The organism is Rhodococcus sp. 06-156-4 (genome assembly GCF_002259345.1).
Taxonomy (GTDB): Bacteria; Actinomycetota; Actinomycetes; order Mycobacteriales; family Mycobacteriaceae; genus Rhodococcoides; species Rhodococcoides fascians_E.
On record NZ_NPGB01000026.1, the window covers coordinates 1 to 57,288 of the forward strand.

Here is a 57,288-nt window from a genome sequence, read left to right on the forward strand (position 1 = left end):
AATCGCCTTGTGAACGAACGAACCCTTAGGTCCCATCCGCGGCGGAAAAGGCCGAGCCGCCGTCACAGCGGGAGTAGGCCTAGGCGCTAGGGCAGTCACTGATCCTCCTGAAGATGCGTCCCATCCCGATCGACAAGCGGGACGTCCTGGTGTCTTGCGCTATTCGAATCCTAGACCGTGCACTCCGAGCCTGACCAACCCGGTCCTACCGTGTGTCGTATTCGGCTCCCGCACCAGCTGGGCGGCGTCGAACGACCAGCGAGACCGGCGATTCGAGGAGCGGTCGATCTTCTTCGATAGGGTATGACGGCATCCCGACTCCCGTAAGGAACATCCGAGTTGACCAAGACGTCTCAGGCGCGCACCGCTGCCCTTGCGATCGTGGTGACAGCACTGACGCTCGCATCCGGATGTTCGGACACCGCGTCCTCCGAGGACAACGCGTCGACCATCGTTCGGAGCACCACCAACATCGCCGGAGCCGGCGTCGTCGGCAACGACCGCGACACCGTCGGGCTGTGCCCGGCTCCTGCACCCCTGGATCCGACGGGCATCGACGGTGACACCCGCCCGGTCGGTCACAGCGAGGGCATCACGGACGTGCCGGCGGACCCGATGCGCGTCGTCGTACTGGACGCGGCATCACTGGACGCCACCTGCGCGCTCGGTGTCTGGGAACGCGTCGTCGGCGCAGCTCCGCTCGATCCCGACTTCCGCGGCGACGGCGATCAGGAGCTGTACCTGGGCACCGGAATCACGCAGATCCCGTCGGTCGGGGCCGTGGGCTCACCGGACATCGACGCCATTGCAGGCCTCTCCCCCGACCTGATCATCGGAGCGGATTCGCTGGGACCGGACATGTACGAGGCACTCGGCGACATCGCGCCGACCGTCTTCACCAGCACCGACCAGGGATGGAAGGGCGCATTCCTGCAATCGGCCGCTGCACTGGGGCGGGGCGGGACCGCGTTCGACGAACTGGCCCGCTTCACGGCGGACGCCGAGCAGGTCGGCCGGGACGTCAACGCCCAGCAGACGCAGGCGTCGGTCGTGCGGTTCCTCCCGGACTCCTTCTCCACCGACGCACCCTCGACGTTCGCGAGCTCCGTTCTCGCGGAGATCGGCGTGCAAAGGCCTCCGACGCAGGTCGACGCCACCGCCACCGGATCGGCCGAAGACGTCGCCGCCGCCGAAGGCGACATCGTCTACGTCCGCTTCGACGGCGACGCCGGGGAGGACTACGGCACCTCGGTCATGACCGGAGAGGCGTGGGAGGACCTGGGCTCGGCGAAGGACGGACGCATCTTCGTGGTCAACGACACCGTGTGGTCGGGCAGCGGACTGGTCGCCGCCCGCACGATCCTCGCGGACGTCACCAACTCCCTGAACGCGTACGTGTCCTGACATGCCGATCCCCGAATTCGTCCTCGCTCTCCGCGACAAGGTCGGCACGTCACCGCTCTGGCTGTCCGGCGTCAGCGCCGTCGTGATCTCCGACGGCAAGGTTCTCCTGACCCAGCGGCGGGACAACGGAAAATGGGCCGTCGTCTCCGGCATCCTCGAACCCGGCGAAGAACCCGGACCGGCCGCCCTCCGCGAAATCCGCGAGGAAGCCGGCATCGACGCCGAACTCGTCCGCCTCACCGGCGTCGACGTCACCGAGCCGATCACCTACCCCAACGGTGACGTCGCCCAGTACCTGGACATCACCTTCCTCGCCCACCACACCGGCGGACACGCACACGTCGCCGACGACGAAAACCTCGCCGTCGCATGGTTCGACCCCGCCGAACTCCCCGACAACCTCGCCGACACCTCGCGTCTGCGCATCCACCACGCTCTCGGCGACAACGCCGAAGCCTGGTTCCGGCGCTGAGCCGCCTCCTCCCCCACCCCCCTTTCGGGACCGAACGTGACGTTCGGTCACTCCAAGTGACCAAACGTCACGTTCGGTGCGACGGCGGGCGCGGAATGTGATATCACTTTAGTATCACTACTGAGAGGGAGGCCATTGTGACTGGACCATCGACTGTTGCCGAGAAACCGACGGGTGCTCCGACGACGACGATTGCCGAACGGCCGGGGTGGGATCTGCCGGGGTGGTCGATGCTCGGGGTCGGGCTCGTTCTTTTCCTGGGAGGTATTGCGGCGTTCGTACTCGGCCTCGTGTTCACCGTTGTCCCGCTGGCTGTCGTCGGCGCTGTGTTGTTCGTCGTGTCGCTTCCCGTTCTTGCGGGTTTGACGTTGGTGCAGCCGAATCAGGCTCGCGTGCTTCAGCTCTTGGGAAGTTCGTACAGCGGAACGCTCCGCACGCCCGGCTTGCGCTGGACAAATCCGTTGACGTACCGCAAGGCCATTTCGACGCGAATTCGCAATCACGAGACGGGACAGTCGAAGGTCAACGACGCAGACGGCAACCCGATCGAGATCTCGGCGATCGTGGTGTGGCAGGTGGCGGACACCGCGCTCGCGTCGTTCCAGGTCGACGACTACGAGGAGTTCGTCGCGGTGCAGACCGAGTCGGCGGTCCGGCATATCGCCGGTAGCTACCCGTACGATGCCGAGGGTCGAATGTCGCTGCGCGAGAACGCCGACGAAATCACCGGCGCGATGAGCGAGGAAGTGCACGCACGGGTTCGATCGGCGGGCGTCGAGGTGATCGAGACGCGGATCAATCGACTTGCGTACGCCCCGGAGATCGCGCAGGCGATGCTGCGTCGTCAGCAAGCAGGTGCTGTCATCGCTGCACGTCAGCAGATTGTCGAAGGCGCGGTGGGCATGGTCGAGATGGCGCTCGCGAAGCTCGAGGACAAGCACGTCGTCGAGTTGGACGAGGAACGGAAGGCCACGATGGTGTCCAACTTGCTCGTCGTGCTGTGCAGTGACCGCGACACACAGCCCGTGGTGAACACCGGATCGCTCTACCAGTAATCCGATGCCCGTCGAACGCAAGAAGCTTCTGCTCAGACTCGACCCTGCGGTGCACGACGCGCTTGCCCGCTGGGCCTCCGACGAGCTCAGGAGCACGAATGCGCAGATCGAGTTTCTGTTGCGTCGCGCTCTGACCGAGCAAGGACGGATGCCGAAGGACGCGGAAACGATGCGGAAGCAGGGCAGGCCCCCCGGCTCGTAGCCGGAGGGCCTGCGCTGTCGAACAGGATCAGAAGTCCCAGTCCTCGTCTTCGGTGTTGACTGCTTTGCCGATGACGTAGGACGACCCGGAACCGGAGAAGAAGTCGTGGTTCTCGTCGGCATTCGGGGAGAGTGCGGACAGGATCGCCGGGTTGACGTCGGTCTCGTCCTTGGGGAACAGGCCTTCGTATCCGAGGTTGTTGAGAGCCTTGTTCGCGTTGTAGCGCAGGAACTTCTTGACGTCCTCGGTCAGACCGATCTCGTCGTAGAGGTCCTGCGTGTACTCGACCTCGTTGTCGTACAACTCGAACAACAACTCGAACGTGTAGTTCTTGAGGTCTTCGCGCTCGGCTTCGGTGACCTTTTCGAGGCCCTTCTGGTACTTGTACCCGATGTAGTAGCCGTGCACGGCCTCGTCGCGGATGATCAGGCGAATGAGGTCGGCCGTGTTGGTCAGCTTCGCCCGTGAGGACCAGTACATCGGCAGGTAGAAGCCCGAATAGAAGAGGAACGATTCGAGAAGCGTCGACGCGACCTTGCGCTTGAGCGGGTCGTCGCCCTTGTAGTAGTCGAGGACGATCTCGGCTTTGCGTTGCAGGTTCGGGTTCTCCTCCGACCAGCGGAACGCGTCGTCGATGTCACGCGTCGAGCTCAGCGTCGAGAAGATCGAGCTGTAACTCTTGGCATGGACCGACTCCATGAACGCGATGTTCGTGTAGACGGCTTCCTCGTGCGGGGTGACGGCGTCGGGGATCAGACTGACTGCGCCGACGGTGCCCTGGATGGTGTCCAGCAACGTCAATCCGGTGAACACACGCATCGTCAGCTGCTTCTCGACGGCGTTGAGCGTGCCCCACGACGGGATGTCGTTGGAGACGGGGACCTTCTCCGGCAGCCAGAAATTACTGGTCAGCCGCTCCCAGACCTCAGCGTCCTTGTCGTCCTGGACGCGGTTCCAGTTGATGGCGGAGACGCGGTCGATGAGCTTGATCTTCGCCCCGTCCGCGGGCGAGTGCGGTGCAGCAGTCATGGTGTCCTCTGGGTTCGAATCGGGTGAAGTTCAGCGGCCTCGGCCTACAGCATGCACGAAACGCAGCCCTCCACCTCGGTGCCTTCGAGTGCCATCTGACGCAGCCGGATGTAGTACAGCGTCTTGATTCCCTTGCGCCATGCGTAGATCTGCGCTTTGTTGATGTCACGCGTGGTGGCGGTGTCCTTGAAGAACAGCGTCAGTGACAGGCCTTGATCGACGTGCTGCGTTGCCGCGGCGTAGGTGTCGATGATCTTCTCGTACCCGATTTCGTAGGCATCCTGGTAGTAGTCCAGGTTGTCGTTGGTCAGGTAGGGCGCCGGGTAGTAGACCCGACCGATCTTGCCTTCCTTGCGGATCTCGATCTTGGACGCGACGGGGTGGATCGAGGACGTCGAGTTGTTGATGTAGGAGATCGATCCGGTCGGCGGAACGGCCTGCAGGTTCTGGTTGTAGATGCCGTACTGCTGCACCGACTCCTTCAGCGCGGACCAGTCGGCCTGCGTGGGGATGTGCACGTCGGCTTCCGCGAACAGAGACGCCACCCGAGCGGTACTGGGCTCCCACACCCGGTCGGTGTACTTGTCGAAGAACTCACCCGAGGCGTACTTGGATTCCGGGAACCCCTTGAAGTAGGTTCCGCGGTCCTTCGCGAGCTGGTTCGACGCCTGGATGGCGTGGAACAGCACGGTGTAGAAGTAGATGTTCGTGAAGTCGACGCCTTCGACGGAACCGTAGTGGATGCGCTCACGCGCGAGGTATCCGTGCAGGTTCATCTGGCCGAGGCCGATGGCGTGAGAGTCGTTGTTGCCCTGCTCGATCGACGGCACCGAGTAGATGTGGGTCTGATCGGACACGGCGGTCAATCCACGGATCGCGACGGCGATGGTTTTGCCGAAGTCCGGCGAGTCCATCGTCTTGGCGATGTTCAGCGAGCCGAGGTTGCAGGAGATGTCCTTGCCGACGTGACTGTAGGACAGGTCGTCGTTGAACAGCGACGGCGTCGAGACCTGCAGGATCTCCGAGCAGAGGTTGGAGTGGGTGATCTTGCCCTTCACCGGGTTCGCTCGGTTCACGGTGTCCTCGAACATGATGTACGGGTAACCGGATTCGAACTGGAGCTCGGCGAGTGTCTGGAAGAATTCGCGCGCCTTGATCTTGGTCTTGCGAATTCGCTTGTCGTCCACCATCTCGTAGTACTTCTCGGTGACGTTGATGTCCGCGAACGGGACGCCGTAGATGCGCTCGACGTCGTACGGGGAGAACAGGTACATCTCCTCGTTCTTCTTCGCCAGCTCGAACGTGATGTCCGGAATGACGATTCCGAGCGAGAGTGTCTTGATGCGGATCTTCTCGTCCGCGTTCTCGCGCTTGGTGTCGAGGAACTTGTAGACGTCGGGGTGGTGCGCGTGGAGGTACACCGCTCCCGCACCCTGACGGGCACCGAGCTGGTTGGCGTAGGAGAACGAGTCCTCGAGGAGCTTCATGATGGGAATGACGCCCGAGCTCTGGTTCTCGATCCGCTTGATCGGGGCGCCTGCCTCACGAATGTTACTGAGCAGCAGGGCAACACCGCCACCGCGCTTGGACAGCTGCAAGGCAGAGTTGATGGAGCGCCCGATGGACTCCATGTTGTCCTCGATGCGCAGCAGGAAGCAGGAGACGGGCTCGCCGCGCTGCTTCTTGCCCGAGTTGAGAAACGTCGGGGTGGCGGGCTGGAACCGTCCGGCGATGATCTCGTCGACCAGATCCGTCGCGAGCCTTTCGTCACCGGCCGCGAGGGTCAGAGCGACCATGCAGACGCGGTCCTCGAAGCGTTCGAGGTAACGCTTACCGTCGAACGTCTTGAGCGTGTAGGACGTGTAGTACTTGAACGCGCCGAGGAACGTCGGGAAACGGAACTTCTTCGAGTAGGCGTGGTTGATCAGGAACTTCACGAACTCGCGCGAGTACTGGTCCAGTACCTCGGGCTCGTAGTAGTTCTCCTCGACGAGGTAGTCGAGCTTCTCGTCCAGATCGTGGAAGAAGACAGTGTTCTGGTTGACGTGCTGCAGGAAGTACTGGTTGGCCGCCTCGCGGTCCTTCTCGAACTGGATCTCGCCGTTGGGACCGTACAGATTCAGCATCGCGTTCAACGCGTGATAATCCAGATCGCTGTCCGATCGAGCGGCGTTGACGGGTGCTACCTCGGTGATGGTCGGTGCCACGGCTTCGCTCCAGTTCCTTCTACATGTCGTGTGTTGTGTGCGCTGCGCTAGTGGACCTGCGCCGCGCGGCGGGATTCGCGCTCCCAGAAGTCCTCGAGACCCTCGCGGACTCGATGTACGTCTTCGGGAGTGCCCATCAGTTCGAATCGGTAGAGATACGGAACTGCGCACTTTTGCGAAATGACATCGCCTGCAAAGCAGAACGAATCACCGAAATTGGTGTTGCCGGCCGCGATGACCGCTCGGATCAGCGACCGATTGTGCTTGCGGTTGAGAAATTTGATGACTTGCTTGGGGACGTAGCTGGTATCGCGGCCCTCGAACGTCATCCCCCCGCCGTACGTGGGCACGATCAACACGTAGGGCTGGTCCACCGAGAAGTCCTCGGGGTTCTTGAGCGGGATGCGACTTGCCGGAAGCGCGAGCTTCGTGACGAACCGATGCGTGTTCTCGGATGCGCTGGAGAAGTAGACGATCGGATGCGTCGACGGCGGAGCGGGAGCGAAATTCACACCTGCTCATCTCCTCCTACGTCCGGAGCATCCTGAGTTCAAGCAACACTCGCCGTGAGTGCCTTGATGCGGTCGGGACGGAATCCGGACCAGTGGTCTTCACCGGCGACGACGACGGGAGCCTGGAGGTAGCCGAGCGCCATCACGTAATCACGAGCCTCGGCATCCTGCGAGATGTCGACGACGTTGTACTCGATGCCCTCTTTGTCGAGAGCGCGGTAGGTGGCATTGCACTGAACGCAGGCGGGCTTGGTGTAGACGGTGATGCTCATGATGTTCCCCTTTTCCGTACCGACCTCGGCCGACGATTCCGACGCCGAGCGGCAACCCGGGTCAGAGCAGTTTCGAGACGATTCACCGTGCTTCGAGCCCGTTTTCGGGGCTTCCTGCGTTGTGTCCTCTCGACTGCTCAGACACTACACCTTGTGTCCGACATATGCCTACAACACGAGATGTTGCGAACAACATCGTTGGTATTCGCTGGTCACAGTCTTGCCGACGAGCAAATCGTTCGGTCGCTGCGGCGTGTCGCGTGCGACACGCTTTCATGTCATGCGTCACATCGAAGACACGAACTCGTGGTGACCGAGAACAGCAAGCCGACACGCCGCACGCGAAGGGTGAAACAGTCCGGTTCGCACACGAGAAAGGCCCTCGGAGTCTTGTCGACTCCGAGGGCCTCTTCCGACCGCCCGTAGGCGCTGATGCGCCGTCGATCCGTCAGCGTTGGCGCGCCTTGAACCGCGGTTCCTTCTTGTTGATCACGAACACCTTGCCGTGACGGCGAACGACCTGGGCGCCCGGCTTGTTCTTCAGCGATTTCAGTGAGTTTCGTACTTTCATACGAAAACTCTACATGAAAACGATTCCCGTTACCGTAATCAGGCGGCGACGAGCTCGTCGGATGCCTTGACCAACTCCGCAACGACGGCGCCGATCTCGGCGGAGACCTCGGCGTTCTCGCGCGGGTGAGCAGTTCCGAACTTGTCGATGGTTCCGCCGATGGTGAGCTCGACGTCCTCGAGCACCTTGCCGCCCGCGATGCCGACTGCCTTGCGTGCATCGTCGTGCGCCCACTTGGCACCGTTACCACTCGGCGACGCGCTGATGACGGCGACCGGCTTCTTCGACACCGCACCGGCGCCGTACGGACGGGAGAGCCAGTCGATGGCGTTCTTCAGAACTGCAGGAATGGTGCCGTTGTATTCGGGCGTGACGAGCAGAAACGCGGTGGCCTTCTCCGCCGCTGCACGCAGCGCGAGTGCGGAGCTGGGAACTTTGCCGTCGACGTCGATGTCCTCGTTGTAGAACGGCACATCGGCAAGACCGTCGTAGACCACGGCCGAGGAGCCCTCAGGGGTCAGCGACGCCGCGGTATCGGCAATCTGCTTGTTGACCGAATCCGCGCGGAGACTTCCAACGAGAACGAGAACGTGTGCATCAGACATGAGTAATTCCTTCGAGTTCGAGTGTGCAGCCGGTGTTCGACCCAATTCTTACCACTCAAACGGACCGCGGTCCACTTCCATTCCCGAGCAGGTAGACTGTCCCTTGTGACCGATTTCATGCTGCCCATAGCCGGCGAGGAGACCGAGCGGTGCGACGCCGCGCGTAACCGGCGGCTCCTGCTGGACGCGGCATCGGAACTGGTCGCGACGGTCGGCGCCGACGCCGTGACCATGGACGGCCTCGCCGCCAAGGCGGGTGTGGGCAAGGGCACAGTGTTCCGTCGGTTCGGGAGTCGATCCGGCCTGATGCAATCTCTGCTCGATCACACGGAGAAAGAGCTCCAGCAGTCGTTCCTGTTCGGTCCCCCGCCGTTGGGCCCGGGTGCCGACCCGATCGACAGGCTCGTCGCCTTCGGCCGCGCTCGGCTGCAACTGGTGGAGGTTCAGGGCGAGGTCATGCGCGCGGCCGAGAACTCGGCCCTGGTGCGGTACTCCGCACCTGCTCACATGGTGAACTACACCCATGTGCTGACACTTCTGCGCAGCGCAGGCGTCGGCGGCGATCTGGAACTGCTGGCCTACAACCTGCTGACCCCACTCGAAGCGACACTGGTCATGCATCAGTTCCGCGATCTGGGTATGCCGATAGAACGGCTCGCCGACGGCTGGGAAGACCTGGTGCGCCGAGCCACCCGCTGACCGGCGAAAGTTCGCTCGCCGCCCCTAGAATGGCCGAATGTCACTACTACGCTCGGAACTTCGGACCCGCATCCTGCGTGAACTGGCGGTCCAGTCGTCGATCGACCCCGCGGCGGAGATCACACGCCGCGTCGATTTCTTGAAGGCCTATCTGCGCTCGAGCCCCGCGAAGGGATTCGTGCTCGGCATCAGCGGTGGTCAGGACAGCACCCTCACGGGCGCGCTCTGCCAGCGTGCCGCGGCCGAACTACGCAGCGAAGGCGCCGAGGCAGAGTTCGTCGCGGTGCGTCTGCCGTACGGAGTCCAGGCCGACGAGGACGACGCGACGACGGCACTGACCTTCATCGGTCCGGACCGGACGGTCACCGTCAACATCAAGGAGGCGTCCGACGCCTCGGCGGCTTCCGCAGCCGAGGCACTGGGCACGTCCGAGGTCCGAGACTTCGTGCGCGGCAACATCAAAGCGCGCCAGCGCATGGTCGCGCAGTACGCGCTCGCCGGGCAGTTGGGCTACGTCGTCGTGGGAACCGATCACGCAGCCGAGGCAATAACCGGATTTTTCACCAAGTTCGGAGACGGCGGTGTCGACATCACCCCGCTCACCGGCCTCAGCAAGCGCCAGGGTGCGGCATTGCTACGTGAACTGCGCGCACCGGAGAGCACGTGGAAGAAAGTGCCGACGGCGGACTTGGAAGACGACCGTCCTGCGCTCCCGGACGAGGAAGCACTCGGCGTCACGTACGCCCAGATCGACGATTATCTCGAGGGCAAGGATGTGTCCGACGAGGTCGCCGAGAAGTTGGAGCGGATGTTCCTCGACACCAGGCACAAGCGCGCCGTTCCGGTCACTCCGTTCGACGACTGGTGGACCACCGAGAACTGAAGGACGCTAACCGCCGGCGAACGGCGGCAGGACATCGACCCTGTCGCCGAGCGTCGTGCCCGCATCACGGGTCAGGTCGTCGCCGACGAGAAACGCCGAGACTCGCAGCACGTCGACCACCGAGCTTCCATGTCTTTGTTGCACAGCAGCTTTGAGAGCTGCAAGTGTGCTTCCGGCGGGAAGATCGAACGTTTCGTGCGCGCATCCGGCAGCGTCGGCTGCGCCGGCGAAGTACCTGACCTCAACCACCGATTGCTCCCATGCTCCGTGCAGGCGGTACGAAATCGGCGGCGTCGATGCCGTGGCCGGCCCACTTGTTCCACATCGCGCCGCGCCACAGCCGTGCGATCTCGTCATCGGTGGCGCCGCCGCGCAATGCTGCGCGAAGGTCGGTTTCCTCGTCACTGAACAGACACGACCGAACGGTGCCTTCGGCGGTCAACCGCGTTCGGTCGCAGTCCGAGCAGAACGACCTGGTGACGGACGCGATGATTCCGACGGTGGCGGATGTTCCGCCTACCGCCCATTCCTCCGCGGGAGCCGACGGGTCTGCGCGACCGATTTCCGTCAGTTCGAACCGGGCCGACAGCACGTCGAGCAGGTGCTGTGCGTCGAGCATGTTCGCGCGCGCCCATTCCTGGTCCGCGTCCAGGGGCATCTGTTCGATGAAACGCAGTGCGACGCCCTCGTCGAGGCACCATTGCAGCAGGTCGGCTGCGCCGTGCAACGTTTCCGGCATCAGGACTGCGTTGATCTTCACCGGGTCGAGACCGGCGCGCCTGGCCGCGCGCACACCCGCCAGGACCGAGGGGAGCCGATCACGCCGAGTGAGCTCCGCGAAGTGGTGCCGGTCGATGGTGTCGAGCGAGACGTTCACCCGTCCGAGACCCGCGGCCACCAAGGAGTCGACACGGTGTTCGAGACCGACGGCGTTGGTGGTCATCGCCAGCGGCACGCCCGGCGCGGCGTCCGAACAGAGCTGGAGAATTTCCGCCAGATCCGCACGCATCAAGGGTTCTCCCCCGGTGAAGCGGACTTCCTCGACGCCGAGGTGCGAGGTGGCGACACCGACCACGCGGGCGATCTCGCTTGCCGTCAGCAGATTTCGAGCCTCGATGGCGGGCAGGCCGGATTCCGGCATGCAGTACGTGCACCGCAGCGAGCACTTCTCGGTGATGGACACTCTGAGGTCACGAGCGACGCGTCCGAATCTGTCGACGAGGACGGGAACGTCCGGCCGGTCCTCGACGGTGTCGGTCCTCGCCCGGCCGATCGAAGGGATTCCGAGCCCGACGGCACCGGTACCCACTGCATTGCCGACTGTCATGACCCTCCTTCGAATGTTCGGTGTCCGACTGTCCATCCTCCAGTATGCCGTCCGCCCGATTCTTCGTGCGATCCACCGAACATTCGCGCGACGGAGCGCGCATAGGATCGTGGAATGAGCAGGATCGTGGAATGAGCAGTGCTGGGCATGATGGATCACCGGATGGCGGCGGGCGGGCGCACCGTCCGAGCGCGGCGTCGGTGGAGGAACACCTCGCAGTCGTCGAAGAACTGTTGCGCCCGCTGCGCACCAGAACGCCTCTGTCCGTGTCGGTGGCCGACGCTCTCGGTCGCGTCGTCCACGCCGACGTCGTCTCCCCCGTCGACCTCCCGTTGTTCCGCAATTCGCAGATGGACGGATATGCCGTTCTCGCATCGGACGTCGCGGCGGTTCCGGTCACGCTGCGGGTCGACGGTGTCGTTGCCGCGGGTCCGTCGGAGATCGTCCGGATCGAGTCGGGGTCGGCAGTCAAGATCATGACGGGCGCGCCCGTGCCCGTCGGCGCGGACGCCGTCGTCCCCGTCGAGAACACCGAACGGTCAACGCCCACTGGTGATGCCGTGACCGTCACCGTGTCGAGGCAACCGGGTGACTACATCCGTGAGCAGGGCAGCGACATCACCGCGGGCACGATCCTGGTGCGGGCCGGGCAGGTCCTCGAACCGCGCCACATCGCGGTGCTCGCCGCGGTCGGCCTCGACAGCGTCGCCGTGGTTTCTCGACCCACGGTCGCGGTCATCACCACCGGGGCCGAACTGGTCGACGCCGGCAGCACCCTGCGTCCCGGCGAGATCTTCGATTCCAACGGGCTCACGCTGGCGGCTCACCTGCGGGCAAACGGCGCCGACGTCGTCTCCGTCCGCCGAAGCTCGGACGACCGGGGCGAGTTCGAGAAAATATTGTTCGACGCTGCCCGCGAAGCCGAACTCGTGATCACGTCCGGCGGCGTGTCGATGGGTGACTTCGAGGTCGTGAAGGATGTAGTGGGTCCGCTGGGTGGGCGTTTCGGCTCCGTGCGCATGCAGCCCGGTGGTCCACAGGGCGTCGCGACCATCGAGGGAACGCCCGTGCTCGACTTTCCGGGCAATCCGGTGAGCACGGTCGTGTCCTTTCTGGTCTTCGCGCGCAACATCGTGCGAGAGGCGGCAGGCCTGGATCGGATCGAGCCGCGGCCGGTCCCGCTGGCGCACTCGATCACGTCGATCCGCGGCAAGCGACAGATGCTCCGGGCGCGACTCGGCGACGACGGTGTCTCGTTGGTCGCCGGGCCAGGGTCACACCTCGTCGCAGCGATGGCGTGGGCCGACGTACTCGTCGACGTTCCCGAAGACACGACGGCCCTCGAAGCCGGTGAGAAGGTTCAGGTGATCCCGCTGTGACCACGTCCAATTTCTCCCACCTCGACTCCGAGGGTCGGGCGCGCATGGTCGACGTCTCCGCCAAACAGGACACCACTCGAATCGCCGTCGCTGCAGGCGAACTGGCCACCACGGCGGAGGTGATCGCGTTGGTGCGTGCCGATGGCATGCCGAAAGCCGACGTGCTCGCGACCGCACGGATCGCCGGAATCTCCGGAGCGAAGAAGACGTCGGAACTCATCCCGCTCTGCCACCAACTCGCGTTGTCTAAGGTCGACATCGTGTTCGGTTTCACCGACACCACGATCACGGTGGAGGCCACCGCGAAGACCACAGGTCCGACCGGAGTGGAGATGGAAGCGCTGACGGCCGTCGCCGTGGCCGGGCTCACGTTGCACGACATGGTCAAGGCCGTCGACCCGTCGGCGACGATGAACGGTATTCGGTTGGTGCGCAAAGAAGGCGGCAAACGAGGGTCGTGGTCGCGTGAGGACACCGTCTCCGCTGGGCCTACGTCCGTGACAGAAACATCTCCGGCGGGCCGAACAGCCGCCGTTCTGGTCGCCTCTACCGGTGGTGCGAACGGAACCCGTGAGGACACGACCGGGCCCCGCATCGTAGCGTGGCTTCTCGACAGAGGATTCACCGTACGCGGCCCACTCGTCTACGCCGACGCAGAGATCGCGGCAGGCCTGCGCGACGCTCTCACCGACGGCCCCGCCCTCGTCGTCAGCACCGGTGGCACCGGTGTCTCCCCGACCGATGCGACCCCCGAGGCGACCAAGGCCGTTCTGGACCGCGAACTTCCGGGGATATCCGACGCCATCCGGCTCCGGGGAACGAAGGTCACGCCGCATGCGACGCTCAGCCGCGGACTGTCCGGGGTGGCGGGCCGCACCGTCGTCGTCAATCTCCCCGGATCACCGGGAGGCGTGAAAGACGGCCTGGCGGTGCTGGATCCGATCGTCGACCATCTACTCGCCCAGGTTGCTGGAGACGGACTCCACGCCGATTCGGAAAGTGACGTGAACACCCCATGACCGACCTGCTCGCCGCGATATCCGCCGATCCCATCGACACCTCGGCGGTGGAAAGTGCCGTCGCCGGTCCGACGCACGGTGCCGTCGTGTTGTTCTCCGGCGTCGTGCGCAACCACGACGGCGGACAATCGGTGTCGGCCCTCGAGTACCAGGCCCACCCCGAGGCGGAACGGTTCCTTCGTACGTGTTGCGTGGAAGTGGCGGAAGAATCCGGCCTGCCGGTCGCAGCCGTGCATCGCGTCGGTGACCTGTCGATCGGCGACGTCGCCCTCGTGGCCGCCGTCGCGTCGCCCCACCGCGCCGAGGCGTTCGCAACGTGTGCGCTGCTCGTCGAACGGATCAAAGCAGAGGTACCCATCTGGAAGCGACAGCACTTCGCGTCGGGCACGTCGGAATGGGTCGGCCTCTAACCGGACCGGACGTACCGGTGAACCGGAAGCATCGCGGACTCGTCGGCGAGGTCACCGGGCCGCCGGACGCAATCCAGTAGCCGAATCTCGGCCAGTTCCTCGTCGAGGTCGGTGCCGATCAGAACGAGCCGGGTAATTCTCGTGGTGTCGTCGCCCCACTCCGTCGGCGTCATCGTGATGTGCCGGCCGACGGTGTTCACCTCGTAGCGCTCGCGGTAGCCGGGTACGTCGAAGTGAACGAAGCCCTTGATGCGGTAGACGTCGCCTGCCGGGTTCTCCAACATGTCGACGAACCGTCGAGGATCGAACGGCTCGTCGCTCTCGAAGCTCGTCGTGGAGTACTTCGCGTGCAGATGATGTGCATGGTCGTCCTGTTCGCCATGGCTGTCGTGGTCGTGGTCGTGGTCGAAGAGAATCTCGTCGAACGACATCTGACGCGCCTGCGTGGGATCCTGCACACGCTCGGGGACGTCGAAGAGCAGTTCGGCGTCGACTCGGCCGTGGTCGGTCGTCAGAACAGGCGTGTCGGTGACGATGCCGCGGACGAGGGATTCGATGTCCGACAGTGCGTCGGGCGACGGTACGTCCGCTTTGTTGAGCACCACCAGGTCGGCCAATTGCACGTGCTGGTCGAGTTCGGGGTGTTCGGCTCGGGTAGAGGCGAATTCGACGGCATCGACCACCCCGACGAGACCGCCGTACGACACCCGCGGATTGTCGCTCGCCAGAACCATTCGTATGAGATTTCGGGGCTCGGCGAGACCGCTGGCTTCGACGACGATCACGTCGAGCGCGGATTTGCTACCCGCCAGGACGTCGAACATCGCGTCCAGTTCGTCCACGTCGACGGCGCAACACAGGCAACCGTTGCCCAGCGACACCATCGAGTCCACCTGTCCGGCAACCATCATCGAGTCGATGTTGATCGACCCGAAGTCGTTGACGACCACGCCGATGCGAATTCCGCGATTGTGCCGAAGTAGGTGATTGAGCAGCGTCGTCTTGCCGGAACCCAGGAAGCCCGAGACGAGGACAACGGGAATCGTTCGGTCTGCCTCGGCCACGCAGCGAGATTACTCGGTGCCGCGTTCGGTCATCGAGTCAGGATCTGACGGAGCAGACCTTGCGCGACATCGGCGACGGCCCGAACGTCCGCCTCACCGCCACCGGCGTCGACGTAGGGAGCGAGCTCGGACAGCAACCGCGACAGCGAGTTTCCCGCGGTCGAATCGGCAGCGGAGGGAACAGTCGGCACCGACGGCACCGTCTCGGCTGCGTTCTGGTCGGGAGCGACTTCGGTGTCCGGCCCGAGCAGATAGTCGATGATCCCGGTGGACAGCGCGATCGCGTGCTTCAGTTGACCGTCGGTGGTCTCCAATGTGTCCGCATCCGACGGGTTGGATCCGTTGCCCATCTCGACGAACACCAGCGGTACACCCGTCAGCGCAGGGCCTGCGACGTCGGCGCGTTCCTGAACACCGTCTGTCACACCGGCGTAGTTGGCAGGAGTGAAACCGGCACGTTCGTAGGCGTCGCGCATCAGTGACGTTGCCTGTCGCCCACCCGCCGATTGTGCCGCGTCGGCCGCTGTATCGGGGATCGGCAAGGTGGGAACGATGAGGTGGAAGCCGTGCTTGTTCTCGTCCGGGCCTGTGGACGTGGAGTCCGCATGAATGCTGACGGCCACGTCGGCCCCCGATCGCGTGGCGGCCTCCGCCCTCTCGTCGACGCAGCCGCCCCAACCGGTGTCGTCCGCCCGCGAAGTCACCACCGTCGCACCGAGGCTCTCCAGACTCGACTTCACGAGCTGCGAGACGTTCCAGTTGATCGTGTGCTCCGGCACTCCACCGAGCGACGTCATGCCCGTCGTCTGGCAGTCCTTGGTTCCGCCGCGTCCATCGTCGACCTGACGCGTGAGATCCTCCGAGTGGCCCGTCCCTTGATGACCCGGGTCCAGGAAGACCGTCTTGCCGGAGAGTTCGTTCCCGGTCGAGTCGGAGGCCGGATCGGCACTCGCCGCCGCGGGAGCGATCACCGCAGCGGACAGCAGTCCGATCGACAGAAACGCGAGCACACCAGTTTTGTTCATCGACGGTTGTGAGCGCACCGCGGCCTGAGCCCGGCGCACCGCTCCCCTCTCACTCCGACAGCCACCAGGCCACACGAGCCCTCGGTCGTTCCCACAGGAATCAGTGGACACTTGAGCCCCAAGTGAAGCAGCAGCATCACGCACATCGACGAGCAATCAGCCTTTCGGAAGCAAATCGTGAGCATGCCGTGACTCAACCGTTGCCGTTCACTCCAAAACCTCCGCACACTTCATATTCCTTTCGGTGACACACAAAACGAGCTCGCAAAAGCAACCATCCGAGACCGAATGAACCGTTCGGTCACTCCAAGTGACCGAACGTCACGTCCGCTCCGAACAGCGGCAGACGACAATTCGTCGTGCATGGATAAATTGCCCGGTCGGTCGTATAGTCGCGTTGAGTGTGATGCAGACGCACCTGAACTTCATTGGAGAACTTTTCATATGGCCAAGAAAGTCTTCGTCCAACTGGTGGACGATATCGATGACAAGCCGATCGAATCCGGCGGCGAGCACATAACTTTTTCGGTGAACGGTGTCGGTTACGAAATCGACCTCAGCGACAAGAACGCCAAGGAATTTCACCGGAAGCTCGATTACTACATCGAGCATTCGTTGCGGGTGGGCGGAAAGCGCGCGAAGAAGTCCGGCGGATCCGTTTCGGTGAACTCCAAACGCGACGCGAATCAGACCAAGGCGATTCGGGAATGGGCGAAGTCGAACGGTTACGCGATTTCCACTCGCGGTCGAATTCCGACGGACGTGGAGCAAGCCTTCGACGCGGCGCATTAGGAACGCCGCGACCGACCGGAGTACTTACACAAAAAAGGAGAGTCACCATGGTGGTGACTCTCCTCTTTGTGGAGCTAAGGGGACTCGAACCCCTGACCCCCACACTGCCAGTGTGGTGCGCTACCAGCTGCGCCATAGCCCCGTACTTCGCTTCCGCGTTACCTCGCGGTTGCTCGAACGAAGTTACACCATTGTCGTTGACGGGAACAAATCAGCAGCTCAGAGCGCGTCACCGGCGAAGCGCGGGTGTCAGCCGATGGATTCGACCCATGACGACTCACGCAGTGCGTCGACGAGTTGCCCGTCGACGAGAACGCCGGGGGTGCCGGCGGCTCCTGCCGCAGCCAATGCAGCCCGGGCGGTTTCCGCGTCGGCAGAGGCTACGTCTGCGGCGCTTCCACTGGTGATGCAGTCTGCTACGGAAGTGCTCGCACCATTACGCGTGGCCATCTCCGCCAGTTCGGCGTTCGAGTGGTCGGTCTCACCGTTCTCTTCCGGTTGGAACTCTGTCGAGAACAATTCTGCGTGGAACGCGGAGTACACGATCGCGTCGGACGATTCGGCAACGCAGCGCGACGCAGCCACCGCCCGACTGGAGTAGTCGCCGCTCGCGGACAACTGATTCAGTTGGGGCAGAACGACCATGTGATAGCGAACCGCGATGGTTCCCTCGTCGATCTTCTGTGCCAGTTCCTGGCCGTGCTTCACCTCGAGTTCGCCGCAGAACGGGCACATCGGGTCCTCGAAGATGTCGACGGTGCGCGGCGCACCCGGAACACCGAGTTCGACCACACCGTCGTCGGATACGGTCGAGACGACCTCGGCGTTGCGGACCGAGCCGTATCCGTCGTTGCGTGGCTCGTCGCCACCTCGCTGCCAGAGGATGGCCACCACGATCACGGCGACAACCACGACAAGTGCGACGCCCGCAAGCACGTAAGTGAAGGTGTTGGACGTCGGCTGAGGTGTGTACTTTGCCCCGGATGTTCTCTTTTGACTCACGTGCACATGATACGAAAGCCTCACGTGGACGGGGCTGCGGCGCTCTTCCTACCTCCCGGCTCGGGGACGGTGATCCACCATGCGGCTGCCGCGAGCAGAATCACGCCGGATGCCACGAAAGCGGTGCCGTACGACGCCCCCTCGACGATCTTGGCTGCGACCACCGGGCCGAGGATCGCACCCACGTCCGCGGACATCTGGAAGGTGGAGAGCACCGGTCCACCGCGCGCTTTGGACCCGATGACATCCGCGATGGACGCCTGCTGCGCCGGTGTCATCAGACCGGATCCGACGCCCGCGAGAACCGAGAACGCCATGAACAGCGCGATGTCGTCGGTGAGCCCTATCCCCGCTGTCCCGACGCCTGCGACGACCAGACCTGCCACGACGAAGGGTTTGCGCCCGCGGAGGTCCGATTGACGCCCCGCGGTGGTGAGCACTATCGCATTACCGACCGCGAAGACGGCCAACGACACTGCCGCGACCGCCGCGGACCGCTGGAGTACCTCGATGACGAAGAGCGGAATCAAGGCCACTCGCACGCCGAAGATCACCCAGCCCGTCGCGAAGTTGGACGCCAGTGCCGCTCGGTAGGCGGGCACCGCCCACGCCGCCCGGAGGGTGAGAACGGGGACCGACGAATCCGCACTCGCTTTCTCTTCCTCGACGTCGCCGAGCGCGAAGAACACGACGGCCGCGGCGATCACGAGCGCCACCGCGTAGATGAGAAACGGCGCACGGAGACCGAGCCCGACGACGGCTCCGCCCAGCAACGGACCACCGATCGATCCGAGCAGAAAACTCGTGGCGTAGAGGCCCGAGATCCGTCCACGGCTCTGTGGTGGGCTCATCCGGATCAACAGTCCGAGTGCGGACACCGAGAACATCGTGGATCCGATGCCACCGAGCCCACGGAACACGAGGAGCTGCCAGTAGGTCTGGGCGAACGCACACGCACCGGTGGACAGCGCGACGATCAACAGACCGGACAGGTAGATCGGGCGCTCCCCCAGTTTCTGCACCAGCGTCCCGCTTGCGGGGGCGAACAGAAGACGCATCAGCGCGAAGGTACTGATGACAGCGGACGCGGCGAACACGCCGACTCCGAACTCGGTCGCGAACTGCGGGAGCGCAGGCGAGACGATGCCGAACCCGAGTGCGATGACGAAGCTTGCCGCGATCAGTACCCAGATCTCGGACGAGACCGGTGTGCGATTGCTTTCCTGCCGATTGTCTTCCGTCACGACTCGTTCAGGGCCTGGGACACCAATTCCTTTGCCGCTGCCTGAACCTGAGCGAGGTGATCGGCTCCTCGGAACGATTCGGCGTAGATCTTGTAGACGTCCTCGGTGCCGGAGGGCCGTGCCGCGAACCACGCATTCTCGGTGGTGACCTTCAGCCCTCCGATGGCAGCGTCGTTGCCGGGCGCCGTCGTCATGGTGGCGGTGATCTTTTCACCTGCGAGTTCGGTTGCGGTCACCTGCTCGGGAGACAGCTTGCCGAGGACCGCCTTCTGCTCACGGGTGGCCGGTGCATCCACACGAGCGTACGACGGGTCGCCGTACTCGGCGGTGAACTCCGAATAGCGTTCGGACGGTGTCTTTCCGGTGACCGCAGTGATCTCCGACGCGAGGAGCGCCAAGATGATGCCGTCCTTGTCGGTCGTCCAGACGCGGCCGTCGGTGCGCAGGAAGGACGCACCTGCGCTCTCCTCTCCGCCGAAACCGAGGTCGCCGTCGAGCAGTCCGGGTACGAACCATTTGAAACCGACGGGAACCTCCAGTAACTGCCGACCCAGTCCGGCAACCACCCGATCGATCATGGACGACGAGACCAGAGTCTTACCGACACGCGCGGTCGGCGACCATCCCGAACGATGCGTGAACAGGTAGTCGATCGCCACGGCCAGGTAGTGGTTGGGATTCATCAGTCCACCGTCGGGCGTGACGATGCCGTGCCGGTCCGAGTCCGCGTCGTTGCCGGTGGCGATGTCGTACGACGTCCGAGCTGCGATCAACGACGCCATCGCGTTCGGTGACGAGCAGTCCATCCTGATCTTGCCGTCGGTGTCGAGAGTCATGAAACGGAAGGTGGAGTCCACGAGTGGATTCACCACGGTGAGGTCGAGGTTGTGGCGCTCGGCGATCGCGTCCCAGTAGTCGACGCTCGCGCCGCCGAGCGGATCTGCACCGATCCGAACGCCCGCGGCGCGAACCGCGTCGAGGTCCACGACGCTGGGCAGGTCGTCGACGTACGTGCCGAGGTAGTCGTAGCGTTCGACGGTGGTGCGCATCGCGGTGTCGAGGGACACCCGCCGCACCCCGGCGAGGTCGGCGCGCAGAAGTTCGTTGGCGCGGTCTGCGATGACCGACGTGGCGTCACTGTCGGCGGGCCCGCCGTGGGGAGGGTTGTACTTGAAGCCGCCGTCACGCGGTGGGTTGTGAGACGGGGTCACGACGATTCCGTCGGCGCGGCGTTCCGGTCCCGACGCGTTGTACCGCAGAATCGCGTGACTGACAGCCGGAGTAGGTGTGTAGCGGTCCCCGGAGTCGACCAGCACGGTGACATCGTTGGCGGCCAACACTTCGAGCGCCGTGGTCCAGGCAGGCTCGGACAGTGCGTGGGTGTCGCGCCCGATGAACAGCGGACCCGTGATCCCTTGGGACGCACGATATTCGACGATCGCCTGAGTTGTCGCCAGGATGTGGCGTTCGTTGAACGCCGAGTCGAGGCTGGAACCCCGGTGTCCCGAGGTTCCGAACACGACCTGTTGCCCGGGATCCGACACGTCGGGCGTCCGCGAGTAGTAGGCGGTGATCAACTGCGCGACATCCACGAGGTCCTCGGGAAGGGCAATTGTTCCAGCTCGTTCGTGCGCCACGATGCGCCTCCTTGTTCTCACCCTGTGCCGGCCAGTTCGACTCTAATCGCTGACCGAGAACGCGGCGGGGCGCGGCTAGGAAGTGCGGGGTGATTTCGGAGGGCGAGGCAGGAAGTAACTCGTGCGACGCTGGTAGTCGGCGTATCCCGGGCGTCGTTCCATGGAGCGTTCCAGCAGACGCGCACCCGTCGCGAACACGAGGAAATAGGTCATCGCAACGGGTGAGAGGACCGTGAGCACCCCGGGCCACGCCGACGCCGCGACGAGGAAGATCCCCCACCACACACAGGCGTCACCGAAGTAGTTGGGGTGCCGCGTCCACGACCACAGACCGCGGTCCATGATCCTGCCCTTGTTCGACGGGTCCGCCTTGAACGCTCTCAACTGCGCGTCACCGAGGGCTTCGAATGTCAGGCCGGCAGCCCACAGCAGCACGCCGAGAACGACCGTCACCGGCACGGAGGACTGCGCGACGGCGGAGACCTGGATGGGCAGCGAGACGAGCCACAGCGCCACCCCCTGCGTCAGGTAGATCTTTCGGAGGGCGTAGAGGGTCGGGTTTCCCGTGGCCTTCGACAGCAACTCCTCGTACCGCGGGTCCTCGCCGCTGCCGATCGACCGGCGAAACACGTGCCACGCCAAGCGCAGTCCCCATACCGCGACGATGACGGTCACCAGCAGCCGGCGCCATCCCTCCCCGGTTCCCACCACGCCCGACACGAGTGCGATGAGGACGAAACCTCCCCCCCACGTCACGTCGACGACGCTGTGCCGCCCGATCCTGCTGCCGACGAGTGCGGTAACGATCATCAGAACGGCGGTGGCGAGCAGCGCGGAACCGGACACGGTCAGGAACTCGGACCGATCGAATGCATTCACGGTTCGGTACCTACCCAGACAGGTCGAACGGGATCGAAGTCGACCTGCCCGTCGGGTCCGGGGCGCACCGACAGTATCTGGTCGACGCCCATTCGGCCCTCGCGGAACGCCATGCCTCCGCCGACGAGATACAGCCGCCAGACGCGTGCGACCTCCTCTCCGACGAGCTCGACGACGTCGTCCCAGCGCGCCTCGAATCGCTCGGTCCACACGTCCACCGTTCGCACGTAGTGCTCACGCATCGCATGGACGTCGCGCACTTCGAGTCCGGCTTCCTCGATCATCGCGACGGTCCGACCGACGGGACGCATGTACATGTCCGGAGCGATGAACTGCTCGATGAACGCACCTCCGCCCGGATTGTCACCTTCTTTGCGGGACATCTGCTGGATCAACACCCGCCCGCCCGGCCGCACGTTGCGGTGCAACGCAGCGGTGTACGTGGGGTAGTTCGACTCACCCACGTGCTCGCCCATCTCGATGGACGCGACCGCGTCGAACGGACCGTCGGGGATCTCGCGGTAGTCCTGGATCCTGATCTCGACGCGGTCCTGTAGTCCTCGGTCGGCAATTCGCTTGTCGATGAACGCCTTCTGCTCACGCGAGATCGTGACGCCGACGACGTGGGCGCCGTATTCCTGTGCCGCGTGCAGACTCAACGAACCCCAACCGCAGCCCACGTCGAGGAATCGCTGACCGGGAGCGGTGTCCAGGCCGATCTTGCGGCACACGAGGTCGAGCTTGTCCGTCTGTGCGTCGTCGAGGGTGTACGTGGGTGCGGTGGACGTCCAGTACCCCGACGAGTACGCCATGTGGGAATCGAGCACCAGTTCGTAGAAGTCGTTCGACAGGTCGTAGTGGTGGCTGATCGCGGCGCGGTCCCGCACCAGCGAATGCAGCCTGCCCTTGACGACCGCCTGCGACGCAGGCGGGGCGAGAGGACGACCGAACACTCCGAGTTCACGGGCCAACTTGGCGAGCTTCAGCAGCGCCGCGGGTGACGGACGAACGGCCGACAGCTTCCTCGCTCGAACTTCGCTCCACACGTGGGCGAGGGCAGCTCCGAGGTCACCGTCGACGTCGAGTTCGTCCAGTACGTAGGACTGCGCCGCACCCAACTCCCCCGGGTTCCACAGCAGTCGCCGCAGAACGTTCGGCGACTTCAGGTGTACGTCGGGGGCGCCGACGGTCCCGGCGACACTGCCGTCCCATGCGTGCAAGCGCACCGGCAGATTCCCTCCGACATAGGGCGCCACCAACTCCGCGATACGCGGTGCAACTCCAGCGGTGCTCATCTGTCTCCCCTACGGTCCAGAACGATCTGCTGCACATCGAGATACCCGGAGCGGAAGCCCGCTTCCGAGTAGCACAGATAGAAGTGCCACATTCGGTCGAATGTCCGATCGAACCCCAACTCCGACGTCTCGGCGCGGCGGGCGGTGAACTCCACGTCCCACCTCCGCAGGGTCCGTGCGTAATGGTCGCCCATCGACAATCGCTCGCGCACACGGAGAGTCGTGTGACTCTCGGTGACCTCGTCGATCGCGCGCAGCGATGGCAGGAACCCACCGGGGAAGATGTACTTGTGCACCCAGGTGTAGGTGTTCCGGGTGGCCAGCATCCGATCGTGCGGCATCGTGATCGCCTGGATCGCCACTCTCCCACCGGGCGCGAGAACCCTGTCGATGGTCCGAAAGTACGTACCCCAGTATTCGTGTCCGACCGCCTCGATCATCTCGACCGACACCACCGCGTCGTATTCACCGTCGACCATGCGGTAATCGAGTAGGTCGACCTGGACCCGTTCCGAGTACCCGGCGTCGGCGATACGCTTGCAGGCGAGTTCCTGCTGCTCGGTGGACAACGTCACCGAGCGCACCGTCGCCCCCCGCGCCGCCGCACGGATGGCCAGTTCACCCCAGCCCGTGCCGATTTCCAGTACGCGGCTTCCTTCTCCGACGCGGGCGCGGTCGAGCAACCTGTCGATCTTGCGTCGCTGCGCTTCCGCGAGCGGTTCGCCGTCCTCACGGGTGCCCCCGGACGCGAACAGCGCGCTCGAGTAGGTCATGGTCTCGTCGAGGAACAGTTCGAACAGGTCGTTGGACAGGTCGTAGTGTCGCGAGATGTTGGATCGAGTGTTGTCGGTCGTGTTCCGCTCCGCACGTGGGGGTTTCGGCACGTACAGGCCGCGGAGACGCTGCAGCGATCTCGGAATCAACGTTGCCATCCGAGTGGCGAACACTTCGAGTACCGCGGTCAGGTCTTCCGCGTCCCAGTCCCCTGCCATGTACGCCTCACCGAACCCGATGAGTCCGCTCTGGCCTACTCGCGCAGCGAAGTCGGCGGGCCGCACGATATGCATCACCGGGGATTCGGGGCCGCCGCCACCGATCACGCTGCCGTCGGCGAAGCGAGCCCGAAGTGGCAGCGTTCCCACTGCGCGGCGAAACAGGAAGTCGGCGACCGGCGCGGCGACCTTTGCCTTCGTCCCTGCCGGCACGAAAGCGATGCCTGGCCAATTGTGTGTGTCCACGTCGGACTTCGATCGAACGACGGTTGTCATCGTGTTGCCTTTCGTACAGCGGGTGCTTTCGGACGTGGAACGATCGGTAGACCCCTCGCCCACAGCCGAATTCCTTGCCAGCGAATCTGTGCCACCACACGCGCGGGCGCGAGCGGAACCGAAACTGCCGATGCCAGCACCGATCGAGTGGTGGCAGGCCTTCGGTGCCCGGTCACGCTCGCCACAAAGGGCGGTGCGCCTTCGCGTTCGAGAACGATGGAGAGCGCCAGCGTCGAGTCCGGCTCGGGTAGTTTCATCCGGTATTCGCCACTGACATCGTTGAACGGAGAGACGTAGAACTCTTTACGTGCTCGCGCCGCGCCCACGTCGTCGGTGTGCAGCAGATAGGCGTATCGCTCACCGTAGGTGTTGTGGACTTCAGCGACGACGCACACGAGCCTGTCCTCCCGGTCGTGACACCAGAAGACGCTGAGCGGGTTGAACGTGTGTCCGAGCACTCGGGCGCTGGCGAGCATCGTGATCCGTCCGCCGCCGAGGTCGATGCCCTGGTCCGCCAGAAACGCGTCGATGTTCTGCCGGATGGACTTCGAGGGGTCACCGATGTGATCGCTCGCGTGGAACGTCGCGAGTGGCCGGATCCACCGCGGAAACGCGGGCAGACGGTCGAGGTCGACGAACCAACTGTAACTGCGGTAGCGAAACTTGTTTCGTATCGGCGCCGTGCGCACGTGCACGATGGTCGTCGAGAAGATGGCGTTGGCGTGCGTCACGTCCACTGCCCGCCCACACGTTCGGCAGCCACCCGACCTGATTCCGCACCGTCCTCGTGAAAGCCCCAACCGTGGTACGCACCCGCGAAAGCCACAGTGTCGGTGTTCAATTCCGGGAGCCTGCGTTGAGCTTCGAGCGACGCGGGCGTGTACTGCGGGTGCTCGTACGTCATCTCGTCGAGAACGGTCGACGGGTCGACGACGTGAGATCCACCGAGTGTCACCAGGAATCGCTGCGAGCCTGCCAGCCTCTGCAGTCTCGTCATGTCGTAGCTGACGAGAACGCTGTCCGGCTGCGCGCCGCATTCCGGAATTCGGTAGTTCCACGACGCCCGCGCCCTCGGCGTCGCCGGAAGTACCGCCTCGTCGGTGTGGAGCTGAGTGTGATTGATGGAGTACGGCATCGACCCGAGCACCGAGTGCTCGAGCGCGGTGGGGTCGGCGAGCATCTTCAGCGCCTGGTGGGGATGTACCGCGATGACGACGGCGTCGTAGCGTTCCAGCACGTCGCGAGAATCGCGGATGTCGACTCCGTCGACGTGTCGGTACACCGCGTGTACCGCTGTACTCGTGCGGATCTCGTCGATGTGCGCGGCGACGCGCTCGACGTAGCGCGCCGAGCCGCCGGTCACCGTGCGCCAGACCGGAGAGCCCGTCACGCTGAGCATGCCGTGGTGTTCGAGAAAGGTGAACAGATATCGCGCCGGATAGTTCAGGGCCGTGCCCGGATCACACGACCACACCGCCGAGACGAGTGGAGCCATGAAATGCGCGGTGAAGTATTCGGAGAAGCGCGTGCGACCGAGGAAATCGGCCAGAGTTTCGTCGGAGACAGTGCTGTCGGTCTCTCGCAGCAACTCCGTCGCGGTCCGGTGGAATCGCGTGATTTCGCGCAGCATCTTCAGATACCGAGGGCGGGCGAACGTCCGTACCGATGGAAGAATCCCTCGGACCCCCTGGCCACCGGAGTATTCGAGGCCACAACCGTCGCACCGAATCGACATGCTCATGTCGGATTCCTGCGTGGGCACGTTCAACTCGGCGAAGAGACGGAGCAGAGTCGGATACGTCCGGTCGTTGTGGACGATGAAGCCGGTGTCGACGCCCACACCGTCGACATCATGTGTATCGGCATGACCGCCGAGCCTGTCGTCGGCCTCGTACAGAGTCACGTGCGCGGACTTCGACAACACGTACGCCGCAGTCAAACCCGCGACACCACTACCTACGACCGCCACACGCCGACGCGTCACGACGACACTCCGTTTTCTTCAGAGGGGACACGCGCGATGATGTCCATCGCGAATTTCGTCGTTCTCTCTACCCATGTGCGCGACTTTCGAATCATGAAGTGACCGCCGTCCATGTCCACGAACGTCGCATCGACACCCCGCCTGCGTGCGGACTCGACTTCAGCCGACGACTTTCGCGGATCCGTCCAACTGTCGTCGCGCCCGTGGAGGACCCGCACCGATCGGTCGGACTGGATGTTCGCCAGCTCGTCGCCGTCGGGCCACCACGGCGCGAGCGCCACGAGGCCCAGGACCCCCGGATCGTGGCCGACGGCGGCTGCCGTCCGCCCGCCCATCGAGTGCCCGACGACCACCACCGGCACACCGGGGTGCTCGTCTCGAATCCGTAGCAACGCCCACCGGGCGTCACGAACGGGGCTGCGTTCGACACCGTTCCATCCGCGGAACCGGTACTGCAGTTGGTGTACTGCTACGCCATCGGCTCGGCCGGCACGCCGCAGCGCCCACGTGAACTGCCACATGCGCAGTCCCGACAGATGCCAGGGCCTACTGGGCGCGTGGCTGTCCACTTTGCCTCCGTGCAGGACGAGGACGACGGCGCGGACAGTGCCGCGCGGACTGGGGCCGGACCACAACTTCGGCGTGGCGATCTTGCTCATGATCACTATTCGACACCATCGCTGCCACGGGTTGGATTCTTGCGATGCCAGGCGATTGTGAGGTGAATTACAGGCTTCGGGCAAGAAAAAACCGGGTCGGAAAGCGTGTGCTTTCCGACCCGGTCTCGGTGGAGCTGCCGGGAATCGAACCCGGGTCCTCCGCTGTATCACCAGGGCTTCTCCGTGTGCAGTCTGCTATGCCTCTACTTGGATCTCCTGATCTCGCAAACAAGCCAGGATGACGATCCCAGCCACTGTTTGATGTTCCTCATCACTCCGTGGCCGAGTGAATCGGTAAGCCCTCTAGCTGATGCCAGTACCCGGGTCGAGGGCGAACCCGGACTGACAGACACGCCAGTCGCTACTTAGGCAGCGAGTGCGTAGTCGCGCTGATTGGAATCGGCGCTTATATGTTTGCGATGACGCTTACGGTGGTCTCTCGCCTGCACCGACACGCTTCCCCTGACTCAACATACAGAGTCGAAACCGTTCAGCCCCGTACGTCCCCAGCACTCTGCCGGGGCTTGTCAGTGTAACGCGTCCCCCGGACAGAATCATCCCGATATACGGCGCGCGTCACTATGCGCGGTCGACCAGGGCAACGACGCGTTGCAACTGACGCCCTGCGATCACCTTGCGGGCGGGCAGCGATCCGTACCAGAAGGCGCGGCCTGCGAGGCCGCGAGGAAAGAAGTCGATGCGTTGCTCGAGCCGCGTTCCCCCGCCTGCAGACACCACCGAATACTGCATCCACGCGTTCCCGGGCAACGTAGCAGTGGAACGTAGCCTGATGTCACCGTCCGAATCACTGCCGTCCGAATCACTGCCGTCCGACGCACCGCCGTCCGACGCACCGCGCTCGATCTGCCAGTTCTCGGCGCTGCCTGCTGCTACGGCCTTGCCCACACGGCTGCGGATCTCGTCGGCCCCGCTCCCGAGGTAGACGCTGCGCACGTCGGTGAAGACGGTTTCTCCCGCCCAATCGGGGTCGGAAGGAAGAGGATCCGACGGGGCCGACACGGTCGACGTCCACGTCGACTCCGACTCGCCGTCGTCGATGGTGCGTAGAGCCAGCCGAACCGCATCGCGGTACGGCGTCAGACCACCCTCCGGTCGTTCGACGACGGCGTCGATATCGGTTTCGTGGGCCACCGCGTCGAACTGCAGTGATTCGATGAGCGGCATCGCCAGTCCCCTCGGAATCGGGGTCACCAGACCGATCCAATGGCCGGCCAGCCGCGGGGTGAGAACCGGCAGTACCACCATCTGGCGCTTACGGAGCCCTGCAACGTCCGCGTAGATGTTCATCATCTCGCCGTACTCCATCACGTCCGGGCCGCCGACGTCGTAGGTCCTGCTCTCGGGAAGGTCCGCGTCCGCAGCTCCGAGGAGGTAGTGCAAGATGTCGCGCACTGCGATCGGCTGAATCTTGTTGTGGACCCAGCGCGGTGTCGTCATGACCGGCAGCCTGTTGGTGAGGTGGCGAATCATCTCGAACGACGCCGATCCCGCACCGATGACCACTCCGGCCTGGAGGACGAAGGTCGGCACTTCGGACTCGCACAGAATCGTGCCGACCTCGGCGCGCGATTCCAGGTGCTCGGAAAGCTCCCCCGACTGGGGGTGCAGCCCGCCGAGATAGACGATCCTCGACACTCCGGCCTCCGCGGCGACCGCAGCGACGTTCTCGGCGCTCTCACGCTCGGTCTTCTTGAAGTCGCCGCCGCCGGAACCCATCGAGTGCACGAGGTAGTAGACGACATCGACGTCGGCGAACGCCTTCTTCAGCGAATCGCGGTCACCCAGATCTCCCTGGGCGATCTCGACGTCGTCCGCCCACGGCACTCCCTGGAGCTTGTCGGGGGTGCGGGCCAACACCCGAACCGTGAATCCCGCGTCCAGAAGTCGCGGAGCGAGCCTGCCGCCGAGGTAACCGGTCGCTCCGGTGACGAGGACACGGCGGGCATCGGGGCTGCTGTTGGCGTTCATCGTCTATCGATACCCCCGCGGGGGTATCTCAACCCGATCTCACCTGGCCCGTCGACGTCGGCCGATCAACCCAGGGCGATCAGACCCACCGCGCCGAGAGCGACGACCATCCCAACCTGCTGCAGTCTGCCGACACGCTCGCCGAGCATGACCATCGCCAGGAGCACGGTCGCCGCGGGATACAGCGATGCGATGACACTGACCAAGGACAGCAACCCACCCTGGTACGCGTAGAGCAGGGCGGCGTTCGCCACGACGTCGAGAATGCCGACGAACGCAGCGAGCTTCAGCACACTGCCGTGCGGCAGCGCGAAATGACCGGAGGCGAGCGCAACACACCACACCACCGCCGTCGCCGACGCGCGAGATGCCGCCAGCGGCCACAATCCCGATCCGTCGCCGATCTGATGGAGGCAGATGAACGCGAGCGCGAACGTGACACCCGATCCGACGGTCAACCACGCCACCGTCGGGGTGAATTTCATCTCGCGACCACCGGCTACTTCACCCGTCGTGTCGTCGGGAGACTCCTTGCTGACGAGGAGAACCGCGATCAACGCCAATGCGATACCCACGAATGCGAGCGCACCCGGACGCTCCCCGATCGCGAATCCGGCGACGACGGGTATGCCCGCCACCAGCACGGCGGTCAGCGGAGACACGACCGCCATCGGGCCTGACGCGAGCGCGAGGTAGAACCACCAGACGGCCAGGCCACCTGCCACTCCCGACGCCAAGCCCCACAGAATGGGCACCAAAGAGATCTGGCCCCCGACGAACGGCGCCACGATCAGCACGATCACCAACGAGAACGGGTAGGAGACGATCACCACTCGCAGGGCCGCCACCCGACGGGACGCCACACCCCCGACGAAATCGCTGACGCCGTATCCCACCGCGGCGACGAGTGCGAGCAGGATCGCGGTCAGCGCGAACCCCTCACCGCTCGCCCCTCACCGCATACCCCCTCACCGCATACCCTTGATGCGGCGGCCGAGTTCCCTGGCCACTTCACGCTCGGCGGTGCGACGGGCCAGGTCCTGGCGCTTGTCGTAGTCCTGCTTACCCTTCGCGAGGGCAAGTTCGACCTTGACCTTGCCGTCGGAAAAGTACATCGACAACGGTACGAGGGTCAGCGACCCTTCTTTCGTCTTCCCGACGAGTCGCTCGATCTCGCGCTTGTGCAGCAACAGTTTTCGGGTGCGTCTGGGCGCATGGTTGGTCCAACTCCCCTGCGTGTACTCGGGGATGTGCAGCCCGCGCAACCAGATCTCGCCGTCGTCGACCGTCGCGAACGAGTCCGCAAGCGACGCTTTGCCTTCACGCAGGCTCTTCACCTCGGTGCCCACGAGCGCGATACCGGCCTCGTAGACGTCGAGAATCGAGTAGTGGTGGCGCGCCTTGCGGTTCGTCGCAATGGCCTTGCGGCCCTTCTCTTTCACTTCAGGGCCCTTTCTCGAGCGCTGTTCGTCCGTGCGTACGCGCTCTCTGCGCTGTCCGCTCCAGCATAGAACCGTGTCGCAAGCACTTTTCTTCCGGATGGACTCGGCCGAATCGGGAACCTACTCGCGGACGTACAACCGCAACGTGATGTACGCGGTGACCGACGCCATACCGATGCCGACGAGCGCCAGGAACGGAGAGACGAGCAGAACGTCGCTGTTGGAGATTCGGGCGAGAATGTTGGCGTCGTACACCTCCGACAACACGTCGTCGATGAAGAGGTTCTTCGCGGTGAACAGCCCCGCAATCGCGAGCCCGGATCCGATCAGCGCAGCCACCACGGCTTCGAGCAGGAAGGGCAGCTGGGTGTACCACCTGGTTGCACCGACGAGTCGCATGATTCCCACCTCGGTGCGGCGGGTGAACGCCGCGATCTGAACCATGTTCGCGATCAACAGAACCGCGGCCACGGCTTGAACGATCGCGATGGCGAATGCTGCGTTGCGTACACCGTTGAGCACACTGAACAGACGCTCGACCAGGTCTCGCTGGTTGAGCACGCTCTGCACTCCCGGCTGACCGGCGAAGTTGTCGTTGATGACGCCGAAGCGTTCGGGATCACTGAGCTTGACCTTGAAAGAGGCCGGGAAGCTGTCCGGGCTGACCAGCTCCGCGAGTTCCGGTTGATCCTTGAACACGCGCTCGGTCGCATCTTTGACTGCGTCGTCGCGGTTGAGGTACTGAACCGACACCACGGACGGTGTCTGCTCGAGTTCGCTGCGCAACGTGGAGCACGTGGATTCCGCGCAGTCCGGATCGGTCGCCGAGATGTCGTCGGTGAGGAAGATCTGTACTTCGACGCGGTCCAGGAAGATCTGCTGCGTCTTGCCCGCCATCTGCACCACGAGCAGTCCGCCTCCGAACAGGCCGAGCGAAATGGCCGTCGTCAGAATCATGGCGATGGTCATGGTGATGTTGCGGCGAAGTCCGGTCAGGACTTCGCTGAAAATGAAACTTGCGCGCATCGGGGAATCCGGGCCCTTCGGTGGTGTCTGCAGTCGTCGATGTCTGTAGTCGTCGATGTCTGTAGTCGTGGCGGCAGAAGTGCGGCGGCGTACTACCTACCGACGCCGTAGACCCCTCGGGCCTCGTCACGCACCACTCTGCCGTTGTCCAGTTCGATGACCCGCCGACGCATCGAGTCGACGATGTGGTTGTCGTGGGTCGCCATCAGCACCGTCGTTCCGGTCCTGTTGATCCGCTCGAGCAGCATCATGATGTCCTGGCTCGTGTCCGGATCGAGGTTTCCCGTCGGTTCGTCGGCCAGCAGCACCAGTGGGCGGTTCACGAAGGCCCGGGCGATGGCGACGCGCTGTTGCTCACCACCGGACAGCTCCGTGGGCAGTCGATCCGACTTGCCGCCGAGCCCGACCAGATCCAGGACCTCGGGCACCGTCCGCTTGATCATCGATCGCGGCTTGCCGATGACCTCGAGCGCGAAGGCCACGTTCTCCACGACCGTCTTCTGCTGCAACAGACGGAAGTCCTGGAACACGCACCCCATGCTCTGTCTGAGCTTCGGCACGCGCCGCGAGGACAACCGGTTCACGTGGAAGTCCGCGACGTGGATGTCGCCGGAGGTGGGTGTCTCCTCCTTCAGGAGAAGGCGCATGAACGTCGACTTCCCGGATCCCGACGGTCCGATGAGAAACACGAAGTCGCCCTTGTCCACCGACACCGTGACGTCGTCCAACGCCGGCCTGGTGGATGTCTTGTAGGACTTGGAGACATTCGAGGTGCTGATCACGGGTCGCCAGTGTAGCCCTTACCTACCGGTAACCGACTCGGCTCGACATGTGTGTTGCCTGAGGAATCCTAGGGAGATCCGGTGGCCGTCGGGGCCTGCGGAGCAGGGGGTAGCAGGGACCGCAGTTGCGGCGGCACCGTCAGCCCCGGCAGGTACGTCGGATCCTGCGTTGCCGACGTACCGGTCTGCCCTGTGGGCGATCCGGGGTCACCCGACCCCCCGGGCGCGCCGGACTGCTCGTCGGTGGCGGACGGATCGACCGTGGTGGTCGGAGAAGGAGTGGACGTGTACGTCGGCTGGTACGTCTGTTGCGGCGCTTGCGTCGGGTAGCTCCCCGGGTCGACCGCCGTCGGTCCTTGAACGTCTTCTCGCTGCGCGGTGACGACCTCGTCCACCTGTACGTACAGCAGTCCGGTCAGAACGAAGCAGACACCGAAGAACAACGTCGACGTCCGCACGCCACGAATGCGGTTCGGAATTCTCCAGCTTCTCCAGTTACGTGGCTGCGCGTCGGTGTCCGTGTCCGGTCGAGGTTCGGTCACAGCTCCTCCTCGCGATCCCGGCGGGCGCCGTCCGGTGCGACTCCTGCGGTCGACACGTCCGGGCTGACGCTGATGCCCTCGGGCTGCAGCGCTGCTGCCACCCGAACACGTAGTTCCCGGCCGACCTGAAACTGCTTGCCGGGAAGAGTCCGAGCCACGAGCCGCACGTTGACCTGGTCGACCTCGATGGATTCGACCCCCATGACGGTCGGCTCGTCCAGCAGCAGCGGCCGCAGACGGCGGTCCTCGAATGCCGTGTGTCCCACGCGGCGGAGGATCTCGTTGACCCGGTTCAAGTCCGCGATGGACGGGATCGGCACGTCCACGACAGCGCGTGCCCAGTCCTTGGAGAGATTGATGGCTTTGACGATCTGGCCGTTGGGGACAGTGATGACTTCCCCGTCGACACTCCGAACGCGGGTGACGCGCAGCGTCACGTCCTCGACGGTGCCTTCCGCATCCTCCGCCGAGCCGTTGACGGCGATCTGCACGACATCACCGAACCCGTACTGCCGTTCGGTGATGATGAAGAATCCGGCCAGGATGTCCTGCACGACCCGCTGCGCACCGAAACCCAGTGCCGCACCGATCACCGTCGCGGGAGCGACGAGGCCACCGACGCCGAAGCCGAGCCTCCTGAGCACCTCGATGGTCACCAGGATGTAGACGAGAGTGACAGCGACCCAGGTGATCACCTGCGCGAGTGCGTGCCGATGCTTTGCTGCCTCGGACCGCACCAGGGCATCGCTGTGTTGATAGTTGGAGTCGATGCGGGAGGTGATCCGCGTACCTGTCCACGTGATGAGACGCGCGACCAGGAGTCCTCCGAGGATGTACAGCACAATTCCGAGGCCGTTGAGTTGGACCTCCGGTGTTACCGAGAACGACAGTGCTGTGTTCATCGTGTGTCTACTCGTCCCCCCGCATACGCCATCGAATTCCTGCTTCCAGGAAACCATCGATGTCGCCGTCGAGCACGGTGGAGGGGTTGTTGACCTCGTACTCGGTGCGCAGATCCTTGACCATCTGGTATGGATGCAGCACGTAGGAGCGCATCTGGTTACCCCAGGAACTTCCGCCGTCGCCCTTGAGGGCGTCCATCTCGGCGCGCTCTTCCTTGCGCTTGACCTCGAGCAGCTTGGCCTGGAGGACCCGCATCGCGGACACCTTGTTCTGCAGCTGCGACTTCTCGTTCTGACACGTCACGACGATTCCTGTGGGAATGTGCGTCAGACGCACGGCCGAGTCCGTGGTGTTGACGGACTGTCCGCCCGGACCGCTGGACCGATAGACGTCGACTCGGATGTTACCCTCGGGAATCTCGATGTGATCGGTCGTCTCGACGACCGGAAGCACCTCGACCTCGGCGAACGAGGTCTGCCGTCGTCCCTGGTTGTCGAACGGGCTGATTCTGACGAGGCGGTGGGTGCCCTGCTCGACCGACAGCGTGCCGTAGGTGTATGGAGCCTTCACCGCGAAGGTAGCGCTCTTGATTCCGGCCTCTTCGGCGTAGGACGTGTCGTAGACCTCGACGCCGTAGCCGTGCTTCTCCGCCCAGCGGATGTACATGCGCATGAGCATCTCGGCCCAGTCCGCGGCGTCGATGCCGCCTGCACCGGAACGAATGTTGACGAGCGCGTCACGTTGGTCGTACTCACCGGAGAGAAGCGTGCGCACCTCGGCCGCGGCGATGTCCTCGCGCAGCGATGCCCGCTCGGCGTCGGCATCGGCCGTCGCCGACGCTGCTGCGTCGCCTTCTTCTCCTTCGGCCAGCTCGTAGAGCACCGGCAGATCCTCGAGGCGCCCCCGCAGTTCCTCGACGCGGCGGAGTTCGGCCTGCGCGTGCGAGAGCTGACTGGTGACCTGCTGAGCGTGTTCCTGGTCGTTCCACAGGTCCGGCGACGCAGCCTGATGTTCGAGCTCGTCGATCCGGCGACGTAGTTCCTCGACGTCGAGAACCGACTCGATCGTCGTGAGGGTGATGTCGAGTTCGTTCAGGTCCGCGGAGACGTCAGGATGCACGAGATCGAAGTTTACCGGCCGCGGCGCGCTCGCCCGACCAACGCTGCCCGACGAGCAGGATTTCTACGGTGCCGACGGGCCCTTCAAGGGCGTGAGCAGGCACGGCAGTGGATCGCGAGCCCTGGCCCGAACGTCGATCTCCTGTTAGTTTTCTCGGCATCGACACATACGCATGCGACCATGCCGCGCACCCCCTGCTGTTGGTTGCGCGCCTCCACGTCGATTTCTGCAGGACCGGCGCCAGTCTCTGTCGCTGACCACGGTTCACCCCAACCGCAGGGGTGCCCACAGTCGGCGCCATCTGCGCAGCCCCACCCCACGCAGAAATTTCTGGAGGAGAATCGATGTCGGTCACCGACGAGTACCTGAAGAACAACGAGGCGTACGCGGCACAGTTCACCGGACCGCTCCCGCTTCCACCGTCGAAGAACGTTGCGGTGGTGGCATGCATGGACGCGCGTCTCGACGTCTACCGCATTCTCGGATTGAACGAAGGCGAGGCGCACGTCATCCGCAACGCAGGTGGCGTCGTCACCGACGACGAGATTCGGTCGCTCGCCATCAGTCAGCGTCTGCTCGGGACCAAGGAGATCATTCTGATTCACCACACCGACTGCGGAATGCTGACGTTCACCGACGACGAATTCAAGAACGGCATCCAGGACGAGATCGGCATCAAGCCCAACTGGGCAGCCGAAGCGTTCCCCGACCTCGACGCCGACGTGCGGCAGTCGCTCGCGCGGATCGAGCAGAGCCCGTTCGTGACCAAGCACGACTCGGTGCGCGGATTCGTCTTCGACGTCGCGACCGGGAAGTTGAACGAAGTCACCGCCTGACGTGCACAGCGCCCGGGGTGACGGTGCCACCGACACCCCGGGCATTAGTGTTTGACGCGTGACTTCTTCTGCCGCTGACCTGCAGCTCGCACTGTCCATCGCCGACCGGGCCGACGTCATCACGCGGGATCGTTTTCTCGCTCTCGACCTGGTGGTCGACGACAAACCCGACCTGAGCCCGGTCAGCGACGCCGACCTCGCCGTCGAGAACAAGGTGAGGTCCATCCTCCAGGACGAGCGGCCGGACGATTCCGTCCTGGGCGAAGAGTTCGGTGGCGACGCTGTCTTCGACGGGCGCCAATGGGTCGTCGACCCGATCGACGGAACCAAGAATTTCGTGCGAGGTGTGCCGATCTGGGCCACGCTCGTCGCGTTGCTCGAAGACGGCATTCCGGTGGTGGGCGTGATCAGTGCTCCGTTGCTGAACCGGCGCTGGTGGGCGTCGAAGGACGGGGGCGCGTGGACGTCCTACGACGGCGGCGAACCTCGTTCCATCACAGTATCGTCGGTTCGCGAACTGAGCTCTGCCAGTTTGAGTTTCGCGAGCCTGTCCGGCTGGAAGGAGCGTGGGCTGCGAGATCGATTCGTCGACCTGACGGACGAGGTGTGGCGGGTTCGCGGGTACGGCGACTTCTTCTCCTACTGCCTCCTCGCCGAGGGCACCCTCGACATCGCGACCGAACCCGAGGTGTCGCTGTGGGACCTGGCACCCCTGGACATCCTGGTTCGGGAAGCAGGTGGGCGCTTCTCCTCACTCGACGGCGCCGCAGGCCCGCACGGCGGAAGCGCAGTGGCCACCAACGCCCTTCTCCACGACGAGGTTCTGACGCGGCTCCGCCGCACGTGAGTGGAAATCCAGGCCGGGGCCAGGAGCGGAGCCTGCGGAGCGACCAGAAGACGCGACATTTCCACTCACAGGAAAGCTGCGAACAGCAATGCCAACAACGGGGTGATGCCCTGGATCACGGCCGGGCGGAAGTACTTCCGCCCGCCGGTGGCCAGCACGAATGCGGCACCGACGATGCTGAGGCACGAGAACACGACGATTGCGTCCCCGGCGTCGCCTCCGAGGAACAGGCCCACGACGATTCCCACTGCCAGAAACAGGTTGTAGAAGCCCTGATTGAAGGCCATCGGGCGGACCACATCGGCGTCGGCCTGACTGGCGACTCCGAATCGGCGCCAGACGGCTGGCTTGGTCCACGCGACGGATTCCATGAAGAAGATGACCACGTGCAGCGCGGCGGCGACGGCAGCGAAGATCGAAGCGATGACAGGCATGCTCGAATGCTCCCACAACGGGCGTGACGTGCGCGAAGGGCCAACTTCTTACTCGGGAGTAGACAGCTAACTTACCCGGGAGTAAGATAGATCCCGTCCGAGCCCGACGCCGAGAAACAGCTGGTGATCATGAGCAAGCAAGACAGTGTCATCGAGACGAAGCGCAAGGCGCCTCGCGATACATCCGCAGTTGGCCTCAACCCGTTCAAGCGAGACGCCATCGGCACCGCCATGCGCGTGCTCACGGCTATCACCGGGTCCGATCTCGCGGAGAAGTACAACCTTCGCCAGACCATCGACCGCGTGACGTACGAGAGCACCAAGACGGGTTTCAAGACCCTCGGCGCCGCCAACCGCACGTTCGCGAAGGTCACCGGAGGCGACAAGCCGAAACGCCTCGAGGACGCCGCGGTCAAGAACCTCGACTACTTCGACCTCACTCCGGACGACGAGCAGCGCATGATCGTCGAGACCGTCAAGGAGTTCGCCGAGGAGATCCTCCGACCCGCAGCGCACGACGCAGATGCGGCAGCATCGTCGCCCGAGGATCTCGTTCGTCGCTCTGCTGAACTCGGCATCACCTTCATCAACGTTCCCGAAGAACTCGACGGCGCGGCCACCGAGCGTGGCGCCGTCACCAACGCATTGGTGGCGGAAGCGCTTGCCCACGGCGACCTCGGACTCGCGCTTCCCATCCTCGCGCCGAGCGGTGTCGCGGTCGCGTTGACGCAGTGGGGCACCGACGCGCAGCAGAAGACGTACCTGCCCGCGTTCGTCGGTGAGAAGGTCCCGGGTGCGGCCGTCGTGGTCAACGAGCCGCGTGCACTGTTCGACCCGTTCGCTCTGCAGACCAAGGCCGTGCGCTCCCCCAGCGGATTCAAGCTCAACGGCGTCAAGAGCGTCGTGCCTGCCGCGGGTAGCTCCGAACTGTTCGTCGTTGCCGCCGAACTCGAAGGCAGGCCTGCGTTCTTCATCGTCGAGTCCGACACCAAGGGTCTCGTCGTCGAAGCCGATCCGAGCATGGGTCTGCGTGCCGCCGGCCTCGGTCGACTCGTACTGACCGACGTCGCGGTTCCGGAATCCGCACTGCTCGGTGATGGTGACGCAGATCAGCGCGCACTCGACTACGCCGACGCCATCAGCCTTGCCCGGCTCGGCTGGTCCGCTCTCGCAGTCGGCGCAGGCCAGGCCGTCCTCGACTACGTGATTCCGTACGTGAACGAGCGCGAGGCGTTCGGCGAGCCGATCAGCAACCGCCAGGCAGTTGCGTTCATGGTCGCCAACATCGCGATCGAGCTGGACGGGCTGCGCTTGGTCACTCTTCGCGGCGCATCGCGAGCCGAGCAGGGCAAGTCGTTCGCACGTGAAGCAGCACTCGCCCGCCGCCTCGCCGCCGAGAAGGGCATGCAGATCGGTTCCGACGGTGTGCAGTTGCTCGGCGGACACGGATTCACCAAGGAACATCCGGTCGAACGCTGGTACCGCGATCTCCGCGCTGTCGGTGTCACCGAGGGCATCGTCCTCATCTGATTCGCCCCCATCCTCGTAGGCAACTCATCGGTCAAGGACTGAACTCATGATCAATCTAGAACTTCCCAAGAAGCTTCGGGCACAGGCGAATCAGGCTCACCAGGTTGCGGCCGAGATCTTCCGCCCGATCTCTCGCAAGTACGACCTCGCCGAGCACGAGTACCCCGTCGAACTCGACACCATGGCATCCATGGTGGAGGGAATGTCCGACGCCGGTACCGAGGTCGGCGGCGCTGCTGGTGGCCGGGAGAAGGACAGCGAAAGCGCTTCGAAGCCCAGCAAGACCGCCAATGCCAACGGCGGCAACATGGCTGCGTTGGTCAACGTCATCGAAACCTGCTGGGGCGATGTCGGTTTGACACTGTCCATTCCGTACCAGGGCCTCGGCAACTCCGCCATCGCGGCCGTGTCCACCGACGAGCAGCTCGAACGCTTCGGCAAGGTGTGGGCATCGATGGCCATCACCGAACCGAGCTTCGGCTCGGACTCCGCTGCCGTGACGACGACTGCGGTGCTCGACGGAGACGAGTGGGTCCTCAACGGCGAGAAGATCTACGTCACCGCCGGTGAACGCTCGACGCACATCGTGGTGTGGGCGAGTGTCGACCGTTCCAAGGGCCGCGCGGCGATCAAGTCCTTCGTCGTACCGCGTGACGCACCGGGCCTGAGTGTTGCTCGGCTCGAGCACAAGCTCGGTATCAAGGCGTCGGACACCGCCGCTCTCCTGCTCGAGGATTGCCGAATCCCGAAGGACAACCTCCTCGGTTCCGCCGAGGTGAACACCGAGAAGGGTTTTGCGGGCGTCATGCAGACGTTCGACAACACTCGCCCGCTCGTCGCAGGTATGGCCATCGGTGTGGCTCGTGCCGCCCTCGAAGAACTGCGCTCCATCCTCGACGAGGCCGGCGTGGAGATCTCGTACACCACTCCCGCCTACAGTCAGCATGCCGCGGCAGCCGAGTTCCTGCGTCTCGAGGCCGATTGGGAGGCGTCTCATCTGCTCGCGCTGCGGGCCGCGTGGATGGCCGACAACAAGGAGCCGAACTCGCTGCAGGCGTCGATGGCCAAAGCGAAGGCCGGCCGCTCGGCCACCGACATCACGCTCAAGGCCGTCGAACTGGCAGGCAGCTACGGCTACTCGGAGCGCCTTCTGCTCGAGAAGTGGAGCCGTGACGCGAAGATTCTCGACATCTTCGAAGGCACCCAGCAGATTCAGCAGTTGATCGTCGCCCGTCGTGTTCTCGGAAAGACATCCGCCGAACTGAAGTGATGCAGTTGTGACGACGTGGCCCCGTAGACCGTGAGGTTCGCGGGGCCACGTCGCGTATCGACGGAAGAATCGGGTGTCCACCGAAAAACTTCTTCGGGTCGTGTCGAAGACGGCGTATCCCGTTCGTCGTCATCATGTACGCAGACAGAAGAGCAATTCGATGGAGGACACCATGAAGTACATGCTGCTGATCAACGCACCGCGTGCCGATTTCGACAACGGATGCACGCCGTCGGACTGGGTGCAGTACGGCAAGGAGATGCAGGACGCAGGCGTATGGGTCACCGGTCACGCACTGGCCGACCTCACGACGGCGACGACCGTGCAGGTCGATTCGTCCGGAGAACGCAGCATCACCGACGGACCGTATGCGGAGACCCGCGAGGTTCTGGGGGGCTTCGAGATCATCGATGTCCCCGACCTCGACGCCGCGTTGGACTGGGCCGCACGGTGCCCCGGTTCCAAGGGCGGGGGCTCCGTCGTCGTGCGTCCTGTCGCCGAGTACTGACGGCGTCACGCCGGTGTCCGACGACGTACGCGCCTCCCTCTCGGACGTCTTCAGGGAGGAGCACGGGCGACTTCTGGCGTCGATGGTGCACCGCTACGGCGACATCGACGTGGCCGAGGAAGTCACCTCGGAAGCGATCGAGGTTGCGTTGCAACGTTGGCCGATCGACGGAGTGCCCACGAAACCCGGCGCCTGGCTGTTGACCACGGCCAGGCGCCGGGCGGTCGATCGCCTCCGCAGAGATCGGACGCTCTCGACCAAGCTGGCGATACTTCAGATCGAGCAGGATCGCGCGGGTATCGGGCAGCGAACCGAGTCGCTCGCGGCCGGCGCCTTCGACGACGACGTGCCCGATGAACGGCTGCAGATGTTCTTCATGTGCGCGCATCCAGCACTGAACGTAGACGACCGAGTTGCGCTCACGTTGCGTTGCCTCGCGCAGCTCACGACCGCCGAGGTGGCCCGGGCTTTCATGATCCCGTCATCGACTGCGGGTCAGCGAATCTCACGGGCCAAGAAGAAGATCCGAGAGGCCCGGGTTCCGTTTCGAATACCCGGCCCCGACGAGCTGCCCGCCAGACTGACGGTGGTGCTGCAGGTCGTGTATTCGATTTTCACCGAGGGGTACGCGGCGTCGAGCGGTGACGACCTGGTCCGTGTCGATCTTGCCGACGAGGCAATCCGGCTCGCCCGTATCCTGCAGGCACTGCTGCCCCGCGAACGGGAAGTGACAGGATTGCTGGCGCTCATGTTGTCGGTTCACGCACGCTCTGCGGCACGAGTGGACGGCGACGGAACGCTCGTGATGCTCGACCAGCAGGACCGGGCCCGGTGGGATCGGGAGATGATCGACGAGGGAGCCGCCCTGACCGTACGGGCGCTGACGGGCGGAGCCGCCGGCCCCTACTCGGTACAGGCCGCGATTGCAGCCCTCCACGTGGAGTCGGAAACGTGGGAGGCCACCGATTGGGCGCAGATCGTGGAACTGTACGGCGTGTTGATGTCGCTCGCCCCGTCTCCCGTCGTCGCTGTGAACCGAGCAGCCGCAATTGCGGTGCGCGACGGGCCGGTCGCTGGGCTGATGGAGCTCGACGCGTTGGCCGACGAACCCGCCCTGCAGGCCTACTCGCCGTATCACGCTGCTCGCGGCGACGTACTCAGCCGCCTCGGTGCATCGTCGGACGCGGCGACCTGTTTCGAGCGCGCGTGCGCGACTGCCGGGTCGATACCCGAGCGCGACTACCTCCGACGGCGGGCCGACGAAGCTCGGGAGGCCGCGGGCTCGTGATGCCCGAAACGGACTGCAGGGTCACTGTCGGATCGACGAGTCCGACGCTGCCCGCTCGGGGCCGGAACCGACACTCATAGACTGAGAGGACTGCAGGAATCGATATTCGATGGAAGTGAGGGCAACGATGTCCGAGTGGGCGAAGAAGATCAAGGACGAAGCCAAGGGACTCATCGCCGAGGCCGAACAGGAGCTCACGGCTCTCGAGGGGGTCGATACCGTCGACCTCACCGCGGACGAGACGGATGAATCGTCCGCAGCGAGCGCGGAATCGGATTCCTCGAGCTAGTTGCCGACCCGCAGTTCGGCTGGGATCGCGCGCGATCGATGCGAAGCAAGGGCGTCGACGACCATCTGATGGTCGTCGGCTTCCGGCAGGCCCGAAATCCCGATGACGCCGATGAGTGACCCCGCTACTCGAATTGGAACAGCTCCGCCTGCTGCTGCGTATCGACTGTTGTCGTACCGCGATTCCGCGTCGAAGTCCCGACCTTCCGATCGATACTGACTGCCTACCCCGTACGACGAAAAATTGTGTCGGCGAACGGTGTTGATCTTGTAGCCGACCCAGTCGTCGTTCACGGCCGTGCTGCCGGCGACGGCCGCGTGAAAAACCCGCTGCTCGCCGAACACGATCGATACGACTATCGGCAACCCCGTGCCTCGGGCTGCGGCAACCAAGGCAGATCCGACAGCCCAGGCATCGTCGTAGTCGAAGCGCTCGAAGCCGATCAGCTTCTCCTGCTCCACGACTCGCGCATGCACAGCGGCCCACCGTGCCTGTTCCTCGTTCACATCTGCCATTGCCGTCTCCTGTCGCGGACCATTAAGTCTTTATGTCCTGACAAACTACCGGAAGAGCACTGAAGGCCGGCTGAGTGGAGTAAATGCGAGCAGAAGGGCGCTCACCTCGGGTACACAGCAAAGAACCCGGCACCGTCGAACGGTGCCGGGTTCTTACTTTGGTAGCGGGGACAGGATTTGAACCTGCGACCTCTGGGTTATGAGCCCAGCGAGCTACCGAGCTGCTCCACCCCGCGTTGCAAGAGATGAAGTTACCCGAAGGTGTCCGCCGGATGCAAATCACGTGCACAGCCGTCGACAACTACACCGTTGCGTCGTTCGACATGCGAATTACCGGAAAAAGCGGCCGAAACCAGTGCGCTGGACCACACAAACCACGTGAGACATCACACATAACAGCTATGTAACGAACGAGACTCGAATGCATTCCAAGGCCGTCCCACCTGCGATTTCACCAATATCCGTCTCACATGGTGGACAGTGGGTTCCCGAATTCCTTGTGTGACGTCACGACGATCCTCGACTACCTTCACGGTCGGCCCTACAACGCAGGGTCAGTACCGCCCCCGCCGCTGCATCGCTCTGCCCCGCGGGGAACGGTTCCCCGATACGCACGGGGGCAGAGCCGCAACACGTACGACGCCGCGCACCGAGTCCTCGCGCCGGCCTCTCGTACACGGTGCCTGGAGACGATCACGAACGATCGTCGTCCCCTGGCTGGGTTGCGCAGGCAAGCGCGGAGAGGATTCACCCCGCATGACCAAGGAAATTCATTTCGGCAAGCGTGCACTCGGATGGGCCGCCGTCACCGGCGCCGTCGTTGCGATTCCCCTCGGCCTTTCCGTGGGCACCGCCAGCGCAGCCGAGCACAACTGGGACGGCGTCGCACAGTGCGAGAGCGGCGGCAACTGGAACATCAACACCGGAAACGGTTACTACGGCGGCCTGCAGTTCTCGCAGAGCACCTGGACCGCCAACGGCGGCACCGGATCGCCGCACAACGCCTCGAAGGCAGAGCAGATTCGCGTTGCCGAGAACACGCTGCAGAGCCAGGGTGTCGGCGCATGGCCGGTCTGCGGCCAGAACCTCACCACCGGTGCATCCACCCCGGAGCCCGAGGCAGCCCCCGCTGCACCGGCCGCACCCGCTGTCGAAGAGGCACCCGCTGCTCCCGCAGCACCGGCACTTCCGGTCGCGCCGGAATTCCAGGCACCGGCGCAGCAGGCTGTCGATCAGGCAACCGCAGCAGCCAAGCAGGGCTTCGACGCCGCGAAGGGCATCGCAGACCAGTACGGCCTGAGCGCTCAGTTCGAGCAGCTCGTCAGCACCAACCCGGTTCTCGCGTCGATCGGACGCTGAATCCGTCCGCAGGATTGACCTGCTGACACACGCCGGATCAGTACACGGTCAGTTGGCGTTGTACGCGTCGATGGCCTGTTGAAGGGCATCGAACGCGTCACCCAGACGACCCAGGTCGCCGCTCTGCTGCGCAGACCTGACGTCGGCCAGAGCAGAGTTCAGACGCTGCACCTCCGCGGCCGATGGCTGACCACCGGTTGCCGGCGGCGTCGTCGCCGGTGCCGGCGCCGTTCCCTGCTCGGTGCCGTTCGCAGTGTCGGGCGCTTCTGCCGTCGACTGCGGATCCGCGGCGTCACCTCCCGGTGCCGTCGCCGCGGTACCTGTACCCGATCCGAAGACCTGGTCCAAGGCCTCGGACAACGTTGCGGCGTACCCGACGCGGACGCCGCCTCCCGAACCGGGCTCGCGGTAGCTGACGAGAACCCTGGTCAACTGTGGGAACGTCGACGTCGACGCCGTGTTGCGCTCGGTGTACAGCGGTTCGACGTACAGAATGCCGCCGTTCGCGATGGGCAGGGTCAGCAGGTTGCCGTACTGAATCGTGTTGGACTGCTGAAGAAGCGTCCGGTCCGAGGCCACGCGCGAATCCGATGTCATCGAGTTCTGCGCCTGCTGTGGACCCTGCGTCTGCGTGTTGGTCGGTAGCTGCAGCACCGTGAACTTTCCGTAGTTCTCCGGATCCGAACGCACCGAGATGTACGCGGAGAGAAGTTCACGGTTGAACCCGACCATCGCACTGGTCAGACGGAACGACGGTTCACCCGTCTCCGGATCACCGATCAGCACGTAGTACGGAGGCTGATTCAAGTCCGTTCCGCCGTCCACCGTCGGATCACTGGGAACCGACCAGAACGCGTTGTTGGTGAAGAACTCACTGGGGTTGTCGACGTGATACTTGGCCAGCATCTCGCGCTGGATCTTGAACAGATCCTCCGGGTAGCGGAAGTGCGACCGAAGCTCCGGCGAAATATCCGACTCCGGCTGAACCGAATCCGGGAACACACCCATCCACGCTTTCAACACCGGGTCGGTGTCGTCGACCTGGTAGAGCGTCACGGTGCCGTCGTATGCGTCGACGGTGGCCTTGACCGAGTTCCTGATGTAGGACACTTCCTCGCGCGGGAGCGGCCTGCCGGTCGTGGGCTCGATGCTGTCCGCGGTCAGACCGTCCAGCGACGCCCGCTGCGCGTACGGGAAGTTCTCCAACGTGGTGTAACCGTCGACGATCCAGACGATCTTGCCGTCCACGACCGCCGGGTAGGAGTCCGTGTCGGTCGTCAGCCACGGGGCCACCTTCTGGACGCGGTCCCGAGGATCGCGGTTGAAGATGATCTTGGAGTCGTCACCGATGGCGCCCGAAAAGAGAATGTTGCGCTCGGCATACTTCGCCGCGAAGGCGAGACGGTTGAACCAGTTGCCGACCGAGACGCCGCCCGCACCGGTGTAGGTGTAGTTGGAATCGTCCGTGTCGTATTCACGGTCACCGGCGCCCGTCGCGCCGACGATGGCGTAATCCGGGTCGGCCTGGGCGATCACCTCGCCGTAGTAGATGCGAGGCTGATCGACCGGGATGACCTGATCCTGGCCCTGCGAGGCGATGTCGCTGACGGTGTAGATCGGGTAGCCGCTGTTGCTGGTGGCACCCTCTGCTGTCGGATCCTCGACGGCCGCGTTGACGCGATTGGCCGGCGCGGCGACGAAGCCGTTTCCGTGGGTGTAGACCGTGTGGCGGTTGATCCAGTCGGTCTGGTTACCGGTCAGGGACTCCGGCGACAGCTCACGGGCGGCGACGATGTAGTCCTGGAGCTGGCCGTCGATCTCGTAACGGTCGACGTCCAGGGTCGACGGGAAGCCGAAGAAGTTCTTCAGCTGCTGCTGCTGGGTGAACGTGCGAGACAGCACGTTCGGATCCAGAAGACGAGTGTTGGCGATGGTCGTGATGTCCGCGTCGCTCTCGCGCGGATTCTGCGAGCCTTCTCCCGAGTACGGCTGGTACTCCACCTGATCGTCACCGATGCCGTACGCGTCACGTGTCGCGGCGATGTTGCGCTCGATGTACGTACGCTCCTTCTCGGCCGCGTTCGGTCGGACCGAGAACTGCTCCATCAGCAGCGGGAAGACCGCGCCGACGAGAATGGAGGACAACACCAGGAGTGCCGTCGCGAGAGCGGGAACACGCAGATCACGGAGGAAGATCGCGGCGAAAAAGGCTGCAGCACAGATCAACGCGATGGCGAGCAGGATCAGCTTGGCAGGAAGCACCGCGTTGATGTCGGTGAAGCCGGCACCGGTGAAGATGGGTTCTTTGCGACCGCTGGACAGCAGCGAGTACCGGTCCAGCCAGTACGCGATCGCCTTGAACAACACGAACGATCCGGCGAGCACCGCGAGCTGGATGCGCGCCGCGCGGGTCAGAGCGCCCTCACGACCCGCCAGCCGGATTCCGCCGAAGACGTACTGCGTGAGCAGGTTTGCGAAGAATGCGATCAGCGTCGCGACGAACAGCCAGTTCAGGATGAATCGGTAGAACGGCAGATCGAACGAGTAGAAGCCGTAGTCCAAGTTGAACTGTGGGTCGGTGATTCCGAATTCGCCACCGTTGAGGAACAACTGGACCGTCACCCAGTTGGTCTGCGCGATCAGTCCCGAGATGATGCCGAACGCCAACGGTATTCCGATACCGAACAGGCGCAGACGGCTCATCACCGTGGTGCGATAGCGGGCGACCGGATCGTTCGGACCGGCGACCGGAACGAACACCGGCCGATTGCGGTACGCGAGCAGCAGCGACGCGAAGACCACCGCGCCGACGAACAATCCGACGACCAGGAACAGAACGACGCGCGTCAGCAGCGTGGTCGTGAAGACCTGCCGAAAGCCGACCTCCCCGAACCAAAGCCAGTTCGTGTAGGTGTCGATGAGGCGAGGGCCGACAAGCAGCAACGCTGCGAGGACCAATGCCAGAACAAGTAGAATCCGTCCGCGCCGCGACAGCGACGGTAGACCGGTTGGGGCCCTCATGCCCACGTGCCACACTCCAACTTCGGGCGATACACCTAGGTATCGCTGATGGGGTTCGACGGCGCACCGAGTGCGTCGCCTGTCCGATTTGGGAACCACTGTACGGAACGGCGGCACCGGCCGCTGACACCCCTTCGTCCTGCGCGCGCGGACCATGGGTCGGCGACGGCCGAACAGCGGAATGGGAAGATGGGCGGGTGAGCGATTTCAGCGACGACCTGTTCCGTGACGGCGTGGAACCCAACGCCGACAACGATGCCCTCGGTGCCGCTCTCGGGCGGTGCGCGCGCGAGGTCGCCGACTTCGTGGACGGTGAAGGCTGGGGTCAGGTCCCCCAGCTGTTCGCGCTGGTTCCCACCGAACTTCTGGCGGCCGCCGAACCCGGACTGCTCGACGACCTCGCCGACGGTGCGTTGCTCACCCCGATCCAGCAGCACTCGCTACCCGAGGACATCACCGGCGGATCGCCCGCGCTCGACGAATTCCTGGCCACCACGACGTGGCCGGACGGTGTCGTCGGGTGCGCACTGGTGCAGGAGATCGTCGTCCTGCCTCCCACCGCGGAATCGGCACTCGACGACGCACTGGTCCCACTCCTCGCCGACCGAGACGCGGCCGACGACGCCGCCCGCGCCGCCGCCCATGCGCATCCCGACCGCAAGGACGGCAGGCTCATCGCAGCCGTGCTCAAGGACGGTCCGTCCCTGACCCTTCTGCAGTTGCAGCCCGACGAGGACGCGGATCCGTTCGCCCCGGTGGAGCTCCTGCTCTACGAGGGCCTTGCACCCGGCATCGTCGCCGCCCTGCACGCGACATTCGACCTCGTCGAGGACGACTGACCTCGGTTCGTCAGCAGCTGGGCGCGTCTTCCCCACGGCCGAGGGCATCGAGCGAGTCGATGGCTCCGTCGAGCGAGTCGACCTTGACCAGACGAAGTCCGGCAGGAACGTTCTGCGACGCCTCGTCGCAGTTCTGCGACGGCACCAGAAACGTCGTCGCCCCGGCCTCACGCGCAGCGATCAGCTTGTACGGAATGCCGCCGATCGGCCCGACTGCTCCGGCCGAATCGATGGTGCCGGTCCCGGCGACGAAATCGCCGTTGCTCAGCTCGCCGGGACTCAACTTGTCGACGACGGCCAGGCTGAACATCAGACCGGCCGAGGGCCCGCCGACGTCGGCCAGGTTGAACGTGACCGTGAACGGAACGTCGGGCTCCTCGGCAGGTGTGACCCCGAGGTAGCCGGACTCCGCATCGTCGGGACGGGAACCGAGCACCACCGACTCGGTCCGGGTGGCACCGTCCTTCTCCACGACGATGTCGACGGACTCCCCCGGTGAGCGAGCACTGACCGACTCACGCACAGCGCTGACCGAAGCGACGGGCTCCCCCGCCACCGACACGAGCCGCTCACCTTCGTTCAACAGGCCTGCGGCCGGACCGTCGGGCGCCACCGAACCGACGACGAGAACAACGGGCAGTCCCAGATGGTGCAGCGCCGCGAGCTGAGCACTGTTCTCGGACTGTTCGAAATCGGCCTGATTGCCTTCCTGGACCTCTTCTTTCGTCTTGTTCGGCGGATACACCTCCTCGCGCGGGACGAGCCCTTGCCGTCCACTCGCCCAGTAACCGAGCGCTTCGAAGATGTTCAGCTGATCACGCACCGCCACCGTCGTCATGTTCAGATGCCCGGTGGTGGGATCGACATCCGTCCCGTCGATCTGCACGACAGGAACCCCGTCCGCATCACCGAGGGTGTTGTACGTCGGTCCCGGTCCGAGCGCAGCGAACGGAACCGTCACGACGGTACCGACCACACCGAGCACGACAACCGGTACGAGGGCGGCGACAAGAGTGGCAATCCGACGATTCACCCGACAAACATAGATCCGCCGACTGTGACGACGATGTGAGACCCCCGTCAGAACCCACCACGTTCATTCCGCAGGCTCCACTCACAGCCTCCCCGTTCATTCCGCAGGCTCCACTCACAGCCTCCCCGTTCATTCCGCAGGCTCCACTCACAGCCCACCGGTTCATTCCGCAGGCTCCACTCACAGCCTCCTGGTTCATTCCGCAGGCTCCACTCACAGCGTTCGCCGTAAGCGTGATCACCAGCGGTGCTGTTCGCGCCCTCGCCTTGTACCGTTGACTTATGAGCAATTTCGGTTTTCAGGGCTCCGACGAGGATCCGGACAAGAAGAAGGATCAGAGCGGTGGCGAGGGCTCCGGCGGTAATCCCGGCGGTTTCGGCTTCGGCACCGAGGGTTTCGATCCTGCGGCCCTGGGGCAGATGCTCACCCAGTTCGGGCAGATGTTGAGCGGCATGGGTACGCCCGGTGCCGGTGGCTCCGCTGCGGGCCCGGTCAACTACGACCTGGCCAAGCAGTTGGCACGCCAGCAAATCGGGGACTTCACTCCCGTCGGCAAGGGCAAGGCCGACGCGGTCTCCGAGGCCGCTCATCTCGCGGAACTGTGGCTCGACGGCGCGACGACTCTTCCCGCTGGTGCGTCCAAGACGTCGGCGTGGACTCCGGTCGACTGGTTGGAGAACACGATCGACACCTGGAAGAGGCTGTGCGATCCGGTGGCCGAGCAGATTTCCGGAATGTGGACTGCCGGTCTGCCTGCCGAAGCGCAGCAGATGGCGGGACCGATGATGGGGATGCTCACGCAGATGGGCGGCATGGCGTTCGGTTCCCAGCTCGGCCAGGCGTTGGGGCAGCTGTCCAAGGAGGTTCTGACGTCGACCGACATCGGAATTCCCCTCGGACCGAACGGAGTGTCCGCGCTTCTCCCCGAGTCCATCACGGCGTTCACCGAGGGGTTGGAACAACCCGAACGTGAAGTTCTGGTGTTCCTCGCAGCCCGCGAAGCTGCGCACCAGCGCCTGTACAGCCACGTTCCGTGGCTTCGTCAGCGCGTGCTGGCGACGGTCGAGGAGTACGCACGCGGTATCCGGATGGACTTCTCGGCCATCGAGGAAGCCGCGTCGGGCCTCGACCCGGCGTCGCTGACCGATCCGTCGAAGATCGAGGAGATTCTGCAGCAGGGCGCGTTCGAGCCGCAGACGACTCCCGAACAGAAGCAGGCGCTCGAACGACTCGAGACTCTGCTCGCCCTCGTCGAAGGCTGGGTGGAGACGGTCGTCTCCGAAGCCCTCGGGGAAAGGCTGCCCGGCGCCGTGGCGCTCGCGGAAACCATTCGTCGCCGACGTGCATCCGGTGGACCGGCCGAGCAGACGTTCGCGACGCTCGTGGGCCTCGAACTTCGTCCGCGCAAGGTTCGCGAAGCAGGCGATCTGTGGCGTCGACTCACCACCGCCGCAGGGATCGAGGGACGCGACGGCGTCTGGGCCCACCCGGACCTCCTGCCGGTGTCGTCCGATCTTGACGACCCGGCCGGGTTCGTCGACGGCGTCATCGGCGGAGGGTCCAGCTCCTTCGACGACCCCATCGCTCAGCTCGAGGCCATGGAGGCTCAGGAACGAGCAGCCAAGAACAAGTCGGACGAGACGGACACGGACGACGGGGACAAGAAGGACGGGGACGCCGGCAGCACCGGCTGATCCCGAATTCACGGTCGACGAGGGGTGTGCCGAAATTTTCGGCGCATCCCTCGTTTTGTCTCGATCGCGCTGGTGAGGCGTCCGACGGCCTGTGGATAACCCGTCCTCGACGCCGTCGACGGGGATGCGTCGTGTGCAACTCTGCGTCCATGTCCGCCCAGGAATCACCCCACTCTGCCCAGCCGGTTCCGATGCTGCGGCGGCCCAGGCTCGACGTACCGGTGTTCTCGCAACGAGACGGCACGATCCGACTCGGGTGGAATCCGGATCGGTCGTTCGTCGTCACGCCTCCGCCGGGTGTCGAGTACGACGTCCTCGTCGATCTACTGCGTCGGCTCGACGGAGTTCATTCGAGAGCCCACACGATCTGGTACGCGGGCACCGTCGGGATGTCCGCCAATGCGATGTCCACACTGCTGGCCGAGCTCGTCGAGGCAGAACTGTTGGTCGAAGGGCGTTCGCGGCCTCACGTTCCCGAGGGAACGACGCAGACCGTGGTGCACGTCGTCGGACGCGGGCCGCTGGCCGACGCTGTCGTCGCGGTCCTCCCGACGTCGTCCTCGATCACGGTCCGGCGTTCCTCGTCGGGGGCGGGCAAAGTCGCGGGCTCCGCCATCACGGCCGGCGATGTCGCGGTTCTCACGGACGACTTGGCCCCTGATCCACATCTCGTGACCGAGCTGGTTCGCGCCAGAACACCGCACGTGCAGGTTCGGTTGCGCGACGGCACGGGCGTGGTCGGTCCGTTCGTCATTCCGGGGACGACGAGTTGTCTCCGGTGCGCCGACCTGACCAGAGGCGGCCTCGACCCACAGTGGCCGCACATCTCCGCGCAGCTCCTCGGCAGCGTCGGGCATGCGGACAAACCCACCGTCCTGGCAGCCGCGGCGGTCGTTCTCGGACAGATACACCAGTTCGTCCGCGACCGTCGACCGTCGTTGATCGACACGACCGTCGAGATCGACCTCGGCTCGCACGTCATCGAACGGCGTCGGTGGACTCGTCATCCGCACTGCGATTGTGCCGTGTGACGAACGACGCGAACACAGGCGCTGTGGCCTGCAGTCTCGGCAGAATGTCGTCCCGTCCGACATGATGGAGGCGTGCCAGACATTCCACGCCGGGGTTCGGCCCGGACAGCCAAACTCGCGCGCATCCCGATCGGTATCGCCGGTCGGGCTGCAGTCGGTTTCGGAAAGAAGTTGGCCGGGGGGAACCGCCAGGAGATCGACTCCGATCTTGCCGCCAAAGCTGCCGAGCAGTTGTTCTCGGTACTGGGCGAGCTCAAGGGCGGTGCAATGAAATTCGGGCAAGCGTTGTCCGTGATGGAAGCCGCCGTGCCGGAGGAGTTCGCCGAACCGTACCGCGAGGCTCTCACCAAGCTGCAGGCAGACGCTCCGCCGCTTCCCGCCGCGAAGGTGCACCGGGTACTGGACAGGCAGCTGGGCACCGCCTGGCGGTCACGGTTCGCTTCGTTCGACGACACCCCGATCGCGTCGGCGAGCATCGGGCAGGTGCACCGTGCAGTATGGTCCGACGGCCGAGACGTCGCTGTGAAGGTGCAGTATCCGGGTGCAGACGACGCGCTCCGTGCCGACCTGAAGACGATGTCGCGGTTTGCCAACACCTTCAGTGCGATCTTCACCGGGGCCGACGTCAAACCAGTCCTCGACGAGTTGATCGCCCGTACGGAGGACGAACTGGACTATCGGATCGAGGCGGCGAGCCAACGTGTGTTCGCGTCGACGTTCGACGGTGACAGCCGGTTCGCTGTGCCCCGCGTGGTGGCGAGTGCACCCAAGGTGCTGGTCACCGAATGGATGAGCGGTACTTCGTTGTCGTCGATCATCGCCGACGGTTCCGTGGAGCAGCGCAATGCCGCGGGTGAGCTTCTGGTGCTTTTCGCGTTCGCTGCGCCCGCACTCGCGGGCCTGCTGCACGCCGATCCGCACCCCGGCAACTTCATGATGCTGCCCGACGGGCGTCTCGGTGTGATCGACTTCGGGGCCACCGCACCGATGCCCGACGGCCTCCCGCCGGTGTTGGGCCGGATGGTCAGGCTGGCGCGGGAAGAAAAGTTCGACGAACTGGTCGAACTGTGTACGGCCAGTGGTTTCGTGATTCCAGGTAGAACGGTGACGGCGAGGGAGATTGCCGATTACCTACGTCCGTTCACCGATCCGATCAGGACCGACTCTTTTCACTTCACCAGGTCGTGGCTGCAGAAAGCTGCTGGTACGGCAACGGAATTCGACAGTGCGCAGTTCAAGACCGCGCGGGCGCTCAACATGCCTGCCGAGCAGGTCATGATCTTCAGGGTGCTGGGCGGACTCGTGGGCATCTGCGCGCAATTGGATGCCTACGCGCCGTACATGGCCATCCTGACGGAGTGGATGCCTGGGTTCTCGGACGAGACCTGATCGGTCTCGTCCGAGAACGGGGCGGATACGCCCGTGGTGTGCAATGGATACGGCGAACACCGGATCGCATCCAGGTCACGCGACCTGCTGCTTCCGCGGCCGTCCACGCGGGCGCTTGCGGGCGATGACGACTCCCTGATCGAGAATCTCACCTCCCCATACTCCCCATGGCTCGGCACGGTCGAGTGCGGCACTCAAACACGTGCGCCGAATGGGACATTCGGCGCACAGCGCCTTTGCTCGCTCCAATTCTCCCGGTGTCTCGGCGAACCAGAGATCCGGATCGGCCACACGGCACGGCACTTCGTCGCCGAGGGTGCCGGCATTCTGGGTGTCCAACGAGGAGGTCTCGCTGGCCGGGGTCGCCTGGTCGCCGAGGTGCGTGGCCGAGTATCGCTCGGTTGCAGCATGTTCGGATCGTTCGTATCGGCATGTCGTCCGGATCGTGGCGGTTGACACGTCGGTCTCCTCTACTTTTCGTGCGGCGTGTTTACGGTTGTTCGGTATCTGAGCGAACCGGTCGGGCCGAGAAGTTCGAATTCGAGGGGACTCATCGAACGAAAAAGGCCACGGTCCGCGTATGCGGGTCCGTGGCCTGTAAGGCAAGTCGAAAGCTCTACCGAGATTTCTCTCGATATCGACTTTCGACCACGGACACCACTGCCGTACGGCGACGGCGGGCTGCGGGGGACGCCTTGGCGGCGAACCACTGGGCGGCAGAAGCTTCGGCCGCTGCAGCGGCTGGAACGACTGCTGCTGGTGCGCAGGCTGCGTCGGCCGCGAGCTGATGCGCTCCGGCGACGCGCACTGCCGCGCCCGTCGACGCGGAAGAGAAGTGAGCGGAGTTACCGAGGACGTGCATCAGCCGTGCGTCGGTCGCGGGTGCGACAGCGCTCGTGACGATCGAATTGAAAATCTTCATGTTCTCCACCTCCTACTTCCGAATCGATATGCGGACAATGTCTGTGGCACGCGGTCTCCCGCGAGCGGTGAAAACAGACTAAACCTGTTGGTCGAAACTGCACAAGTTATTTTCTACCTGCGGCTTTACATCAGTTGGTCGATGATTCCCGCACGACGGTCAGGACGTCCTCACCGAAACGTTCCAACTTCTTCGCGCCGATCCCGGGAATGGCCACGAGACCGCGGTCGTCCTGTGGTTGCTGCTCTGCGATGGCCGTGAGCGTCGTATCGCTGAAGACAACGTAGGCAGGCACTTTCAGCTCCCGCGATTTGTCCAACCTCCATGCCTTCAACGCATCGAGCAGAGCAACATCGACGTCCGTCGGGTGACTTTCGCAGCGACCGAGCATGGTCGCCGCCGTTCCGATCAACGGTTTGCCGCACAACCTGCACTTGGGTCCGGACTTCTTGGTCGTCGGAGTGGCGATGCGTGATGCGGGTGAATCCTCGGGAATCAATCCGTTGAGAAAACGCGACCGACGCCTGGATTTGCGACCGCCCTCGTTGCGCGCGAGCGCCCAGGACAGATGCAGATGCTCGCGCGCACGAGTGACGCCGACGTACAGCAGCCGCCGTTCCTCTTCGATCGCGGCGTCGTTGTTGGCACTCGGGTCGCTGCCGAGCGCATGCGAAATGGGCAGCGTGCCGTCGGCGAGTCCGACGATGAAGACAGCGTCCCACTCGAGACCCTTCGCTGCATGCAGCGACGCCAACGTCACACCCTGGACGACCGGTGGATGCCGCGCCTCGGCGCGGGCCGCCAGTTCACCGAGCAGACGATCCAGATCCAGCGCCGGATCCTGCGCCAACAATTCTTCGGTGACCTGTACCAGCCCGCCGAGCGATGCCCACTTCTCCCGCGCCTGTGCACCCGTCGGCTCCGTCGACGTCAAACCGAGCGGCGCCAGTACAGCGCGCACCAGCGACGGCAGGCCGTCGCCGTACTTGGACTCGTCCGGCAGATCTTCCCTGCCGGCGGCGCTGCGAAGAGCCGAAATACCCTGCCGCACTTCAGGTCTGTTGAAGAACCCTTCGCCGCCACGGACCTGGTACGGAATCTGCAACTCCGTCAGAGCCTGCTCGTGCGCCTCCGACTGCGCGTTGATGCGGTAGAGCACCGCGATCTCCGCGGGCGCGACACCCTTGCCGATCAACCTCTTGATCGCCCGAGCGACACCGTCGGCCTCGGCCGGCTCGTCGTCGTACTCGAAGAACTCCGGTTCTGGGCCTGCCGGGCGTTGCCCGATCAATTGCAGCCGAGTCCCGGCGATCCGCCCGCGCGCTGCGCCGATCACCCGGTTGGCGAGCGACACCACCTCGGGAGTCGATCGGTAGTCACGCTCGAGACGCACGACGGTGGCGTCGGGAAAGCGTCGCGAGAAATCCAGTAGGTACCGCGGGGTCGCGCCGGTGAACGAGTAGATCGTCTGATTCGCATCACCGACGACCGTCAGGTCGTCACGTTCACCGAGCCAGGCATCGAGCACACGCTGCTGCAGAGGCGTCACGTCCTGGTACTCGTCCACCACGAAGCAGCGGTACCGCTCACGGAACTCGTCGGCGACGGCAGAATGCTCCTCGAGCGCAGCAGCGGTGTGCAGCAGCAAGTCGTCGAAATCCAGCAGCATTCCGTCGCCGCCGTGCGACTTCAAATCCTCGTACCCGGCGTAGACCGAGGCGACCTTCGCAGCATCCATCGGCACCTCCCGGCGCAGCCGCGCGGCCACTGCCGGGTAGTCCTCGGGTGCGATCAACGAGCCCTTCGCCCATTCGATCTCACCGGCCAGATCGCGCACGGAGTCCGTCGACGTGGACACTCCGGCGCGGTGCGCCGACTGGCTCACCAGGGCGAACTTCCGATCCAGAAGCTGCCAGCCCGTGTCCCCGACCACCTGAGGCCAGAAGTACTTCAGCTGCCTCAGCGCAGCAGCGTGGAACGTGCGGGCCTGCACGGACGGGCCCTCACCACCGACACCCAGTTCTCTCAACCGGCCGCGCATCTCCCCCGCGGCCCTCGCCGTGAAGGTCACTGCGAGGACTTGCCCGGCCGACACGTGACCGGCGTCGACGAGGTGTGCGATGCGCCTCGTGATGGTCCTCGTCTTGCCGGTACCGGCACCGGCGAGAACGCAGACGGGGCCTCGTGGGGCCGCCACCGCGGCCGACTGTTCGGGATCCAACCCGGCGGTCATCGAATCCACAGACATGGTCTCCATCATGTCAGGGGGTGCCGACACACCCGTCATCCCGTCTGCCGCCTCGGACTCCGCCGGTGCTCACTCGACCGACGGAACAACACATTCGGCATCGGTGTTGAATCGTCTCGTGACTACCACCGAGAACTCAGCACCCGAGTCCCCCGCGGCACTGACCGTCTACTCAACGACGTGGTGCGGTTACTGCAGGCGTCTGAAGACCCAGCTCGACGAAGCCGGCATCGCGTACGCCGAGATCGACATCGAGGAAGATCCGAAGTCCGCCGAGTTCGTCGGCAGCGTCAACGGCGGCAACCACGTCGTCCCGACCGTTCTGTACGCCGACGGCTCGACCGCGACCAACCCGTCACTCGCCGCCGTCAAGAGCGCACTCGGACTCTAGATGCCACGCGTGGCGGGTCGGACGCGGTAACGACGCTGCGCAACCTAACCGGCGGAGCCCGCCCACGCTTCGAGCATGCCCCGGGCGATCGAGATCGAGCCCGGCAACAGAAGCCGTGAGTCGGAGTCGGCGGCCCAGTCGCCGACTTCGAGAGCCGCTCGGACCTCGCTGCGGTCGAACCAGTGCGCCTCGGCGATCTCACCGTCCAGGAAGTTCAGCGGAACCTCGGGATCGGCGACGGCGGAGAACCCGATCATCACCGACCGCGGAAACGGCCACGGCTGACTGCCGAGGTACGTGATGTCGGAGACGGTGATGCCGACTTCCTCGCGGATCTCCCGTAGGACGCAGGTCTCGAGCGATTCGCCCGCTTCGACGAAGCCCGCGAGGACCGAGAATCGACGCTCCGGCCACGCCGGAGCCCGGGCCAGGAGGACCTTGTCCGCTCCGTCGTGCACGAGGCAGATGACCGCGGGGTCCGTGCGGGGAAACTCCTCGTGGCCGTTGGACGTGCTGACACGCGACCACCCGGCCGCCGACGGAGTCGTCGCTGCGCCGTCGAGCGCACTGAAGCTTGCACTCGCATGCCAGTTCAGGATCGCGAGCGCGCTCGTCAGGATCGACAGCTGGGTCGCGTCCAGACGCTCACCGATGGTCCGAAGGTCCCCCAGCTCGCCGGTCAGAGCCCCGACGCGCTGCGCCCACAGATGACGTCCGTCGTCGATGCCGAGAAACACGGCGTCCAGCGCGGGTTCCGAACCGAGGTCCGTCGCATCGACGTACACCAGAGAATCGCCCTCGACCCGGAGCCTTCCCCGGTGATCGACCTGCAGTACCTTCGCCGTCGGCCAGCCGCTGCGCAGCGCGTCGGTGTTCTTTCGAAGTTCCTCGGCTCGATCGAGTGGCGAGCGGGACAACAACGGTGGAGAAGCGAGTTCGAATCGTGGCACCACTGAACCCTACTGCGCCCGCTCGGACCCTCGTCCGACCGCGTGGACTGGATCGTCCGCGCGTTCACTCCCCTACGCGGCGGATGTAGAGCAGACGATCCGATGCCTCGACGGCGTCGACCTCGGGCGATCCGACGCGGTACAGCTTGCCTCCGCGCACGACGCCCAACACGATGTCGGTGAGGTGTCGCGGCGA

59 protein-coding genes, 2 tRNA genes and 1 other RNA gene (1 of these 62 only partly in view) are annotated in these 57,288 nt (G+C 64.4%); 23 read left to right on the forward strand and 39 right to left on the reverse strand.

Annotated elements, in window-relative coordinates; all coding sequences use genetic code 11:
- Positions 1-339 precede the first annotated feature (339 nt).
- The 4 genes from CH290_RS17450 to CH290_RS17465 all read left to right on the forward strand — a co-directional run bounded on the left by CH290_RS17450 (position 340) and on the right by CH290_RS17465 (position 3,133).
- The gene (locus CH290_RS17450) at positions 340-1,404 is read left to right on the forward strand and encodes an ABC transporter substrate-binding protein (protein ID WP_020112060.1); all 1,065 of its coding nucleotides are present in this window, start codon (positions 340-342) and stop codon (positions 1,402-1,404) included.
- A 1-nt stretch (position 1,405) separates the two neighbouring features.
- Positions 1,406-1,876, forward strand: coding sequence for an NUDIX hydrolase (locus CH290_RS17455; protein WP_019668015.1), 471 nt, complete (start codon positions 1,406-1,408; stop codon positions 1,874-1,876).
- A 137-nt stretch (positions 1,877-2,013) separates the two neighbouring features.
- Positions 2,014-2,931 (forward strand): SPFH domain-containing protein, encoded by a 918-nt coding sequence (locus CH290_RS17460; RefSeq protein WP_027498868.1) that lies wholly within the window; start codon positions 2,014-2,016, stop codon positions 2,929-2,931.
- Positions 2,932-2,935: 4 nt separating this feature from the next.
- The gene (locus CH290_RS17465) at positions 2,936-3,133 is read left to right on the forward strand and encodes a type II toxin-antitoxin system antitoxin (protein ID WP_020112062.1); all 198 of its coding nucleotides are present in this window, start codon (positions 2,936-2,938) and stop codon (positions 3,131-3,133) included.
- Between the two features lie 27 nt (positions 3,134-3,160).
- On the opposite strand, the gene nrdF is transcribed toward CH290_RS17465, so the two are convergent.
- The 6 genes from nrdF to CH290_RS17495 all read right to left on the reverse strand — a co-directional run bounded on the left by nrdF (position 3,161) and on the right by CH290_RS17495 (position 8,329).
- Positions 3,161-4,162, reverse strand: coding sequence for a class 1b ribonucleoside-diphosphate reductase subunit beta (nrdF, locus tag CH290_RS17470; protein ID WP_019668012.1), 1,002 nt, complete (start codon positions 4,160-4,162; stop codon positions 3,161-3,163).
- Positions 4,163-4,206: 44 nt separating this feature from the next.
- Entirely contained in the window at positions 4,207-6,369 is a 2,163-nt protein-coding gene (nrdE, locus tag CH290_RS17475; RefSeq protein WP_019668011.1) for a class 1b ribonucleoside-diphosphate reductase subunit alpha, read from the reverse strand.
- 47 nt (positions 6,370-6,416) lie between these two features.
- Complete coding sequence (gene nrdI / locus CH290_RS17480) at positions 6,417-6,881, reverse strand: class Ib ribonucleoside-diphosphate reductase assembly flavoprotein NrdI (protein WP_020112063.1); 465 nt, start codon at positions 6,879-6,881, stop codon at positions 6,417-6,419.
- Between the two features lie 38 nt (positions 6,882-6,919).
- Positions 6,920-7,153, reverse strand: coding sequence for a glutaredoxin-like protein NrdH (gene nrdH, locus CH290_RS17485; protein ID WP_019668009.1), 234 nt, complete (start codon positions 7,151-7,153; stop codon positions 6,920-6,922).
- Positions 7,154-7,601: 448 nt separating this feature from the next.
- A complete protein-coding gene (gene ykgO / locus CH290_RS17490; RefSeq protein ID WP_019668008.1) occupies positions 7,602-7,724 on the reverse strand; it encodes a type B 50S ribosomal protein L36 in 123 nt (40 codons plus the stop codon).
- A gap of 38 nt (positions 7,725-7,762) precedes the next feature.
- Positions 7,763-8,329, reverse strand: coding sequence for an NAD(P)H-dependent oxidoreductase (locus CH290_RS17495; protein ID WP_020112064.1), 567 nt, complete (start codon positions 8,327-8,329; stop codon positions 7,763-7,765).
- Between the two features lie 105 nt (positions 8,330-8,434).
- Between CH290_RS17495 and CH290_RS17500 the strand changes: the two genes are divergently transcribed.
- Together CH290_RS17500 and nadE are read left to right on the forward strand one after the other, a co-directional pair.
- Positions 8,435-9,028 (forward strand): TetR/AcrR family transcriptional regulator, encoded by a 594-nt coding sequence (locus tag CH290_RS17500; protein WP_019668006.1) that lies wholly within the window; start codon positions 8,435-8,437, stop codon positions 9,026-9,028.
- Between the two features lie 37 nt (positions 9,029-9,065).
- A complete protein-coding gene (nadE, locus tag CH290_RS17505; protein ID WP_019668005.1) occupies positions 9,066-9,911 on the forward strand; it encodes an NAD(+) synthase in 846 nt (281 codons plus the stop codon).
- 6 nt (positions 9,912-9,917) lie between these two features.
- Here the strand turns inward: nadE and CH290_RS17510 are convergent, their stop codons facing one another.
- Both CH290_RS17510 and moaA read right to left on the reverse strand, forming a co-directional pair.
- A complete protein-coding gene (locus tag CH290_RS17510) occupies positions 9,918-10,160 on the reverse strand; it encodes a MoaD/ThiS family protein (protein ID WP_019668004.1) in 243 nt (80 codons plus the stop codon).
- Complete coding sequence (gene moaA, locus CH290_RS17515) at positions 10,153-11,238, reverse strand: GTP 3',8-cyclase MoaA (RefSeq protein ID WP_019668003.1); 1,086 nt, start codon at positions 11,236-11,238, stop codon at positions 10,153-10,155. Before moaA ends, CH290_RS17510 begins: the two co-directional genes overlap by 8 nt.
- Before the next feature lie 131 nt (positions 11,239-11,369).
- Here moaA and CH290_RS17520 point away from each other — a divergent pair, with 131 nt between their 5' ends.
- Genes CH290_RS17520 through CH290_RS17530 form a run of 3 tightly spaced genes read left to right on the forward strand, consistent with a single transcriptional unit; the run spans position 11,370 to position 14,046 of the window.
- On the forward strand, positions 11,370-12,617 hold the full coding sequence (locus CH290_RS17520; RefSeq protein ID WP_230594060.1) for a molybdopterin molybdotransferase MoeA: 1,248 nt from the start codon (positions 11,370-11,372) through the stop codon (positions 12,615-12,617).
- A 44-nt stretch (positions 12,618-12,661) separates the two neighbouring features.
- Positions 12,662-13,636: a bifunctional molybdenum cofactor biosynthesis protein MoaC/MoaB gene (moaCB, locus tag CH290_RS17525; protein ID WP_230621125.1), complete on the forward strand. Its 975-nt coding sequence runs from the start codon at positions 12,662-12,664 to the stop codon at positions 13,634-13,636.
- Positions 13,633-14,046 carry a molybdenum cofactor biosynthesis protein MoaE gene (locus CH290_RS17530; protein ID WP_020112066.1) on the forward strand — a complete coding sequence of 138 codons (414 nt, stop codon included), beginning with the start codon at positions 13,633-13,635 and terminating at the stop codon, positions 14,044-14,046. The genes moaCB and CH290_RS17530 overlap by 4 nt, the downstream gene beginning before the upstream one ends.
- On the opposite strand, the gene CH290_RS17535 is transcribed toward CH290_RS17530, so the two are convergent.
- On the reverse strand, positions 14,043-15,110 hold the full coding sequence (locus CH290_RS17535; protein WP_020112067.1) for a CobW family GTP-binding protein: 1,068 nt from the start codon (positions 15,108-15,110) through the stop codon (positions 14,043-14,045). The genes CH290_RS17530 and CH290_RS17535 overlap by 4 nt on opposite strands.
- A 29-nt stretch (positions 15,111-15,139) precedes the next feature.
- A complete protein-coding gene (locus tag CH290_RS17540; protein WP_027498869.1) occupies positions 15,140-16,135 on the reverse strand; it encodes an N-acetylmuramoyl-L-alanine amidase in 996 nt (331 codons plus the stop codon).
- Between the two features lie 444 nt (positions 16,136-16,579).
- On the opposite strand from CH290_RS17540, the gene CH290_RS17545 reads away from it, so the two are divergent.
- Positions 16,580-16,927 carry a histone-like nucleoid-structuring protein Lsr2 gene (locus CH290_RS17545; protein WP_019667997.1) on the forward strand — a complete coding sequence of 116 codons (348 nt, stop codon included), beginning with the start codon at positions 16,580-16,582 and terminating at the stop codon, positions 16,925-16,927.
- A 69-nt stretch (positions 16,928-16,996) separates the two neighbouring features.
- Here the strand turns inward: CH290_RS17545 and CH290_RS17550 are convergent.
- The 19 genes from CH290_RS17550 to prfB form a co-directional block, all read right to left on the reverse strand.
- Positions 16,997-17,069 (reverse strand) — tRNA-Ala (locus CH290_RS17550).
- Positions 17,070-17,176: 107 nt separating this feature from the next.
- A complete protein-coding gene (locus tag CH290_RS17555; RefSeq protein WP_026347933.1) occupies positions 17,177-17,929 on the reverse strand; it encodes a DsbA family protein in 753 nt (250 codons plus the stop codon).
- A gap of 20 nt (positions 17,930-17,949) precedes the next feature.
- On the reverse strand, positions 17,950-19,173 hold the full coding sequence (locus CH290_RS17560) for an MFS transporter (RefSeq protein WP_019666023.1): 1,224 nt from the start codon (positions 19,171-19,173) through the stop codon (positions 17,950-17,952).
- A complete protein-coding gene (gene pgm, locus CH290_RS17565; RefSeq protein ID WP_026347934.1) occupies positions 19,170-20,810 on the reverse strand; it encodes a phosphoglucomutase (alpha-D-glucose-1,6-bisphosphate-dependent) in 1,641 nt (546 codons plus the stop codon). Before pgm ends, CH290_RS17560 begins: the two co-directional genes overlap by 4 nt.
- Positions 20,811-20,885: 75 nt before the next feature.
- Positions 20,886-21,689, reverse strand: coding sequence for a DUF1295 domain-containing protein (locus CH290_RS17570; protein ID WP_033190594.1), 804 nt, complete (start codon positions 21,687-21,689; stop codon positions 20,886-20,888).
- Positions 21,686-22,984: an SAM-dependent methyltransferase gene (locus CH290_RS17575; RefSeq protein WP_020112070.1), complete on the reverse strand. Its 1,299-nt coding sequence runs from the start codon at positions 22,982-22,984 to the stop codon at positions 21,686-21,688. Before CH290_RS17575 ends, CH290_RS17570 begins: the two co-directional genes overlap by 4 nt.
- Complete coding sequence (locus CH290_RS17580; protein WP_033190593.1) at positions 22,981-24,252, reverse strand: SAM-dependent methyltransferase; 1,272 nt, start codon at positions 24,250-24,252, stop codon at positions 22,981-22,983. The genes CH290_RS17575 and CH290_RS17580 overlap by 4 nt, the downstream gene beginning before the upstream one ends.
- Positions 24,249-24,989, reverse strand: a complete 741-nt coding sequence (locus CH290_RS17585) for a DUF1365 domain-containing protein (protein WP_033190592.1) — start codon at positions 24,987-24,989, stop codon at positions 24,249-24,251. The genes CH290_RS17580 and CH290_RS17585 overlap by 4 nt, the downstream gene beginning before the upstream one ends.
- Positions 24,980-26,236 (reverse strand): NAD(P)/FAD-dependent oxidoreductase, encoded by a 1,257-nt coding sequence (locus CH290_RS17590; protein ID WP_170947472.1) that lies wholly within the window; start codon positions 26,234-26,236, stop codon positions 24,980-24,982. Before CH290_RS17590 ends, CH290_RS17585 begins: the two co-directional genes overlap by 10 nt.
- A complete protein-coding gene (locus CH290_RS17595) occupies positions 26,233-26,895 on the reverse strand; it encodes an alpha/beta fold hydrolase (protein WP_230594059.1) in 663 nt (220 codons plus the stop codon). The genes CH290_RS17590 and CH290_RS17595 overlap by 4 nt, the downstream gene beginning before the upstream one ends.
- A gap of 126 nt (positions 26,896-27,021) precedes the next feature.
- Positions 27,022-27,393, reverse strand: a transfer-messenger RNA (tmRNA) gene (gene ssrA, locus CH290_RS17600).
- A gap of 81 nt (positions 27,394-27,474) precedes the next feature.
- Positions 27,475-28,884, reverse strand: coding sequence for an NAD(P)H-binding protein (locus tag CH290_RS17605; RefSeq protein ID WP_033190591.1), 1,410 nt, complete (start codon positions 28,882-28,884; stop codon positions 27,475-27,477).
- Positions 28,885-28,949: 65 nt separating this feature from the next.
- Positions 28,950-29,813 (reverse strand): DMT family transporter, encoded by an 864-nt coding sequence (locus CH290_RS17610; protein WP_495677182.1) that lies wholly within the window; start codon positions 29,811-29,813, stop codon positions 28,950-28,952.
- 39 nt (positions 29,814-29,852) lie between these two features.
- Positions 29,853-30,326: an SsrA-binding protein SmpB gene (gene smpB, locus CH290_RS17615; RefSeq protein WP_033190590.1), complete on the reverse strand. Its 474-nt coding sequence runs from the start codon at positions 30,324-30,326 to the stop codon at positions 29,853-29,855.
- Positions 30,327-30,446: 120 nt separating this feature from the next.
- Positions 30,447-31,352, reverse strand: coding sequence for a permease-like cell division protein FtsX (gene ftsX, locus CH290_RS17620; RefSeq protein ID WP_019666034.1), 906 nt, complete (start codon positions 31,350-31,352; stop codon positions 30,447-30,449).
- A gap of 92 nt (positions 31,353-31,444) precedes the next feature.
- Complete coding sequence (ftsE, locus tag CH290_RS17625; RefSeq protein ID WP_019666035.1) at positions 31,445-32,134, reverse strand: cell division ATP-binding protein FtsE; 690 nt, start codon at positions 32,132-32,134, stop codon at positions 31,445-31,447.
- 68 nt (positions 32,135-32,202) lie between these two features.
- Positions 32,203-32,676 (reverse strand): hypothetical protein, encoded by a 474-nt coding sequence (locus tag CH290_RS17630; protein ID WP_019666036.1) that lies wholly within the window; start codon positions 32,674-32,676, stop codon positions 32,203-32,205.
- Entirely contained in the window at positions 32,673-33,578 is a 906-nt protein-coding gene (locus CH290_RS17635; protein ID WP_019666037.1) for a mechanosensitive ion channel family protein, read from the reverse strand. Before CH290_RS17635 ends, CH290_RS17630 begins: the two co-directional genes overlap by 4 nt.
- Positions 33,579-33,585: 7 nt before the next feature.
- Positions 33,586-34,698 carry a peptide chain release factor 2 gene (gene prfB, locus CH290_RS17640; protein ID WP_033190589.1) on the reverse strand — a complete coding sequence of 371 codons (1,113 nt, stop codon included), beginning with the start codon at positions 34,696-34,698 and terminating at the stop codon, positions 33,586-33,588.
- Positions 34,699-35,042: 344 nt separating this feature from the next.
- Here prfB and CH290_RS17645 point away from each other — a divergent pair, with 344 nt between their 5' ends.
- Together CH290_RS17645 and hisN are read left to right on the forward strand one after the other, a co-directional pair.
- On the forward strand, positions 35,043-35,534 hold the full coding sequence (locus CH290_RS17645; protein WP_019666039.1) for a beta-class carbonic anhydrase: 492 nt from the start codon (positions 35,043-35,045) through the stop codon (positions 35,532-35,534).
- 58 nt (positions 35,535-35,592) lie between these two features.
- Positions 35,593-36,381: a histidinol-phosphatase gene (gene hisN / locus CH290_RS17650; protein WP_033190588.1), complete on the forward strand. Its 789-nt coding sequence runs from the start codon at positions 35,593-35,595 to the stop codon at positions 36,379-36,381.
- 65 nt (positions 36,382-36,446) lie between these two features.
- Here the strand turns inward: hisN and CH290_RS17655 are convergent, their stop codons facing one another.
- Positions 36,447-36,815: a DUF1304 domain-containing protein gene (locus CH290_RS17655; RefSeq protein ID WP_019666041.1), complete on the reverse strand. Its 369-nt coding sequence runs from the start codon at positions 36,813-36,815 to the stop codon at positions 36,447-36,449.
- Between the two features lie 123 nt (positions 36,816-36,938).
- On the opposite strand from CH290_RS17655, the gene CH290_RS17660 reads away from it, so the two are divergent.
- The 5 genes from CH290_RS17660 (at position 36,939) to CH290_RS29985 (ending at position 41,700) form a co-directional block, all read left to right on the forward strand.
- Positions 36,939-38,345 (forward strand): acyl-CoA dehydrogenase family protein, encoded by a 1,407-nt coding sequence (locus tag CH290_RS17660; RefSeq protein ID WP_019666042.1) that lies wholly within the window; start codon positions 36,939-36,941, stop codon positions 38,343-38,345.
- A gap of 46 nt (positions 38,346-38,391) precedes the next feature.
- Positions 38,392-39,615, forward strand: a complete 1,224-nt coding sequence (locus tag CH290_RS17665) for an acyl-CoA dehydrogenase family protein (RefSeq protein ID WP_033190587.1) — start codon at positions 38,392-38,394, stop codon at positions 39,613-39,615.
- A gap of 172 nt (positions 39,616-39,787) precedes the next feature.
- On the forward strand, positions 39,788-40,123 hold the full coding sequence (locus CH290_RS17670; protein WP_027498870.1) for a YciI family protein: 336 nt from the start codon (positions 39,788-39,790) through the stop codon (positions 40,121-40,123).
- Positions 40,124-40,136: 13 nt separating this feature from the next.
- Positions 40,137-41,411, forward strand: a complete 1,275-nt coding sequence (locus CH290_RS17675; protein WP_033190586.1) for an RNA polymerase sigma factor — start codon at positions 40,137-40,139, stop codon at positions 41,409-41,411.
- Between the two features lie 109 nt (positions 41,412-41,520).
- Entirely contained in the window at positions 41,521-41,700 is a 180-nt protein-coding gene (locus tag CH290_RS29985) for a hypothetical protein (protein ID WP_141215379.1), read from the forward strand.
- Here the strand turns inward: CH290_RS29985 and CH290_RS17680 are convergent.
- Both CH290_RS17680 and CH290_RS17685 read right to left on the reverse strand, forming a co-directional pair.
- Entirely contained in the window at positions 41,697-42,215 is a 519-nt protein-coding gene (locus CH290_RS17680; protein ID WP_019666047.1) for a heme-degrading domain-containing protein, read from the reverse strand. The two genes, CH290_RS29985 and CH290_RS17680, sit on opposite strands and share 4 nt — an antisense overlap.
- Positions 42,216-42,374: 159 nt before the next feature.
- Positions 42,375-42,451, reverse strand: a tRNA-Met gene (locus CH290_RS17685).
- A gap of 520 nt (positions 42,452-42,971) precedes the next feature.
- Here CH290_RS17685 and CH290_RS17690 point away from each other — a divergent pair.
- Positions 42,972-43,574: a transglycosylase family protein gene (locus tag CH290_RS17690; protein WP_033190585.1), complete on the forward strand. Its 603-nt coding sequence runs from the start codon at positions 42,972-42,974 to the stop codon at positions 43,572-43,574.
- A 48-nt stretch (positions 43,575-43,622) separates the two neighbouring features.
- Here CH290_RS17690 and CH290_RS17695 read toward each other — a convergent pair whose 3' ends face one another.
- Positions 43,623-46,601: a UPF0182 family protein gene (locus tag CH290_RS17695; protein WP_026347936.1), complete on the reverse strand. Its 2,979-nt coding sequence runs from the start codon at positions 46,599-46,601 to the stop codon at positions 43,623-43,625.
- Between the two features lie 227 nt (positions 46,602-46,828).
- Between CH290_RS17695 and CH290_RS17700 the strand changes: the two genes are divergently transcribed.
- The gene (locus CH290_RS17700; protein ID WP_170947479.1) at positions 46,829-47,434 is read left to right on the forward strand and encodes a PPA1309 family protein; all 606 of its coding nucleotides are present in this window, start codon (positions 46,829-46,831) and stop codon (positions 47,432-47,434) included.
- A 10-nt stretch (positions 47,435-47,444) separates the two neighbouring features.
- Here the strand turns inward: CH290_RS17700 and CH290_RS17705 are convergent, their stop codons facing one another.
- Positions 47,445-48,467 carry a YlbL family protein gene (locus CH290_RS17705; protein ID WP_020112083.1) on the reverse strand — a complete coding sequence of 341 codons (1,023 nt, stop codon included), beginning with the start codon at positions 48,465-48,467 and terminating at the stop codon, positions 47,445-47,447.
- 281 nt (positions 48,468-48,748) lie between these two features.
- On the opposite strand from CH290_RS17705, the gene CH290_RS17715 reads away from it, so the two are divergent.
- The 3 genes from CH290_RS17715 (at position 48,749) to CH290_RS17725 (ending at position 52,581) form a co-directional block, all read left to right on the forward strand.
- A complete protein-coding gene (locus CH290_RS17715; protein ID WP_033190583.1) occupies positions 48,749-50,161 on the forward strand; it encodes a zinc-dependent metalloprotease in 1,413 nt (470 codons plus the stop codon).
- A gap of 149 nt (positions 50,162-50,310) precedes the next feature.
- Positions 50,311-51,192 carry a hypothetical protein gene (locus CH290_RS17720; protein WP_020112086.1) on the forward strand — a complete coding sequence of 294 codons (882 nt, stop codon included), beginning with the start codon at positions 50,311-50,313 and terminating at the stop codon, positions 51,190-51,192.
- 72 nt (positions 51,193-51,264) lie between these two features.
- Positions 51,265-52,581, forward strand: coding sequence for an ABC1 kinase family protein (locus CH290_RS17725; protein WP_019666054.1), 1,317 nt, complete (start codon positions 51,265-51,267; stop codon positions 52,579-52,581).
- A 75-nt stretch (positions 52,582-52,656) separates the two neighbouring features.
- Here CH290_RS17725 and CH290_RS17730 read toward each other — a convergent pair whose 3' ends face one another.
- From CH290_RS17730 to CH290_RS17740, 3 genes are all read right to left on the reverse strand, one after another.
- Positions 52,657-52,920 carry a WhiB family transcriptional regulator gene (locus CH290_RS17730; protein WP_170947480.1) on the reverse strand — a complete coding sequence of 88 codons (264 nt, stop codon included), beginning with the start codon at positions 52,918-52,920 and terminating at the stop codon, positions 52,657-52,659.
- 277 nt (positions 52,921-53,197) lie between these two features.
- Positions 53,198-53,503: a hypothetical protein gene (locus CH290_RS17735; protein ID WP_230594153.1), complete on the reverse strand. Its 306-nt coding sequence runs from the start codon at positions 53,501-53,503 to the stop codon at positions 53,198-53,200.
- 130 nt (positions 53,504-53,633) lie between these two features.
- Positions 53,634-55,760, reverse strand: a complete 2,127-nt coding sequence (locus CH290_RS17740) for an ATP-dependent DNA helicase UvrD2 (protein ID WP_033190582.1) — start codon at positions 55,758-55,760, stop codon at positions 53,634-53,636.
- A gap of 109 nt (positions 55,761-55,869) precedes the next feature.
- On the opposite strand from CH290_RS17740, the gene CH290_RS17745 reads away from it, so the two are divergent.
- Complete coding sequence (locus tag CH290_RS17745) at positions 55,870-56,142, forward strand: mycoredoxin (protein WP_026347939.1); 273 nt, start codon at positions 55,870-55,872, stop codon at positions 56,140-56,142.
- 44 nt (positions 56,143-56,186) lie between these two features.
- Here CH290_RS17745 and nudC read toward each other — a convergent pair whose 3' ends face one another.
- Positions 56,187-57,092 carry an NAD(+) diphosphatase gene (nudC, locus tag CH290_RS17750; RefSeq protein WP_037142684.1) on the reverse strand — a complete coding sequence of 302 codons (906 nt, stop codon included), beginning with the start codon at positions 57,090-57,092 and terminating at the stop codon, positions 56,187-56,189.
- 64 nt (positions 57,093-57,156) lie between these two features.
- Positions 57,157-57,288, reverse strand: partial view of a potassium channel family protein gene (locus tag CH290_RS17755; RefSeq protein WP_026347941.1) — the 3' portion only. The gene runs 936 nt beyond the window's last position; only the last 132 of its 1,068 coding nucleotides appear in the window; its start codon lies beyond the right edge, outside the window; its stop codon occupies positions 57,157-57,159.

Bases quoted from the DNA above. Each gene is read 5' to 3' on its own strand.
- CH290_RS17575 (WP_020112070.1), bottom strand. From the start codon at position 22,984: ATGAGCACCGCTGGAGTTGCACCGCGTATCGCGGAGTTGGTGGCGCCC.
- CH290_RS17670 (WP_027498870.1), top strand. From the start codon at position 39,788: ATGAAGTACATGCTGCTGATCAACGCACCGCGTGCCGATTTCGACAAC.
- moaA (WP_019668003.1), bottom strand. From the start codon at position 11,238: ATGACAGTCGGCAATGCAGTGGGTACCGGTGCCGTCGGGCTCGGAATC.
- CH290_RS17680 (WP_019666047.1), bottom strand. From the start codon at position 42,215: ATGGCAGATGTGAACGAGGAACAGGCACGGTGGGCCGCTGTGCATGCG.
- CH290_RS17645 (WP_019666039.1), top strand. From the start codon at position 35,043: ATGTCGGTCACCGACGAGTACCTGAAGAACAACGAGGCGTACGCGGCA.
- nrdF (WP_019668012.1), bottom strand. From the start codon at position 4,162: ATGACTGCTGCACCGCACTCGCCCGCGGACGGGGCGAAGATCAAGCTC.
- CH290_RS17520 (WP_230594060.1), top strand. From the start codon at position 11,370: ATGAGCAGTGCTGGGCATGATGGATCACCGGATGGCGGCGGGCGGGCG.
- CH290_RS17690 (WP_033190585.1), top strand. From the start codon at position 42,972: ATGACCAAGGAAATTCATTTCGGCAAGCGTGCACTCGGATGGGCCGCC.
- CH290_RS17740 (WP_033190582.1), bottom strand. From the start codon at position 55,760: ATGGAGACCATGTCTGTGGATTCGATGACCGCCGGGTTGGATCCCGAA.
- CH290_RS17605 (WP_033190591.1), bottom strand. From the start codon at position 28,884: ATGAACGCCAACAGCAGCCCCGATGCCCGCCGTGTCCTCGTCACCGGA.
- CH290_RS17465 (WP_020112062.1), top strand. From the start codon at position 2,936: ATGCCCGTCGAACGCAAGAAGCTTCTGCTCAGACTCGACCCTGCGGTG.
- CH290_RS17735 (WP_230594153.1), bottom strand. From the start codon at position 53,503: ATGAAGATTTTCAATTCGATCGTCACGAGCGCTGTCGCACCCGCGACC.
- CH290_RS17580 (WP_033190593.1), bottom strand. From the start codon at position 24,252: ATGACAACCGTCGTTCGATCGAAGTCCGACGTGGACACACACAATTGG.
- nadE (WP_019668005.1), top strand. From the start codon at position 9,066: ATGTCACTACTACGCTCGGAACTTCGGACCCGCATCCTGCGTGAACTG.
- CH290_RS17715 (WP_033190583.1), top strand. From the start codon at position 48,749: ATGAGCAATTTCGGTTTTCAGGGCTCCGACGAGGATCCGGACAAGAAG.
- CH290_RS17540 (WP_027498869.1), bottom strand. From the start codon at position 16,135: ATGAACAAAACTGGTGTGCTCGCGTTTCTGTCGATCGGACTGCTGTCC.
- CH290_RS17595 (WP_230594059.1), bottom strand. From the start codon at position 26,895: ATGAGCAAGATCGCCACGCCGAAGTTGTGGTCCGGCCCCAGTCCGCGC.
- CH290_RS17635 (WP_019666037.1), bottom strand. From the start codon at position 33,578: ATGAACACAGCACTGTCGTTCTCGGTAACACCGGAGGTCCAACTCAAC.
- CH290_RS17545 (WP_019667997.1), top strand. From the start codon at position 16,580: ATGGCCAAGAAAGTCTTCGTCCAACTGGTGGACGATATCGATGACAAG.
- moaCB (WP_230621125.1), top strand. From the start codon at position 12,662: ATGGTCGACGTCTCCGCCAAACAGGACACCACTCGAATCGCCGTCGCT.
- CH290_RS17530 (WP_020112066.1), top strand. From the start codon at position 13,633: ATGACCGACCTGCTCGCCGCGATATCCGCCGATCCCATCGACACCTCG.
- CH290_RS17720 (WP_020112086.1), top strand. From the start codon at position 50,311: ATGTCCGCCCAGGAATCACCCCACTCTGCCCAGCCGGTTCCGATGCTG.
- ftsX (WP_019666034.1), bottom strand. From the start codon at position 31,352: ATGCGCGCAAGTTTCATTTTCAGCGAAGTCCTGACCGGACTTCGCCGC.
- CH290_RS29985 (WP_141215379.1), top strand. From the start codon at position 41,521: ATGGAAGTGAGGGCAACGATGTCCGAGTGGGCGAAGAAGATCAAGGAC.
- nrdH (WP_019668009.1), bottom strand. From the start codon at position 7,153: ATGAGCATCACCGTCTACACCAAGCCCGCCTGCGTTCAGTGCAATGCC.
- CH290_RS17655 (WP_019666041.1), bottom strand. From the start codon at position 36,815: ATGCCTGTCATCGCTTCGATCTTCGCTGCCGTCGCCGCCGCGCTGCAC.
- CH290_RS17495 (WP_020112064.1), bottom strand. From the start codon at position 8,329: ATGTCTGATGCACACGTTCTCGTTCTCGTTGGAAGTCTCCGCGCGGAT.
- CH290_RS17665 (WP_033190587.1), top strand. From the start codon at position 38,392: ATGATCAATCTAGAACTTCCCAAGAAGCTTCGGGCACAGGCGAATCAG.
- CH290_RS17455 (WP_019668015.1), top strand. From the start codon at position 1,406: ATGCCGATCCCCGAATTCGTCCTCGCTCTCCGCGACAAGGTCGGCACG.
- ykgO (WP_019668008.1), bottom strand. From the start codon at position 7,724: ATGAAAGTACGAAACTCACTGAAATCGCTGAAGAACAAGCCGGGCGCC.